This is a genomic window from Microbacterium aerolatum (genome assembly GCF_007988825.1).
Taxonomy (GTDB): Bacteria; Actinomycetota; Actinomycetes; order Actinomycetales; family Microbacteriaceae; genus Microbacterium; species Microbacterium aerolatum.
In genome coordinates this window covers 1-55,265 of sequence record NZ_BJUW01000007.1, presented here as the reverse complement: position 1 = coordinate 55,265, position 55,265 = coordinate 1, and the positions used below count along the sequence as shown (strand labels likewise).

Genomic DNA, 55,265 nt, shown 5'->3' with positions numbered 1-55,265 from the left:
CTTCCACGAGAGAGGTCAGGACGGTGATGCGGCGCTGCTTGACCATCTGCTCGTGCTGCTCGTTCGTGACACCGGTGCGACGCGGGCCCCGGTCGAGCGGGTTCAGGCGAGTGTCGTATGCGCCACCGAGCCGGATGACATTGCCACCGGGGATTGCCTCGGCGACGGTGACCCATTCGCCTTTCGGATCCGAGGGCACCACCGCCTGGTGCCCGAACGCCATCGACCTTGTCACGAGGGTCTTGATGACCGCACTCTTCCCGGCCCGGTACGCGCCCAGCACCAGGACGTTGGTCGAGAACGACCCGCGGTCGGTGCTGTCGGCGTAGGTTTCCCAAGGTGAGAAGTGCCAGAGCGAATCCGCGTTGAGATCCACGCCGACGATCGGACCGCGATGCCCGAGCCCAGCGTCCGCGACGAACGGATAGATCCCGGCGATGTGCTGCGAGGTCGCCTGATGAGGCGGGATCTGCAACGGGGCGAGGTTCCAATACCCGCCCTCGGCAAGCCCAGGGCCGAACGGACCCGGGACAGCCGGTTCCGGAAGCCCGCGGTCACGGCGCGTGACCGGTGACGGGGCGTCGTGTCGCTCGTGCCGGGCGCTCTCCCGATGGAGCGCACGGCGTTCCCTCCGGGAGAGACCGTCAGGTTCGAAGACCAGGCTGCGGTGGGTCATCACTTCATCCCCAGTCCGATCGGTATTGCGTTGACCATGAGGGCTTCGGCTTGCTGGCAGTAGAGGATCTGCGCTTCCATCTCTGCTTGCGCGAGAGCGTTCCGCATCCCGGCCAGCGCCTGGTCGAGTTGCTCCTCATCCGGAGCGGTCACGGTGAGGTACCCGCCGTAGCGGAACTCGCCGTGACCTGCGACGAGCTCCTGCTCTTCCTTCTCCAGCGCCAGCCAGTCGGCGTCGTCGGCGGCGTTGCCGTCCGTGCCCCGTTTCGCGCGGAGCTTCTCGTTCCCGCGCCACACCTTCTTCTCATCCCGCACCCGCTTGAGCGCCTGCTTCAACGGGACCGGGGTGAGGACGAGGGAGAGGATGTGCGTGACGGCCTCCCCGGTGTGCGGGTGGCGGGCGAACACCAGCGGGGAGACGAAGCCGACGTGGGCATCGGACCGTGGCCACTCGTGGATCCACATCGTCGTGTGCACACCGGAGTCGGTACGAACCATCCGGTTCGAGCCGTGCGGCTCCTCGAGATACATCGGACCGATCGCGAGCGGATCCACCCCGGAGTGATCGTCGGTGCGGTTCTGCACGTTGGCGGCGAACTCCGGATCGAACGCGATTCGTGCGAGCGCGGAGATATCCCGAGGCGACAGCCACGCGCGAACGTTGATCCTCGCATTCGTCAACGCGTCCGCGAGCGTGCGGGTCTCGATCAGCGCCAATGCTTGCGCGCCCGTTCGACCGCCGCCGAGAGCCTTCACCTGGGTGCTCAGGGCGACGAGGTCGAGCGTGAAGGTCAGATAGTTGCGGTGAGTGACTGCGAACCGCTCCGAGTCGTTCATGACCCGCTCGTAGTTGACGGCGATGGGGGAGGTGCGGTTCATCTCGCGATGCTCCGTGACGGTGTCGTAGTGCTCGCGTGCGCTGCGGATGGTCGTCGGTAGCGTGCGTTCCTGCAGCGTGACGCGCTTGACGCCTGGACGCTGGGTGAACGACGCGAGTACCCGTGACCATTGCTGTGCGAGGTCGAGGCGCTCCGGGGCGTCGTGCATGAGGAACCCTTGGACCTCGAGCTCTGCGGTGACGGAGACGGTGCGGCCCTGCGGGTCATACACGCAGGCGATGCCATCGACGTCCCACAGCTGCACGGACGCGCGCACCCCGGGCAGGTTCAAGGTGCCGACCACCTGGACGTGCTCGGGGCGAAACACCTGCTTCGTCGCACCAGTCGCGTGGCGGGTCTGCTTCATCAGCCAGAGACCGGCCATCTTCGGGGCCGACAGGCCGTGGACGGTAACCACAGCCGTGAGCCCCAGCGAGAGGTAGAGCGGTGCGGAGTAGAGCAGCCCGACCGGGCCGAATCGGTTGGTGAAGATCAGCACGATGATCGCGGCGATCGCGATGCATCCGAGTTGCCAACCATCCATCCCCAGGACGATTCCCTGCCGCGAGCGGCCGGGAAGCCGGACGGGGCGCTCTTCGTTCGATGCAGCGGTCATGGCGTCTTCCTCTCAGGCCGCGGAGGTGCCGGTGTCGCCGACGGCGTGGGACGGGAGGCGGCTGGCGCGCTGCTTGCGGCAGGCTTCGCGCTCGGCGCAGTGCGGCTCCGGGCCGGGCTGCCGGCCCCGGCGGGACGCTGCGTGCTCGGGCGGGGTGCCTTCGCGGAGGTTGCGGATGCGGCGCCGCGGGCGGCTCCTGCCGTGGGAATGCCTGCGGGCATGCCAGCCAATCGTGACGGCATCCGACCGACCGAACGCGCCGCGCTCGTGGCGAACCGGCCCGCAGAGCTACCGATGCGGGAGCCGACGCTGTCGGTAGCCGATGCCCCGACGAAACTGAACAGGGCAAACACCGCCAGCGGCGCGAACGCGGCAAGGACCAGACCGACCAGGAGCGGCCAGGACTGTGGATCCCAGATACTCTCCACGTCCGCCAACCCATTCACGATCAGCGCGACGAACCCGTTCGTCAACGGCCCCGCCAGCAGCAGAGCGACCGTGGCCGAGACGTACCGGACGACCCACTGCGGACCGACGGTCTTCACCGGGAACAGCATCCAAGCGACCGGACCCACGGCGATCAACGCGGCCAGCGCGATGTTCCGGAATGCGAAGACGAGCATCAGCAGCAACATCGCCAACAGCAAGAGCCCGTGGATGAGGAAGGCGAAGAAGTAGTTGGCCTGTCCGCCGGCCCACATCACTTTCTGCAGGTCTTGGAACAGGGTGATCGGGCCGTCGCGGTTCATGATGTACCAGGTCAGGTCGTCGATCGCATTCAAGGAATGTCCGATGCTCCACAGGGTCAACGGGACGGCGGGGATGGCGATGAACGTGCGCACGATGGCGCCGACCAGCTCGTCACGATTGCCGGACACGATCGCGGCGCCGATCGCCCAGACCATCGCGCCGAAGAGTACGGCGAGGACTGCCCACTGCCAGAATGACCACTCGCCGACGGCGGCCGTCCACAGCACCGTGCTGGTGTCGAAGCGCATGTTCGCCGCGACCAGGAGCATGACCGCGGTTGTGGCCATGGCCATGCCGCGTCCTGCGTTTTCGAACGTCACGCAGACGACATCTCCGACGCTGCACCCGTACTCGACGACGAGCGCTTTCCCGCCGGCTTCTTGAATAGCTGCGACATGCCCTTCGTAGGTCGTGCACACTGTGGCGCGGTCGCTATCCATCAGAACGCCTCGGAAGCACTGTTGAGGCTTCACGTCGCTGCCGCTCGTGGGCGTGCAGGACACCTGTCCGGAGGTTTCCTTGCAGAGGACGGGGAAGTTGGGCGATGACCAGGATTGTCCGGTGACGGGAATCAGCGCGGTGCCGGGTGCTGCTTCGACGACGGTGGTCATTGGCTCAGGGGCCGATGCGTGAGCGGAGGTCAGCGCGCACACCGTTACGAGGAGTCCGAGGAGGACTCCGGTAATGGTCGTGCGCGCCCGGTGCATCAGAAGCCGAAATCGAAGTTGACGAACCAGGCGAACAGCCCATTGGCTGCGCCCAGCACGGCGGCGGCGATGAAGATCCACAAGATGTTTTCGCCCGCCCACGTGCGCACCCGGTCTGACGCCAGGCCTCGGAAGGCGAGCGCCGCTCCGGCGACGACCAGCATGATGAACACCACGATCATCGCGGCCGCGAGCACGTACGAGGCGATGACTTGGAACCCTTGGAAGAAGGGGGCGGAGAAGTCCGGGTTGATGTCTGGGACGTCGACGTCTGACGGATGGTTCACGATGATCTCTCTTTCGGTCTCACTTCAGTGGCAGGCCTAGTGCCGTCATGAACGGCTCAGGATCGATCGCGATCCCATCACGTTGGACTTCGTAGTGCAGATGGCAGCCGAAGGACCGGCCGGTGTTACCCTCGGATCCCAGAGGACTGCCTGCTGTCACGGGATCTCCCACGGACACCCGGAGCGACTCCCACTGCATATGCCCGTAGAGGCTCACGAGACCGCCGCCATGATCGACGCGGACGGTGTTCCCCCACCCGTAGAACTCGCCCGCCGTGATGACCGTTCCCGGACCCGCGGCATAAATCGTGCTCCCACACCCCTGCGCCATGTCGTAGCCCTCGTGGTCAGTCGAGCAGTACGAGCATCCGTTGACGGGGTTGTAGCCGTAACCACGGCCTTTGAAGTAGTCGCCGGCAAGCGGGTAGCCCCAATCTCCGCTGGCAGCCGGCAGGGAAGCCGTGGCCACCGCCGACGTCGGAGCCATGGAATAGCCGGCAAGAGCGAGGGGAACTATCGCCAGTGGAGCAAGTGCAAAAAAGGCCAGCAGCGTCACCGCAGCGAACAGCATCATCACGACCCGACGCGCGGTCCTCGATCGGGCGAGGGCCGTGATGGCGAAAGCAGGAACGCCCACGTCAGGGCTCCATCGGCTCCGGGAAGTAACGCACGATCTTGCAGTCGCCCGGCTGCTGCGGCGAATCCGGGGTCGGCACCGAACCGGCTCCACAGAGCACCTGAACGCTCACGCGCACCGTTTCGTCGTAACTGTGCTCAGAGCCATCGCCCGACGTTCGCACGAACGTCAGGGTCACGTTCGCCGTGCCGATGTGCATATCGCCGCTGGGATCTTCGGGCACGTCGACGTAGCCGAGATCACCGACGACGGATGCCGTCACACGCCCTTCTTCTTGAGCGAGTGAATCCCACTCAGGCTCCGGCAACACCACAGACTGGCGAAGCTCGAGCTGCGCGGCATCCATCTCGTCCAACTGGTCGGCCGGTGATGAGTAGCGGGTGTCCGGGGTGAACCACGTGTCGAGATAAGTCAGCCACTCGTCGCGCTCGCCCAACTGCGTGTCGAACGTGGAAGCTGCTTCGAGCGCCCGCCGGATATATAGCTCCGGATCGTCCGTAACCGGCTCAGGAACCCATCCCGAATCCGCGGCAGCCGGGTCGACGACATCGCCCTCCGATGTCGGTGGCGTCGTTTCGGTCGCAGCCGACGTGGGTGGTGAAGTCGGCGGGACCTCTGCCGTTTGGTTGAGGGCTGCGTTCACGAAGATGGCTATGAGGCCAGCAAGCAGGATAGCTCCACCGATCAGCGCCCACAGTAAGCCCCTTCGCGGCTTCCGCTCCCTCGCCATGATGGATCAGCCCTCCCGAAGTTTCAGGACGGCGGCGCTGCCGGTGCTGCACTGTACCGGCGAACGCCGCAGTGACGAACTGGACGTTACTCCGCTTCGCTTCCATGTGTCTATAGGCCGTATGGGGGACACGCGCGCGTGACATTCCCCTAATAGAGGGGAGGTTGACCGCGCTGTCCTGAACATGATGTGAACGGTACACCCGTTCACTCAAGAAGTAAACGGGTAATTGATTCGGTTTAGTTGTACTCGCGAACGCGCGGCGGGCACAATGGGTGCATGCCCAGATATGCGCGGCCGGTCGACGGTGAAGGAGCCGAGGGGCCGCTCGCTGTCCTGGGCAACATGGTCAAAGCCGGGATTATCCGGCAGGTGCGCCGCACGCCGAACGTGGGGCGGAAGGCAATCGCCGATGCGCTGGAGGTGGCTCCGACGACGATCGTCCCGTACCTCGGCGAGCTGGAGGCGGCGGGACTTCTGCTGGCGGATCCACCTAAGGCCGAGCGGAAGCGGGGCGAGTGGGTCGTGTATCGCGTCAACGACGAAGCCGTCACAGAGTTGTACCTCAGGCTGGGTCAGGAGATCGGGGAGATCTAGGTAGCGGTGACTTTTCGCACTGCCGGTCACGGCCATCACTAACAACGCATTCGCCGGCGGAAAGTGACGAAGTCACCTGCGTCGATCGCGAGACTGGTGTCAGGAGAATCGCGCAAGGACGAGCGAGAGCGCGGCCAGTGCGACGGCGATGAGCGCCATGGCTGAATAGGAGCCTGTTGCGACCGCGAGCAGTGGCCCGATGGCCGGTCCGATCGCGCTGGTGAGGGTGATGGGGGCGGCGAAGACGCCGTTGATGGCGCCGTAGTTTTGTATGCCCCAGCGGTCGGCGACGGCTGAGCCTTGGATGAGTGTCTGTGCGCCGCGGACGGCTCCGGCGGCGATGCCGATCGAGATGAGCAGCCACGGTGGGCCGGGAACGAGGGCAAGGAGAGCGAGGGATACGGCGCTGAGGCCGGCGGTGGCGGCGAGCGGGATCCACGGTGCCGCAATGTGCGGGATGGCGACGTAGAGGAGCCGGCCGATCACCTGTCCTGCGCCGAGGAGGCCGAGTGCCCAGGCGACGAGCTCGTAGCTCAGGCCCTTCTCGGTGAAGAGCGGGATGAGGGCGAGGGTGACGCTGTACAGCGCTGCCGCCAGGGCGAGCATGGACAGCTCGAGCATCCAGAAGCGTCGGGTGCGGATGACCGTGCTCACGGTGTGAGCCTGGATGGTGTCGTCGTGCGGGATGGGTGTCCACGCGCGCTCGAGGCTGAACCAGTGCAGGGGCACGGTGGTGACACGCAGGACTCCGGCGAGGAGCAGGAATGTCGTGCGCCAATCGGTGATGGTGAGAAGCCCGGCGACGATGGGGGCGAAGACTGTGGAGGCGAGGCCGCCGGCCAGGGTCAGGATCGTCATGGCGCCGCGGCGGCGAGGCCCGTACCTGTGGGCGATGACGGTGAACGCCGCCTGGTAGCGCACAGTCGCTTGTGCAAGGCCCGCGATGACCCACCCGATGGTGAACACCGCGAGGTTCGGCGCGATCACGACGACGATGAGCCCGGCGGGACCGACGATGCTGCCGATGGTCATGATGAGTCGTGGGCCGCGCGCATCGAGCCACCGACCGGCGAACACCCCCGCCGCGGCGGAGGCGATCAGCCCGGAGGAGAACGACAACGTGACCAGGGCGACCGATCAGCCCGTATCGGCTGCGATCGCCGGGGGCTTCCGAACCCCGCTGGTGGCGATGGATTCCCGGCGCTCGGCGAGTCGGCGGCGGCGGCCTCGATCTCGTATCGCATTCCTGACGACGTGTCCGAGCTCGCGGGGTCGCATGTTGTGGTCGTGGGTGCGGGGCACTCCGCCACGCATGCCGTGCTGCGCCTGAGCGAACTGGCCAGGCGATCGCCCGGCACCCAGGTCACGTGGGTGCCGCGTCGCGGGAGCGCCACGAATGTCTTCGGTGGTGGGCTCGGCGATGAACTCCCGGAGCGCGCCGCGCTCGGCTCTCGTGCCCGCAAGATGATCGATGAGGGTCTGGTGAACCTCGTGACCGGATTCCGCGTCGCGGAGTTCCGCCAAGATGGTGGTTCTCTGACGATCGTCGCCGAAGATGGTGCTGCGGTCACCGACGTCGCGCACGTCTTCGCCCTGACCGGGTTCCGACCGGACACGGAGATGCTGCGAGAGGTGCGCACTGACCTTGACCCTGCATTCGATGCGGTCGCGGGCATCGCCTCCGAGATCGACCCGAACATCCACTCCTGCGGATCAGTGTCCGCGACCGGCGCGAGGGAGCTCGCACAGCCGGAGCATGGGTTCTTCATCGTTGGGGTGAAGTCCTACGGCCGCGCGCCGACGTTCCTCGCCATGACAGGATACGAGCAGGTACGAAGCGTCACCGCGCACATCGCGGGAGATCACGAGGCCGCTGCACGTAACGAACTCGTCCTTCCCGACACCGGCGTGTGCGGCGGATCCGGCGACTTCGACGATAACGCGGGAAGCTGCTGTGCAGCCCCGGCTCCGGCCTTGGTGCAGATCGGGCTGCGTCCCGTCACCGTCAGCTGACACAACATCGCGGAGGGCGGGTCTCAGAGCGAGGCCCGCCTTTCACTGCATCAGCGGGTGAGACGCGCAGCGAGCTCGCGCACGCTCTCATCGACCGCATCGCGCAGCTCGCGCGCGCCGTCTGCTTCCCAGTTCGATGGATCGGGGAACGACCACTCGACAAGTTCTCCGCGCACCGGGCCTGGTAACGACAGGCCCGGCTTCATCAGCACCACGACATCAGCGGTGTCGAGATCTCCGGCCGTCACCGCACGCGGATGTGCGGCGCTCGTGTCGATGCCGAGTTCCTGCAGTGATGCCGCGACCGCCGGGTTGATCGCCTCGGCCGGGCTGATGCCCGCACTCGTCGCGACCAGGTGCTCGTCTCCGACGTGGGTGAGCAGGTGGGCGCCCAGCTGCGAACGTCCGGCGTTGTGTGTGCAGATGAACAGGACTGTCTTCGGCGGGGTCATCGTTTCACGGCTTTCTGGGTGTGCGGCGGACTTGCTGTGCTGGCATGATCCCCTTGGCAGGTGACGAGCAGGTGAACTCTCTGCCGCGAGGGTCGCACGTTGATTCGATCTGTGTCAATATAGACGCATGTCGAATCAAGCGGTCGAGCTGGTCATCATCGGATCCGGTCCTGCGGGCTACACCGCCGCGGTTTACGCCGCTCGTGCGGGACTGGCGCCGGTCGTGCTCGCGGGTTCCGTGACCGCGGGTGGCGCGCTGATGACGACGACTGAGGTGGAGAACTTTCCCGGGTTCGTCGATGGCGTGCAGGGGCCGGAGCTGATGGAGTCGATGCGAGCGCAAGCCGAGCGATTCGGCGCTCGCATCCTGCTTGACGACGCCACGAGCGTCGATCTCGACGGCCCGATCAAGATCGTCCGAACCGGCGCGGGCGAGACCTTCCGCGCCCGCGCCGTCATCCTCACGATGGGGTCCGCCTATCGAAAGCTCGGACTGCCTGAAGAGGACCGACTGACCGGCCACGGTCTCTCGTGGTGCGCGACCTGCGACGGGTTCTTCTTCCGGGAGCAGGAGATCGTCGTCGTCGGCGGTGGCGACTCCGCGATGGAGGAAGCACTGTTCCTGACGCGCTTCGCCTCGAAGGTCACCGTCGTGCACCGCCGGGATGAGTTCCGCGCTTCGAGGATCATGGCGCAGCGGGTGCTGGATCACCCGAAGATCGCTGTCGCGTGGAACAGCGAGGTCGCGGAGATCATCGGCGCCGAGAAGGTGCACGCGGTCACCCTCCGTGACACGATCACCGGAGCAGAACGCGAACTGTCGGCGACAGGCGTCTTCGTGGCCATCGGGCATGACCCGCGCTCCGAACTCGTCACCGGGGTCGTCGACACGGATGTCGACGGTTACGTGCTCGTCGAGCACCCCTCCACCCGCACGAACCTTCCCGGAGTGTTTGCCGCGGGAGACCTCGTCGATCACACCTACCGGCAGGCCATCACCGCTGCAGGTACCGGGTGCGCTGCCGCGCAGGACGCCCAGCACTACCTGTCCGCTCTTGACGAGAACACCACGATCGAACTCGAAACCGAGGAAGTGTTCGCATGAGCGCCCCCACACCTGTCACCGACTCCACATTCCAGGCCGAAGTCCTCAATTCCGACCTCCCCGTCGTCGTAGACATCTGGGCCACCTGGTGCGGCCCGTGCAAGCAGGTCGCGCCGCTGCTGGACCAGCTCGCAACCGAGTACGACGGACGAGTCAAGATCGTCAAGCTCGACGCGGACCAGAACCCGGAGACGGTGACGGCGGCCGGCGTCACCTCGATTCCCACCCTGGGCTTCTACAAGAACCGCGTGCGCACCGACATCCTCATCGGCGCGCACCCGAAGCCCGTCATCGCCGAGAAGATGGAAGCGCTGCTCGCATGAGTACCATCACCGCTCCGGCGCCCAGCTCGACGACACGACGCCTGTCCACCCTGGACCGCTGGCTGCCCCTGTGGATCGGGCTCTCCATGGTCGTCGGCATCCTCCTCGGCCGATTCGTTCCCGGCGTCTCCTCGCTGCTCGCGAGCCTCGAAGTCGGCGGGATTTCGATTCCGATCGCACTCGGCCTGCTGGTGATGATGTACCCAGTCCTGGCGAAGGTCCGCTACGACAAGATCGCAGCCGTCACCGGCGACAAGAAGCTGCTCATCTCCTCGCTCGTGCTGAACTGGCTGATCGGCCCCGCGCTGATGTTCGCCCTCGCCTGGATGTTCCTGCCCGACCTGCCCGAGTACCGCACCGGCCTCATCATCGTCGGACTCGCCCGATGCATCGCCATGGTCGTCATCTGGAACGACCTCGCCTGCGGCGACCGCGAAGCCGCCGCCGTGCTCGTCGCGATCAACTCGGTGTTCCAAGTCGTCGCCTTCTCGCTGCTCGGCTGGTTCTACCTCACCGTGCTGCCCGGATGGCTCGGCCTGGACACTCAGGGGCTCGACTTCTCCGTCGGAGCGATCGCCCTCAACGTCCTGATCTTCCTCGGCATCCCGCTGCTGGCCGGATTCGCATCCCGCTTCATCGGCGAACACCGCAAGGGCCGCGACTGGTACGAAGAGAAGTTCCTGCCCAAGATCGGCCCATGGGCCCTCTACGGACTGCTGTTCACCATCGTGCTGCTGTTCGCCCTACAGGGCGAACAGGTCACCTCCCGCCCGCTCGACGTGGCGCGGATCGCGCTGCCACTGCTGGTGTACTTCGCAGTCATGTGGTTCATCGGACTCTTCACCGGCAAGGCCCTCGGCCTCGGGTACGCGCGCTCATCGACGTTGGCGTTCACTGCAGCCGGCAACAACTTCGAGCTCGCGATCGCGGTGGCCATCGGCACGTTCGGGGCGACGTCGGGGCAGGCCCTCGCGGGCGTCGTCGGCCCGCTCATCGAGGTGCCTGTGCTCGTCGGGCTCGTGTACGTCTCGCTCTGGGCGGCCCGCAAGTGGTTTCACACCGATCCATACACCGACGTAAGGATGCCATCATGAACGTCACCCTGAATCCTGACGACACGTGCAGTCCTGTCACTTCGCACGCCATGGGGGAGGACGTGGCGTCATCCGTGGCCTCCACGATGAAGGCCCTCTCCGACCCGCTGCGGCTGAGGATGCTGTCCGCGATCGCCTCCGACCCCCGCGGGGAATCCTGCGTCTGCGATCTCGCTGAGCTCGCCGAGGTGTCACAGCCGACCGTGTCGCACCACCTCAAGGTTCTCAAGGACGTCGACGTGCTGACCTCTGAGCGCCGCGGCACCTGGGTCTGGTACAAGATCAACCCGAACCGCCGCCGTGCCGTCACCACACTGCTGGACTCCTTCGCGCCTGCGACTGTCGCCGCACCTTGGGCGGACGATGCCGCCGATGAGGCACGCCGGCCAGACTTCGACGCCCGCGTCACCCATCTCGCCGACGAGCTGGCCGAAGAGATACCGGAACTCGACTCAGCAACAGTCCTGACCATCGTGCGAGAGTCGTACACCGCTCTCGCCCGCACCGCTCGGGTGACGTCGGCGCTCATCCCGCTTACCGAGCGGTTCGCCAGGCAGCGGTTGAGTGACCTCACCCGTGACCGTGACACGGCCGTTCCGCAGGTGCTGTTCGTCTGCGTCGCCAACGCCGGCCGCTCACAGCTCGCCGCCGCACTCGTCAACCAGATCGCCGACGGCAAGATCATCGCCCGCTCGGCAGGATCCAGCCCCGCCGACGTCATCCACCCGCACGTGCGCTCACTGCTCACCGAGATCGAAGGCGACGAAGCCGCCGAACGGTTCCCGAAGCCCCTAACCGACGACGCCGTGAGAGCGGCTGATGTCGTCATCACGATGGGCTGCGGCGACGTCTGTCCGATCATCCCCGGCGTCCGCTACGACGACTGGGCCGTCGGCGACCCTGCCCTCGCGTCCCGCGAAGGCGTCGAAGCCATCCGCGACGACATCACCGCCCGCGTCCGCACCCTCGTCGACGACCTTCTCCACTGACCACTACTCACTACCTGGAGTCACCATGACTGACACAACGACCAAGCCCTCCGTCCTGTTCGTCTGCGTACACAACGCCGGCCGCTCCCAGATGGCCGCCGGATTCCTCCGCAACATCGCCGGCGACCGCATCGAGGTGCGCTCCGCCGGCTCCATGCCCGCCGACCAGATCAACCCCATCGCGGTCGACGCCATGGCCGAACTCGGCATCGACATCACCGCCGAAGCCCCGAAGGTACTCACCACCGAAGCCGTACAGGCCTCTGACGTCGTCATCACCATGGGCTGCGGCGACGCCTGCCCGTTCTTCCCCGGTAAGCGCTACGAAGACTGGGAGCTCGACGACCCGGCAGGTCAGGGCATCGACTCCGTGCGCCCCATTCGCGACGACATCCGTGGCCGCATCGAGCAGCTGGTCAGCGAGCTCGTCTGAGCTGAGACGCCGAGTGCGAGCCGTTTGGTGAAGACGTAGTCGCTGGGAGATTTTCCGGCGGCGTGCGCGTGGAAGATCTCTACCGCGGGATGCGATAGCGGTATCGATCTTGTGCCACGCCAGGATTTAGGGCTCTTTTTGGAGTACCCATCGGAGTGCGAACGTCCCACGTCGGTTCTCGGACAGCGCAGCGCACAGCAATCGGCAGTCTTTTCGGTATACCGAAATCTTGTTATTGTTTCGGCATGCCGAAATCTCTCAGAGATGAGACCCGACCGCCGCTTTCGAGAGCCCGTCGCAGGGCTGCGACGCCAGGTGGTGCCACTCGTCCGGATGCTGCGGGGCGAAAGCGACGGCGCAGTGCAGCATCAGTGGGACGCACTGCTTGGCTCATCGGTCCGGCGCTCGTCGCCGGCGTCGCGTACCTCGATCCGGGCAATGTCGCGAGCAATATGACGGCGGGGGCACGGTACGGATACATGCTCGTTTGGGTCGTGATACTCGCGAACGTGATGGCGTGGCTGATCCAGTACCTCTCCGCGAAGCTCGGCGTGGTGACCGGCGAGAGCCTGCCTGAGGTGTTGGGCCGACGTCTGCGCAATCAATGGGGACGGCGCGCATATTGGCTACAGGCGGAACTCGTCGCCATGGCGACGGACCTCGCTGAAGTCATCGGCGGTGCGGTGGCGCTCTATCTTCTGTTCGGCGTACCTCTCATTTGGGGTGGCCTGATCACCGGTGCGGTCTCTATCGCGCTGCTCATGATTCAGTCGCGGCACGGGCACCGCACGTTCGAGTTCGTCATCATCGGGCTCCTCATGATCATCACCGTGGGATTCACGGTCGGGGTCTTCGTCGCCCCACCCGACTCGGGAGAACTTCTGGCGGGAGTCGTGCCGCGTTTCGAGGGAGCGAACTCGGTGCTGCTTGCCGCGTCGATCCTGGGTGCGACGATCATGCCGCACGCGATCTATGCGCACTCGGCACTCAGCCGCGACCGATTCGTGACCCGGGAGGCCAGCCTTCCATCTGCCGTGGCGGCGAGTGCATCGGGCGGTTGGGGTCGCAAGATATTGTCGGCGCTCGTCGTTCGTGAAGGGCCGACCGAAGGCAGTGCGGATCGTCCAGTTCGCGAACCGGGAACCTCGACCGTCATGCCCACGGACACGCTGGTGCGCGCCACACGATGGGACGTTTCGATCGCGATGGCGATCGCCGGAACCGTAAACCTCTGCATCATGCTGCTTGCGGCGGTGAACCTCGTGGGGGTCGAAGGCACCGACAGCCTCGAAGGTGCCTATGCCGCTCTGGACGTCTCCCTCGGTCCAATGATCGCGACGCTCTTCGCCGTCGGTCTTCTCGCATCCGGTCTCGCCTCGACATCTGTCGGCGCATACGCCGGCGCCGAGATCATGCAGGGGTTGCTGCACGTGAGGATCCCACTCATCGTGCGGCGGCTTGTCACGCTGGTCCCTGCGATCGTAATCCTCTCGCTCGGCTTTGATCCGACCATTTCCCTCGTCCTGAGTCAGGTCGTCCTGTCTTTCGGTATCCCGTTCGCGCTCGTACCGCTGGTCGCTCTCACCGCCAAGAGGAGCGTGCTGGGCCGGTGGCGGAACCACTGGTCGACAACCGCCGCCGGCATCGCGGCATCCGTGTTCCTCATCACCCTCAACGGCGTGCTGCTCTGGCTGATCCTGAGCGGCGCGAGTTGAGCCCGCGGATACGCCAGGGACGATGCTATCTACCAGTCCTGCGATCGAGGACTATTTGAAGACGGTGTATGCGCACACCGAATGGCAGCCCAATCCCATCACTCCTAAGGCTCTCGCCGACCGCCTCGGGATCGCTCCTTCGTCGGTCACTGAGATGGTCAAGAGGATGTCCGTGCTGGGACTGGTCACTCATGTGCCGTACAAGGCGATACAGCTGACAGATGTCGGGCTCAACCGCGCACTCGCCGTCGTCCGGCGGCACCGGCTCATCGAGAGTTGGCTCGTCTCGGAGATGGGGTACGCGCGAGCACGTGTTGTCCGACCGGCTGCTCGAGGCGATCGATTCGCGTCTCGGCCGGCCGGTCCGTGATCCGCACGGGGACGCGATACCCCCGCCGTGGACGGGGAAGTAGTCGTCGAACCCGCCGTACGGCTCGACGAGGCGGCCACCGGACACGAGGGGCGGATCATTCGCATCAGCGATCGCGACCCGGCGGTCCTTCGAGAGCTTGCGGCTAGTGGCATCGGACTCGGCGAAATGCTCAGGGTCGTGGAGAGCGCAAAGGAGGCACCTCTGCTCGCGACCGCCCGCGGCCAGCGACTGTCGGTGCGCTGGGCAACCGCAGAGGCAATCTGGGTTTCCTCTTGATCTGAAGGCCTGCTTCTCTCGGGGAGACGTTGGCGCCCCCACGAGCGTATCGACCGCGTACTGGGGGTTCGATGGGTTCTTCGACCCGGGCGTGATTCTCATCGTCGTCGGCAGGGCTACGTTTCGGTTCGAGGCATCACGCGGACCGTCATACTCGCCGTCGAGCCGACGGTCTACGTGAGATCGCCGCCGGTCATACGAGCCTCGTGGTCTCTTTCCGCGGCCATCGGCAACGAAGTCACCTTCGTGCGTCTTCCCGCCGACGGCTTGTCTCTGCTCGCCGGACGAGTCGGGAGACTTGTCAGTGGTTTGCGGACGGCCTCAGCGCTCATCCATGTCGTCGGCCGTCCCTCGACTATCGCCTGCGTACCGGTCGAGGCCCGTACCCGGCGTCAGGATTGAGCGGATGGTGCACCCATTTCAGGCTGATCCGTCCTGACGTGGTAGCGGTTCAGGCTTGGCGATTAGTCAGCGTGAACTGTATAGTTCAGTCCATGCTGACTATTGCTTCACGCCTTGATGTCATGAACCGGCTCGGGCGGGCCATGGCGGATCCGACGCGTTCCCGGATTTTGATGACCCTGCTCGGCGGTCCGAGCTACCCGGCTGTGCTCTCTCGTGAGCTGGACTTGACGCGTTCGAACGTGTCGAACCATCTCACCTGCCTGCGTGACTGCGGGATCGTGGTCGCTGAGCCTGAGGGGCGCCAGACTCGTTACGAGATCGCGGATCCGCATCTTGCGGCTGCGCTCGTCGCGCTCGTGGACGTGACGCTGGCTGTCGATGAGCACGCACCTTGCGTGGACTCAGCGTGCACGGTGCCGGGCTGCTGCGGTACAGGGGCGGACGCGTGAGCGCGGCGTGTGGCTGCGAGCACGAGCCTGCCACTGCGGCGGATGATGAGACCGAAGAGGTGGAGCGGCCCTGGTGGAGGGACCGCGGGATCATGGTGCCGGTCTTCTCCGGTGTCGCATTCCTGGCCGGTCTGATCTTCGAATGGTCCGGCCTCGAGATCCCGGCGCTCGTGCTGTTCTGGATCGGCCTACTGCTGGGCGCGTCGACGTTCACGCCCGGCGCGATTCGGAAGCTGTTCAAGGGCAAGCTCGGCATTGGGCTGCTGATGACGATCAGCGCGATCGGCGCAGTCATCCTCGGCTACGTGGAGGAGGCTGCAGCGCTGGCGTTCTTGTACTCGATTGCTGAGGCGCTCGAGGACAAGGCGATGGACCGTGCCCGCGGCGGGCTGAGGGCGCTGCTGAAGCTCGTACCGGAGACAGCGACAGTGCTGCAGAGCGGCGTCTCTGCGCAGGTGCCGGCGAGAGAGCTGACGGTCGGCCAGGTCATGGTCGTCCGCCCGGGCGAGCGGATCGCGACCGATGGGATCGTCCGTTCTGGCCGCTCCAGCCTGGACACCTCGGCGATCACCGGGGAATCGATCCCCGCCGAGGTCGAGCCCGGCGATGCGGTGTCGGCCGGTGCGATCAACAGCGCCGGCGTGCTTGAGGTAGAGGCGACGGCCGCGGGTACCGACAACTCGCTCACCACGATCGTGGAGCTGGTGGAGAAGGCGCAGACGGAGAAGGGCGAGCGTGCGCGTCTCGCGGACAGGATCGCCCGCCCGCTGGTGCCCGGTGTGCTGATCCTCGCCGCGCTCGTCGCGGTCATCGGGTCGCTGCTGGGCGACCCGGAGGTGTGGATCACCCGCGCGCTTGTCGTGCTGGTCGCGGCCTCTCCGTGTGCGCTGGCGATCTCGGTTCCGCTGACGGTCGTCGCGGCGATCGGTGCGGCGAGCAAGTTCGGCGTGATCATCAAGTCCGGTGCCGTTTTCGAGCGCTTCGGGACGGTCCGCCACGTGGCGGTCGACAAGACCGGAACACTCACGCGTAACGAACCTGCGGTCACCGCCGTGCTCACCGCGAACGGCGTGACGGAGGCTCAGGCGTTGGCGTGGGCGGCTGCGTTGGAGCAGCACAGCACGCATCCTCTCGCATCAGCGATCACCGCCGCGGCTCCGGGGACACCGGCAGCTGCGGACGTGACCGAGCAGGCCGGGCATGGCATCGACGGCACCGTCGATGGATCGAGGATCACCGTCGGCAGTCCTCGATGGCTGGACGCCGGCGACCTCGGGGAGCGGGTCGCAAAGCTGGAGGAGCAGGGCATGACCGTCGTGATCGTGCACCGTGACGGGTCACCGGTGGCCGCGATCGGCGTTCGTGACGAACTGCGTCCTGAAGTCCCCGAAGTCGTCCGTACGCTCACCGGCCAGGGCGTCGGCGTAACGATGCTCACCGGAGACAACACCCGCACCGCTCGTGCACTGGCCGCGCAGGCCGGTATCAGCGACGTGCGCGCGGAACTGCGTCCCGAGGACAAGGCGACCGCAATCGGCGAGCTGTCAAAGGCGGGGCCGGTTGCGATGATCGGCGACGGCATCAACGACGCCCCGGCCCTCGCGTCCGCGGACATCGGCATCGCGATGGGAGCGACCGGATCCGACGCAGCGATCGAGTCCGCCGACGTGGCCTTCACCGGCCACGACCTCCGCCTGATCCCGCGGGCGTTCGATCACGCTAGGCGGGGCCGGCGGATCATCAACCAGAACATCATCCTGTCGCTGCTGATCATCACAGCACTGCTTCCGCTGGCGCTGTTCGGCTTGCTGGGGCTCGCGGCCGTCGTCCTGGTCCACGAGGTTGCCGAGGTCATCGTGATCCTCAACGGCCTGCGTGCCGCCCGCACCCGCACACCGCGAGTGGAAAGCTGATGCTCGCACCCATCGGATCAGCCACCGACATCGAGACATCGTCGCGCTCACTGTGCTGTTCCTCATTGGCTCGCACTGGTAGCGACGGTCGTAAGGCCGACGTCTAGGCTTGGACGTGCTGCCGGGGATTCAGTGGCACGAGCAACAATGACCATTGACCTGCCAAGGAGGCTCCGTGTCGGCTGACGCTATCCTTCCTTTCTTCCCTGACTGGTTCAGTTTCGACCCCAGTGGCGGGTCTCCGATTGTCGCGGTGGCGGCGATGTTGCTGTGCGCGTGGTACCTCCGTGGCGCAATCTGGCTGTGGTCGCACCGCAGGCGATGGTCAGTACCCAGGACGTTCTCCTTCGTCATCGGGTGTGTCGTGATGTTCGTCATCGCGACCTTCGGTGTGAACCGGTATGCGAGTGTTTCGCTCACCGCACTGATGTTCCAGCAGATCACCGCGATCACTGTCATCCCACCACTTCTCATCGTGGGCTCACCAGGACGCCTCCTGCTCCGCAGCACACCGCACCACCGAACCGGGCGGCTCATCCTGAAAGCCGCTCACGCCGGACTTCGGTCTCGATGGGCACGTTTGCTCCTGCACCCCCTCGTGCCGATCGTGATTGCGCTCGCGGTTTTCCCGGCTCTCTATCTGACGGATGCCATCAGCGTTGTGATGGCCACCCCGGTCGGAGCCGCCCTTCTCCTCGCGTTCTTCGTCGGGGCAGGCATTGTCGCAGCAGTGCCGCTCTGGTCCTCGGATCCGCTCCCGCGGGCGCCGTCGTTCCCGGCACGGCTGATCGACATCTTCGTCGAGATACAGATTCACGCGATCCTCGGACTCATCCTGATCCGAGCGGGTAAACCCCTGTTCGCGGGCTACTCGACCCCGCAGCAAGCAGTGGATCCCGCATACGACCAAGCGGTCGCCGGAATGCTGCTGTGGACTTACGCCGAGCTCCCGCTCCTCGTCGTACTCATCGTCTGCCTCTCCCGCTGGCACTCTCGCGATCGACGCCAGGCCCGCATGAATGAATCGCGGGAGGAAGCAGAACTGGAGGAGTACAACGCCTACCTTGAACGGATCGATCAAAAGAACCGGCATTGATGGCGTGACCTCCCCACACCGGTGGACGCCACGCAAAGAGGTCGATGAAGATCTGAGAATGTCGAGTGCGCTGGAGAGCCGAACCCGTATCGCGGAAGTTTCAATGCACGATAGCTACGCCAGTAGCAGCGCAACCGACCTCCGCTCCGCCCAAAGTCTCAGCGACCTTTACAGGCGACTAAGTGAAAGGGAAGTCGACTGAGGCTACGGCAGCCGCGTCAGCTGAAGAGTGCGGCTGCGCGCCCACACCTGGTGAACACGACTCCTTCTGGAAGAAGAATGTCAGTCGGCGTGAAGCCTTCGGCATCGGAATCCTCGGTATAGCCACTCTCGCCGCATTTCGCTGGTGTCAGAGCGGGAGGGGGACATTGATCACCACCTGCTGGAGCTGTGACATCAGCGCCGACCAAAGTCCCGTGACCATGAGCAACCCCAATGCGATGAGCATCGACCCGCCGATGATGTTCAGGAGGCGCACATGCCGACGAAGAAATGTCACGGACCGGGAAGCCCAGCCCCAGCCGGCCGCAAGGATGAGGAATGGGATGCCCAGGCCGAGGGAATAAGCGAGTCCTAGCAATCCCGCCCGCGCCGGGTCGCCGAGATTCCAGGACATCGAGATGATCGCCGCCAGGGTCGGGCCGATGCACGGAGTCCACCCGACGCCGAGCGCAAATCCGAGCAACGGCGCCCCGACCAACCCGACCCGGCCGTGTGTGCGGGGGCGGACAGTACGTTGAGCCGCGCCGAAAAGTCCGAGGAAGACGAGCCCGAGAACGATGATGACGACACCGAACACCCGCGTGAGGACGCTGGCGTACTGCAGCAAGGCGAGTCCGAACGTGCCGCCCAGAATCGTCACGGCGACGAACACCACGGTGAATCCGGCGATGAAGAGTGTGACCCCCAGCAGTAGCCTCGCCCGCTCATGGGCGAACGGCCCCGTTGCCCTTGGTTCTCGGGTCGGGCCGGACGTGGCACTGCCGAGATACCCGAGGTACCCGGGCACGAGCGGTAGGACGCACGGCGAGACGAAGGACACCAGCCCCGCAAGGATCGCGATCGGAATCGCCAGCCACAGGGCACCGTCGACGATCATCGATCCGGGATTCACGATGGGTTCTCCGCGAGTGCGTCGGCGACCAGGGTAGACAGGATAGAGGCGCCTGCCAACTGGCCGATGATCCGCGCGGCAACCCGCCCGCTGCGATCGATGACCAGTGTCGTCGGGGTGGCTTGAATCGGGGTGACCTGAGCGAAGGCGAGCTTGACCGATCCGTCATTCACGTCGATGACGCTCGGATATGTGATCCCGTTGTCTCGGGCGAATGACAGTGCGGTCGCAGGCTGGTCGTAGGTGTTCACGCCGAGGAAGGCCACGCCATCGTTCTGATAGTCCTTCCAGACCTGTTCGAGCATGGGCGCTTCGACAATGCACGGCCCGCAGGCGGCGTACCAGAAGTTCACCACGAGCACCTCGCCCCGATAGTCGTCGCTGGAGACGGCTTCTCCCGTTTCCGTGACACCATCGAAAACAACCGGCATGCCACGCTCCTCTTTCGGTAGCTCGATGACTTGGAAGTCACCGGCGATATAACCCTTGTCGTCGCCCTCGCGGTACTGCTCCGTGAGCGAATCGTTCGAGCACCCGGCGAAGAAGCCGGCGATGAGCATCACAGCGACGGTGGGAAGACCGACGCGGGTGGCAAGAGTTCGACGTCGCCGCGAGACAGGGGAGTGGATGCTGTCGGTGGGCGTGCGATCGGCGACGAGGCGCCTTGTCCGCTCAGGGTTCATGATGTGGGTCCTTGCATGTCTAGCAGTCTTGGTCGAAGAGGAGTTGGGCGCAGTCGGAACGGTTCTAGAGGCTTCAGGCGCAGCGACGGCATCGACTGAACGCAGCTTTTCTGGCAGTCGCTCAGCGCGATGCAAACCGCGTGTCGAAACAGACGCGAGCGGTTGCCGAATCAGCCCCGTGCGATCGACACAGTCCGGGTGGTGAACCTGGTCGACGGCTCCTGGAGTTCGGCGCGGAATGGTTGCTTGAAGCTCACGTGCTCGTTCCGAACCGACGAGGGAGGCTGCGCGGGAATCAGGTTCGCGACAAGCTCAGCTGCGTCAAGGAGAGCGCCGTCTCACGCGGCCGGAAGAAAGGCGTCGGAACAGATCGCAAGAGGACTGGTGCAAACCCGCGATCACGGAGTAGGGGTCGTCGCCACAGACCGTGTAAGAGGATCGTGAAGACCAGGCCGCACATGACACCAAGGACGCACAGCACAGAACTGACGAGGGTTGTGGACCTGGGTGACTCGCTCATCAAAGCGTTCTCAGCTTGGGGGTCGGCAGACAGGACTGTGCCGATATCGGGTTTGTCACTCGTGTGCGGGCTTTGGGATTGGACGCTCGAACGCGAAACAGAGGCACCGTCTGCGTTCTCATAGGTGGCGCAGGCTACGCCGATGGCGAAGAGCAACATTGAGCACAAGAAGATAACGAGACTCGTTATCAGGACCCGCTCAGGCGACCTCTCACGAGGGTGTGAGCGAACCAGCGAAGCCATCACTACCAGCATACCCGCGACACTCAGCTCGGATTCGGACGGCCCGAGCTGTCACGTATTGGAAGGCTCTGGTGAGCATCCAGTACTCGCCGGCGAGATACTAATCCGGTGACGACGAGGAGCACTAACGGTGTCACGGTAATAAGCCAAGACAGCCATGGCCCGAGGATGATTCCGGGGGTCAGCCCGGTACGCAGTGGAATGGTGGTGACCTTGGCGTCGGCGTCATCGACATCGATCGTGTCAATAGGTACGCCAGCTGGACTGATGACCTGGCTGGTGCCCACCGTGGAGACGTTGACCACGGCCCGTCCGGTCTCAATCGCACGCATGCGAGCGAATGCGAGTTGCTGCAGGTTCTCATCGGTGTCGCGGAAATCTGCGTTGTTGGTCTGGAACACGAACAGTTGCGCGCCGCCCTGTGCGCCGTCCCAGATTACGTCGTCGAAGATCACGTCGAAACAGATGGCGAGCCCTACACGCACCGATCCCACATTCACGACAGGGGCGATCGTGCCGGGGGTGTACTCGCGTCGGATGAGCCCGACCAGGTCTGGCGCGAGCTTCTCGTAGAACCAGCGATCTGGCACATACTCCCCGAACGGCACGGGGTGGACCTTGTCGTGTTTCTGCCGCTCGGCGGGGTCGGCTGTCCACAGCATCGTTGTGTTGAACGTGTTCTCGCCGCGCGTGGTGGCTGCGTTGGCCAGAACCGGAGCTCCAGCCGACGTAACGATTCGGTCCAACTCGTCTGCGGTTCCAGGCTCACGGAACGGGTCAGAGTCGACGGCGCCCTCGGGCCACACGAGCAAGTCCATCGGCTGTCCGGTGATCGATTCTGAGGTGGTGGAGTGAGCGTCGAGAATATCTCCCGGTTCTTTGGTGTCGAAGTACCCGGAAGGACCGTTGCCCTGCACCCACCCAACGGTGAAGGTCCCGACGCTCGCGGTCGGAAACTGAGGTGTCAAGGCAAGCGCGACGATCACGATGCCGGCGGGAAGCGCTCCCGGGAGGAATCGGACACCGGCGCGGAACCATTGCAGGAGCGCGGCGGAAGTGATCGCTACGAGGAACGACAGCCCGGTGACTCCGATCCAGGAAGCGACCTCAGGGAAGGGCCCGTTCACCTGCGTCATCCCCAGACGCACCCAGGGGAATCCGCCGTACGGCCACGAACCCATCACCACTTCGCGGGCCGTCCACAGCCCCGAGATCATGAGCGGCACAACGATCAACTGCCCGATACCTCGGCGACGGAACTGACTCGTCCACCGGTATGCAAGCGCAATCGGAATCGCACCGAGACCCAGGATCAGCGCCTGCAAGCCAGACAAGGCGATTCGGGGTAGCGGGCCGAGGAACTGGCCGACCCAAGCGAGATGGAGGACATAGAAACTGATACCGAAAACGAGTCCCACCATCAACGCGCCGCCGATGCTTCGACCCACCAGTGTCGCCAGAGCGAGGATGACGCTGAAGAAAGCGAGCGGCCACCAACCGACGTCGGGAGTGGCGAGATCGAGTGCTACGCCGGCGATGATGGCAACGGGCAGCGCTGCACGTATGGGAAGCATCGGTCTGTTGCGGGATCCGACGGTGCGACCCTCCGCGGTGCTCGTCGTCATCGTCAGAGTTCGGGGCGGTTTCGTGGCCATATCTCAGATGTCCTTCTTGCCCAGCTTCGAAAGGTATGCGTTATACGCGTCCAGCTCGCTCGTGCCGTGGGCGTCGGCGAATCGGTCGTCAGCCGCGGCGCGGGCCGTGTCGTCTCGAAACCAACGATGCATAACGTAAACGAGCATCAACAATGTGGGAGCTTCCCCGTACGACCATGCCAGACCACCGGCCACCCGTTGATCTTCGAGCGGGTCGATGCCGAGCGCCTCGGTCGAGGCGACGAACTGCGTGACGAGCATGGTGGTGGCCATCATCAGGAACACTCCGAAGAAGGCGTGAAGTGCGGCTTCGGCGAACACGTCGAGGGCGCGTCCACCATGGCTGATTCGCATCGGGAGCGGGTCGGAGCTGAGTATGGGGATGGTGAAGACGATCCCAGCAAGGAGGAACAGGACCTCCATAGCTACATGCCCGCCGGGGATCGAGAGGATGTCGTCAGCGAATCCTGCCAGATACAAACCGTAGAAGGACGCAAGGTATATCGGCAAAGCCACCCAGGGACTGAGCGCCCATCGAGCGGCCGCACAGCGAAGACCCCGATGAGCGGCGCGGAGGACGGCTTTCCCGGGTCCATGGTGCGGGGTGGCACGCAGGAGCAGCGTTCCGGGGGAGCCGAGCACCAGAAGCGGCGGGATGGCCATCATCAAAGTGAGCTGCTGGAACATGAACACCGACAACAGTGCATACCCATAGGCCTCCACACCCAAGCCTGTGGTTGCTGCGAGGGCACCGCATCCCACGAGGAAACTGACCGCGCGCCACACCGGCCAGCGACGACCCTGTCTCCACAATCGGATTGCTCCCACCAAATACGCAACTGCTAGTACCGTCGCGATGAGGGGCAGCAGAGGGAACGGACCCGGCAGCAAGCTGAAGAAGGCTGCGAGTGTCGGAGCAGTGTCAGGGATCCAAGCGCTCATCGAGCCGATTGCTCGCGGTGACTGATGACATGTCTGGGGCCGCCAGCCCCCGCAACGTGCCAGGCACGGCGGCCCCCACAATCGCGGCTGAGCGCACCTATGGGACGGTGAAGGCTCGTCATACGCGCTTCACCTTGACCAGGCCGCCGGCAACGAGGAAAACCACAGCTGCGACAGGCTGCGCACTGATCCAGACTGGGCCCTCGAAAGGCAACGGGAACACCGGGTTCCAGATGACTGCGACGGTGGCGAACACCGGAAGCCACCACCATTGTCGAGCCTGCAACGCGAACCATCCGACGATCACAGCAAGGATCGAGGTGACGAACAGGACAACTGGAGACCAGCTTCCGCTCAGCAGCACGGGCGCAAGAAACAATACGGCTGCGGCAAGCAAGCTGGGCGCGAGAGCATTGCGCTGATAGACAGAAGGGCGGCGCTCTTTCTGCGTCATGAAGGGCCCATCGGAGCCGTCTCAGACGGTGTCGGCGCGGAGACCGCCTCCTGCGAAGTCACACGGTGGGAGACCCAGAGCCCGACACCGAGGATGACGGCGCCGATGCCAAGAGCCACGTCGGCGAGATTACCGATGAACCAGTTCCCGTACGCGAGAAAATCAGTTACGTGCCCGCGCCCGAATCCAGGGGGCGAGAACAGCCGATCCAGCACGTTTCCTATTGCGCCGCCGAGGACGAACCCGATTCCAGTGGCATACCAAGTGGTGCGCGAGCGCTTCGCGGCGACGAACAGCGCCGCGATCACAGCTACGCCGAGCACGGTCAGCACCCAGGTCGCCCCGGAACCGAAAGACAGCATCGCACCAGGATTGAACGCAAGCTGCAGGCCGAGTAGGTCGCCCAGCAGCGGAATCCGTTCCGTTTCGCTGAGCCCCGCAAGTGCGACAGCTTTGCTCGCCTGATCGACGAGCACGATCAGTCCCGCCGCAATGAATGCGAAGGCATACCGTGGAGTCTTATTGTTCGTCACTTGGGTCCTCCTTTTTCACCGCAGCTTCGGCACGGTCTCGCCGACGTCGTTCGCGAGCGATCAGCAACGTTCCGACCGCTCCGGCGCTAAGAATGAATCCAAGTCCGGCAATGAAGACGACGCCGAGGAAGCCGAGATCGTCGCGCTCCGCGCCTTGTACGCCGAGCTTTTCCTCGTGCGGCCGCTCGGCGGTCTCGGAGGGCGTGGGAGACGGCGGTGGCGTGTTCGTGGGATCTGGCGTGGAGCTGGCTGACCAGGTGGAGGACGCCGCAGCGGTCTCGGTTCCGACGAATACGGCAGCGGTGCTGAGTGCGATGACCATGACGACCAGGACAAGCGTCAACGTCCGTCTGGACGGGAAGGAATGCGCCATCTGCGATTCGTGAGGTTCAGAGGTCGCAATCAAAGGTCGTTCCCGACACTGGGCCGGTCGGCATCTGGCAGGTCGAGGACGTCAACGGTGCATTTCATAAAGCTTTCCTTCGGATGAGGCTTCGGACGATGGGCGTGCGTCGAGATCGTCACGCGTGGGTCGCGTGTTCATCGGGGTGAGATCTGGGTTCGATCTGGAAGGTGGAATGCTCGACGCTGACGGCGAAATGTTCCGCGACGCAGTCCTGAAGGGATCGCAGCAGAGCCGCCGAGTCCTCCTGTGTCAGCTGATCGTCGACCACGACGTGCGCACTCAGAGTGGGCAGATCAGTGGAGATCTGCGAGGCGTGCAGGTCGTGCACCTCTACGACGTGAGGCAACTCCTGTAGGTGCCGGCGGACGTCATCGAGGTCAAGCCCAGGTGGGGTGGACTCCAGAAGTATGCTTCCGGACGCCCGCAGCAGGATGAGGGTGCGCGGGATGATCAACAGCGCGATCACGATGCCCGCGACCGCATCCGCTCGGTACCAGCCGAGCGTCGCGATCAGAATTGCGCTCGCGATCACCCCGACGGATCCGAGCGCGTCATTGACCACCTCGAGGAATGCTGCGCGCATGTTGAGGTTCGCCTTTCGTCCGCTCATCAGCACAAGCAGCGACGCGACGTTGGCGAGGAGCCCGACGATACCGAAGAACAGCAGGCTGCCGGACGCGATCTCCGGAGGTTCGAACAGGCGGCGCACACCCTCGACGAGTGCGAATATCCCGACGCCGAGAAGGAGTGCCGCTTGAGCGAGCGCGCCGAGGATTTCGGCCCTGCGCAGTCCCCAAGTATGCCGAGCGGAGGGTTCCCGGTTCATCAGGTGCGCCGCGGTGACAGCAAGGGCGAGGCCGATTACGTCGGTGAGCATGTGCGCGGAATCCACCAGCAAAGCAAGACTGCCTGTGATGATCGCTCCCACGACTTCGGTGATGAACACCAATGACGTGATCGCGAAAGCAATAAGCAGGCGTCGTCGAGGGGTCCCGACCGAGGCATGATCGTGCTGCGTTCCCATGAGCTTCTCCACTTTCCTCAGGGGCGGTTCAGGATGCGCCGCGCGATCGAGGCGGCGTCTCGCCGCACACCGGTGAAGCTGTCTGCGCCCGGTGTGCTGTACTTAGGGAATCCCGCCACGTACAAACCCGGTATCGAGGTCGTGCCGGGTCGTCGGTGGCGAGATTCCGAGTCCCGAACAACCTTCGGGAGCCAATCGTCGGCCGGCAGATATCCGGTGGCGAAGATCACAGACCGAGGTCTCACCTGCGCGCCATCCTCGAAGTTGATCTGTCGGCCGTCGGCACCTCGTGCGGGCGGAACTATCGACACTCCGTGTTGTTGCAACTCGGCATGCTCATCCTCATGCGGGAGCTCCGAACGCGGGTGTGCAGACCATGGCCAGCGGCGGACGCCCTTTCTGGGTTTCGGGTCCTGTCCGCGGCGTCGGACCGATAGCGTCACGGTGTGCGAGTGGGCGAGTTCCCTTGCGATCTGTGCGCCGCTGTGTCCTCCGCCGATTATCAGCACGTCGCCGGCGGGAATCTGTCGAGGGAACTGGTAATCGGCGCTGTGTATCGCCACGCCCGGCACGATGAGGTCTGCGGCCCACGGCGGTACCCAGGGCCGAGACGAAGCACCCGTCGCGCACACTACATTGCGGGTCTGCACCGGCCCCTCGTTCGTGGACAGCAAGAGAGACGAGCCGCTGCCGTACGGGCTCACGCCTGTGGCGCGCATCCCCCACATCACGGCAATACCGAGGGACGCTTCGACCGAGGCGAGGTACTCTTCCATCTCGTCCACACGCGGTCGCCGCGACTGATCGCCGGGAAGAGGTCGGCGGGCGATCGAACTGTGGTGAGCATCACTGAGAAGCGCCATGGAATGCCAACGTGAGGCCCAGGATCGTTGGCCGTTCATGTTCGCATCGATGACGGTGAAGTCGCTCTGCGGGACCAAGCCGGCGTTCCTGAGTGCGCCCGCGACTGCCAGTCCGGCCTGCCCTGCGCCGACGATGATCACACGACGGTGTGACAATCCTGGAACCGTCACCGGCCCTCCATCGCGGCGTTGATCGCATTCTCCAGATCATCGAATCTCTCCAGCTGAAGCTTTTCCCCATCAACGTAGAAAGTAGGAGTGCTGTTCACGCCCAGCGCCTGCCCGTCATTGAAGTCCACATCGATGCGTGCGGTCGTGGCGGGATCAGCGACGGCTTTGTCGTATGCCGGCATATCGAGGCCCAGTTGTTCAGCGAACCCGCGGAAGACATCGGCTCGCGACTCCTGGGCCTCGCCCCATTCCGCCTGTGTCTCGAACAGTTCGCGGTACATGTCATCGAGTCGTCCCTGCTGCGCGGCTGCTTCGGCGGCGAGGGCTGCGTTCCTCGAGTTCAGGTGGCCCGGGAGGGGAAAGTAGCGGATGACGTATGTGATCTCTCCGTCATACTTCTCCCGCAGATCCTCCACGACTGGGTAGAAGGCGCCGCAGGCTTCACACTCGAAATCAAGGAACTCGACCACAGTGACGGCGCCTTCGCCTGCATCATCGAGAACATGCGAGCTCTCCCGCACCACGGGAGCGGATGGGGAGCCGTCTGTGGCGGCGGGCGGCTCTTTCGAATTCTGATTGACGAGAACAAAGATCAATGCACCAACTATCAGCACCACAGCGATGGCGATCGTGATGATGGCGGTCTTTACAGCAGGCTTCATGGGGTACTCCAAACCAAGAGGGGACAGTCGACAGCACGAGCTCGGGCTCGTAGGAAGGCGCCATCAACACGGATGGCGCGTCGGTGTCAGGTTCGGGAAACGCCCAAGTGAATCAAAGACAGCGCTGTCGTGTGGGTGCGCGCACCGAACGCACCCAGCGGCGGTATTGCACTCCGTTTTGCGCAAAGAACGTGAGACATTCGCGGAGTCCAGAGGGGTCGCAACAACAAGACGATTGCAGTGAGTCCGCACAGGATGCCGAGAGCACAGACAGCTGCCCCTAGGAGCGCATTCGATCCATCAGAGATCGCGAACGGCTGTGTCGACCCGAGGTCGGGGATCTCGGCGCTGTCTGCGAAATCAACGACGCCTGAGGAAGTGAACTGCGCGGGCGTGATGCCTTCAGCGTCGCTGTGGCTGGTGGTGGCCATGCCGAAGAGTAGAAGCAGCGAAAGCGCAACAGTGATAATGAGGCGCATTATCAACAGCTGATCTTTCAAATCCCCGAATCGGCGGACCGGGAGACGAAGCATCACGTGAATTCTACCTCTTCGCATCCCGTCCATGATCAAGCAGCGTGATTGTTGGGATCCTGCGACTATTCCGATCGACGCTTTCGAACGCGACCGAGCCAGACGATGCCGATGATCAGCACAGCGAGCACGATGACTCCGGCCCCGATGCTGAGAACGACGACGAGATCACCGCCGGCGCTCGATTCTGCACCGCTGGATTCGGAAGGGGTAGGGCTGATTGATTCGCTCACGGGAGGTGTTGCACTAGCCGTGGGCACCGCTTCTGGCTGCATTCGAGCCTCGCCGCTGCCGCACGCAGGTAGATCCCATCCGAGCGCAGCCTGAGTACTCGCGTCCGGAGCGTACTCGAAGGTGAAACTCTCCGAGATCGGGTGTCCGTCACTGGACACCGCGTTCCATACGACCGTATAGGTTCCGGCTTCCCCGAGTGCGACGGGTGTCGTGAGCACGTTGAACTCAATCGTGGAACACGACGTCTCGTAGTAGAGGCCGTCTGGCCCCTGGACCTGGGCGAAGCTCGTCTGGTCAAAGTCGATCAGCTCACCACTGAATGTCATGGACACTGAGTCAAGGCTGGTGACCGTCGACCCGGCTGAAGGATCGGATTCGAGGAGGTTGTCGTGCGCGGAGGCTGGCGCAGCGACGAGGAGGGTTGCGACTACGCTCGCCGCGAGTGCGGTAACGGCAATACGTAGCGAGTGGACGATTTTCGATCTCATAGTTGGGTCCTTTCCCCTGTAGGTCACGGCTGCCTCACACGAACCCGGTGTGCGACTGCGACCGCGATGCCGACGCAGACGACGCCGAACGCCAGAATGATGCCAGCCATCCGCTGGTCGGCCAGGGGATCGAGACCCCAGGTGCGCCCCATGGCTCCGAACCAGTCGGCCGCGATGAGGCCGCCCTGGAACGCAACCCAGGCTGCCACGAGGACAGGTGCGAGCATCACCAGAAGTGCGGCAATCGTCCGGACGGTGCCCGAGCGGACGCGTCTTGGCCGTATGACAGAACTCATGACGAAACTGCCGGCGGTCAAGAGCAAGAAAATCCTCAGCTCGTGGGCCAACGGATCTGCGAGGGTCCAGCGCAGTACACCGGTCGCTGATGTCACCCAAAACGACCCAGCGAACAGACATGCGGCACCGAGCGGATGCGCGAAAAAACTCGCCGTTCGTGAGCGAGCGCCGGCCTGAAGCCATTCGCGGATGCCGCGGCTGCCGTCGGTACGGATCGTGATGGCGGACAGAGCGAGTCGATAGGGTGCGCCGAGTACCAGAAGCAGCGGCACCGCAGTGACGAGGAGTACTCGGCCGAGCGCGTCCATGCTGTGCAAGTAGTCCGAATACACCGCAACGGGCCCGGACGTCACCCAGACGAGCAGCAGCATGCCCGCCGTCCATGCGATGATGCGTGCGGGCGGCCAGTCTTCACCTCGTCGACGAAGCCGCCGCACTCCGGCGAGGTAGAAATAGATGCCGAAGACGGCGACGATGGCCCAGAGGAGATCGACATCCCAGCTGGTGAACCACCGGTCCAACGTGAGTTCGGCAGGCAACGGCGCCTCCGTGAGGATCTCGGTCGGCGTGGTGAGCTCGGGAGCGATTGCGTCGGCAGGGGAGGGTGTACGAGCCAAGGCAGCGGCCCCTCCACTGGCGAAGCCCATCACCGCCAATTCCAGCGCCACGAACGACCAGAACGCACTGCGTTCGCCGCGCTCCCGCCGGATGAACCACCGCCGATGGGCGACTCCGATCGTCCCGAGGACGACAAGAGCAACGATCTTGATCACGAGTACAGCGCCGTAAGCGCTGATCAGGTCACCGACACCGGTGATCGATGTCAGAGTGCGGGCGACGCCCGATACGGTGACGATGATGAACGCGATGAGAGCGAGCGTCGAATACCGTTCGACGATAGTCCGAAGCCTGGTTTCCTCCAGGAGGGGTCTCAGAATGACCACGGCGAGAAGGCCCCCGAGCCATACGGCCGCGCCCGTGATGTGGAGGACGAGTGCCATGACCGCAGCGTCGTGATTGGCGAGGCTACCCGAATGCCCCTGTGTTGCCATTGGAACAAGAGCCGCGAGCGAAAGCAGCCCGATGATCAGTGCGGCAGCCCACCCGCGGAAGGCGTACGCCAGAAGAGTGATCGTCGCGGCCGCGATGGTGGTGATCAGCCACGCCTGACCGAGTTCGGTCTCAAGCAGGAATCTGCCTAACTGCTGACCGAACTCCGATCCCAGCGACACCTGTGGATTGAAGGAGGACAAGAACGTGAGGAAGCCTGTCGTCCCGCTGCTGAGAGTGAGGATCGCGGCGCCGATCGAGGTCAAATCCAGCGCAGCGTTGAATTCCTTCTTTCCCGCACGGAGCGCAAAGAGCGCGAGGATCGCTGAGCCGGCCATCACACCGCCGGATAGGTTGACGAGGAGCTTGGTGGTCGGCAGACCCCAGCGGACGACTGCCCCGGGGTCGCTGATGAAGCGAGGCACTGCGCCGCCACCGATCATCAGACCCGCCAGAAGGGTGAGAACTCCAGCTACGAGGAGGATCGCCGGTCCCACCAGCCGCAGTTCCGCTGGTTTCACGGCGTATCCTCGGTTCCACCCGGTGTCGAGGCGTCCGTGTCTGGTGCTGTGCACGCCCCCGTCTTTGGCAACTTCTGCACGGCGGACGCGAGGGCGCCCAGTGCGGCGTCCGCTGACAGGCGACTGGTGTCAACGTACGCCTCGGCAGCAGGCGTACGTCCATACGTCGTCAGACGCAGGTTAGGTAGATCCGTGTCGTCGACGATCCAATCGACCGCGTTGATGGTGACGCACTGCAGGGTGGTCGGACCAGGTGGTTTGAGACCGCAGGTGAAGACAACCGCCGTCGGGTCGCCCCAAGCCGCGGTGGCCTGTGCGTCTGTCGTACGTAGGGAGAGCTCCTCAATGGCAGCAGGTAACCGAACCGTGACCTCTGCACATTCGGGGGCGTTGGCATTCTCAGCAGGGTTCAAGGTGACGGTGGGGGAGCATCCGGCCAAGACCGCAGACGCTCCCATGATGCAGGCCAGCGCGAAAAAGCCCCTCGCCATCTGGGCGAAGGTGATCATGCGGAACCGATGCTCATGACCGTGTCGGGGTTCGTCATTCGTTGTGCTCCAAGTCTTCAGCGACGCAGTAAGGGACCCCTCGGCAATGTCCGGCGAGGGTCGAAGGTGAACGGCTCAGACGCTCAGGTCCGAGAGATCCGCAACTGTGTCAGGGACAAGCGAATGGAAGGCCCGCCTGCATGCCCTGTGATTCTTGACGCTTGCCGCAAGAAAATGTTGCCCGGCGAACACGACACGAATAGACGGAGTCCGCGTACCCGCCACAGCACAGCAAGGGCGAACAGAACGCCTACGGCGCATATCGCAGTTCCGCCGAGATTCCCGGACGTGAAAGCGGGATCAGATTCCTGGACTGTCTGCGCGGTGGCCGACGGCTCGCTGAACGTCTCATGAACCGTGCCGCCGACTTCCGCATGTATCGATGAAGCCACACCGAACGCCAGGAGCAGCATCAATGCAACGCTGATAGCGAATATCATTATCAGTCGGTTCTCGCGACCACGTGAGGGATGACTGAATCGAACTGTGGGAACCATCTCCCACAACCTTATAGCTTGCGATCGGCCGGTCGTTCAGGACGTCCCTTGCCTGATCTGTGGCCGGTGGATCACATGGTCCTGACAGGGTAGATCCCGAACGGCAACCCGATGAACCGATGGCACGCCCTCGAAAGTCGTCCGTTTTGCATCGAGGGGAACGGGGGTCTCTTGCACCATTAACGTGAGCTCACGCGTTCAATTCTCGCGGTGCAACAGAATCGACTGTCGGTTCCGGCGCTGTCAGGCGAGTCGGTCCCGGATCGTGTCCTCGATTTGGCGCACCGACGGCAGTCCGGCGAGACCGGTGTCGGTCATGTAGACCCGGCATGCAAGGTCGGTCGTGGACCCACCTGAGGCGAACGCATCCTGCCCATCCAGCAGTATGGTCGGTGATCCGGCGAAGACCACTTCCGATGCCTCCTCCGGGGTGCGCAACAGCACATAGCCGACAGGCACGTCGACCATGCCGAGCGCATCAAGCGCAGCACGAACACGGTCACCAGCTGTGACCCAGTTGGGACAGTCATCGATGTGCACAACGTCGACCTTCACCCCTCTATTATCTCCCGTCAGCGCACCCACGGGCGCCCCAGCCATGGCCGCTCCGGAAGAACGCAAAAGGAAGAGTGCTATATGTTGTGCTCGGATCGGAGGTCGAGCATGCGCGTTGGACGCCGCGGATTACCCCCGCAGCTGTCGCTTCGCACATCGTGATCCTCCGAGAGCACGTTGTAGATATGGCGGAACTGCCTCCGGATCAGCTCGCGAGGTTTTGGGCAGATGCGCAACGCGCTGTGAGCGATCAAGTGTCCGAAAAGTGTCCGGAGTGTCCCGAGCGAAGCGATTCTGACGAGTATTCGAGTGTCTCCTGTGTGCAAGGTGCGCGAGCTCACGAGGCCGAGAACCCACAGAAACTCAGGCTTCTCAGCGGTTCCATGCCCACCATCCGCGCACGGTCCAAGGACAGCGTGAGGGCGCACACCACCCTGCTAAGGTGAAGCACCTCGCGACAGCACAGCCTCGGCACTTGCGGGAAGAATCAGGTCCCACAAATCACCCACGAATGCGCGGGAACCGACCGGATCGAATCCGCCTGAGTCGCGGCTGATGCCGACCTGAATCCGCGGAATTCCGGACTTCTGGGTCGAACAGGATCCAGAGATATCTCCGCGACTCGGGTTCAAATCCCACCGTCACCGCCACTGCGAAGGCCCCGACTCTCCTAGGAAACACTGGGAAGTCGGGGCCTTCGTCGTTCGCTCGTGAGGCGTGCTCGGTGAGCCACCGGTCGATCCTCTCAGCCTGAGACGAACGACTCATCGAGTACACGGCTCGCGCCGCACACGCGGAGTAGCCGGCCGCTTATTCAAGGATAGGCTTTGTAACCTTGAATATCTCGTGTCATAATCAAGCATGGAGTCCGCTGAACTCGCACGGGCGCCATGGCCGACCCACGATGTCGAGACGCTGCCGTGGCACCAGCAGACGCGTGGAGGGACGCGCGCAGATCGGATGCTGAGCTCCGTCGACGCAACCATCCCACCGATGATCGCGAGGCTGGACTACGTCCCGCCCATGCCGACGATCGTAGCTTCGGAGCACGCGCTGCTGGCAGTGGCCCAGGCCGACACGGAGGCCGAAGGGCACTCGGCTGCGATGAGCCGTTTCATGATGCGAACCGAGTCTGTCGCGTCATCGAAGATCGAGCGGATCACCGCCGATGCCGTCGACTTCGCCAAGGCTCTGGCCGGCAACCGCTCGAACACCTCGGCGACGAGCATGGTCGCCGCGAGCTCTGCGCTGCACAGCCTCGTCACCGTCGTCGGCGAACAAGGACGGTTTGAACTCGAGGACCTGCTCGCGGCGCATCGTGCGCTTATGCGGGACGACCCGCACGAAGCTTCCTACGCGGGGCGCCCGCGCGACATGCAGAACTGGATCGGCGGCAGCGATTACTCACCGCGTGACGCCCTGCACGTGCCTCCGGCGCCTGCGCGAGTACCTGCGCTGCTCGACGATCTCCTGTCCTACCTCAACCGCGATGACGTGCCCGTAATGACGCAGGCGGCGATCGGGCACGCTCAGTTCGAATCGATCCACGCCTTCACCGACGGCAACGGTCGTATCGGACGTGCCCTGGTGTCCGCGGTGTTCCGCCGTCGCGGGGTGACTCGCAACGCCGTCGTCCCACTGGCCAGCGGCCTTCTCGCCAAGCGCGAGGATTACTTCGCCGCTCTCGGAGCGTACCGCCGTGGCGAGCCGGCTCCACTTGTGGACCTGTTCGCTCGATCCGCGCAGGCAGCGGCGACCAGCTCCAGAGTGTCCATCATCCGCATCAAGGCTCTGCCCGAGGAATGGACGGCCGAGATTCAGCCCAGAGCAGGTTCGGCCGCACAGGCCCTCATCCCCGCGTTCTACGACCACCCGGTCATGACCGCCTCGGAGATCGAACAGAGGTCCGGGGCGTCTTCGCAGGCGACGTACACGGCGATCGAACGGCTCGCGCGCGCGGGGTTCATCCAAGAGATCACCGGGCGCAAGCGCGATCGCGTCTGGGTGGCAGCCGAACTGCTCGCCGAACTCGACGACCTCGACCGTCGCATCCAGGCTGTCATGCTGGCCTGACGACGCCGTCGACCTTCAAGTCTCGCCAAGACTTCGCGCTCGATCGGGCTCTCCCCGAACGCGACCCCGGACACTACGCTGAGGCTCGTGACGAAGACGCGCGACATGGTCCGCATCCCCGGCGGCACGTTCCTGATGGGATCCGAGGACTTCTATCCCGATGAACGACCGGCTCACGAACGGGAGGTCGCGTCGTTCTTCATCGACCGGTATGAGGTGACCAACGAGCAGTACGCCGAGTTCGTCGACGCGACCGGATACGTGACGGTCGCGGAGCGCCCGCTCGACCCGGCCGCATTCCCCGGCGCCGACCCCGCCGACCTCGTGCCCGGGTCGATGGTGTTCACGCCGACGCCCGGCCCGACCGATCTGCGCAACTGGCGCAACTGGTGGCGCTGGCAGGCTGGGGCGTTCTGGCGCAGCCCGTTCGGGCCCGATTCGTCGGTCGACGATCGGATGCAGCATCCGGTCGTGCACATCGCCTTCGAGGATGCCGTCGCCTACGCCGACTGGGCGGGGATGCGCCTGCCCACCGAGGCAGAGCACGAGTACGCTGCCCGCGGCGGATCGGAGGGAACACCCTTCGCGTGGGGCGACGAGCCCTATCCGGACGGTGTGGCCCAGGCGAACTCGTGGCTGGGGCGTTTCCCGTACGACAACCAGGGCGTCGGCGGCACGGCCCCCGTCGGCTCGTACCCGCCGAACGGCTACGGCCTCTACGACATGATCGCCAACGTCTGGGAGTGGACGACCGACTTCTACACCCCGCGGCACCTGCGGCTGTCGGACACCCCGGTCGATGCCGGTAAGCGGACGAACCTCCTCGCGGCCGCCAGCGCTCAGGAGGGCTTCCCTGACATTCCGCGGCGCGTCCTCAAGGGTGGGTCGCACCTCTGCTCGCCCGACTACTGCCTGCGGTTCCGGCCCGCCGCCAGGTCGCCGCAGGCCGAGGACACCGGCATGTCGCACATCGGATTCCGGCTCACCCGTTCCGAGTGAGAACCGCTGGGCTCCGACAGCGATCCCTGCTTGGCTTCCGCCGAGGGCATCCGCCCCGATCCGCGGTCGAACCAAGGAGCACTCATGGCTGCAGGGCCCAACATCCTCATCATCTGGGGCGATGACATCGGCATCACGAATCTCAGCACGTACTCCGACGGCCTGATGGGCTACCGGACGCCGAACATCGATCGGATCGCCACGGAGGGCGCGAAGTTCACCGACTACTACGGTGAACAGAGTTGCACCGCGGGCCGCGCCGCCTTCATCACCGGGCAGAACCCGTATCGCACGGGACTCACCAAAGTGGGAATGCCCGGCGCGAAGCTGGGCCTCCAGCCCGAGGACCCGACGATCGCCGACGCGCTCAAACACCACGGCTACGCCACCGGACAGTTCGGCAAGAACCACCTCGGCGACCGCGACGAACACCTTCCGACCGCTCACGGCTTCGACGAGTTCTTCGGGAACCTCTACCACCTCAATGCCGAAGAGGAGCCGGAGCATCCGGACTATCCCACCGACGAGGAGTTCCCCGGGTTCAACGAGAAGTTCCGCCCTCGCGGCGTCATCCACTCCTGGGCGAACGACGACGGCACGCAGCGCATCGAGGACACCGGCGCGCTGACGAAGAAGCGGATGGAAACGGTCGACGAGGAGTTCCGCGACGCGGCTACGGACTTCATCCGCCGGCAGGCCGACGACGACACTCCCTTCTTCGTCTGGTTCAACTCGACTCACATGCACTTCCGCACGCACACCAAGGAGGAGAGCAAGGGGCGTGCAGGGCGCTGGCAGTCGGAGTACCACGACACGATGCTCGATCACGACGACGTCGTGGGCAGCCTGCTGGATCTCCTCGACGAGCTGGGACTGGCCGAGGACACCATCGTCATGTACTCGACCGACAACGGGCCGCACATGAACAGCTGGCCGGATGCCGGCATGACACCGTTCCGCAACGAGAAGAACTCCAACTGGGAGGGCGCGTACCGCGTTCCCGCGATGCTCCGCTGGCCGGGACACATCCCTGCCGGGACGACGCTCAACGGCATCGTGAGCCACAACGACTGGTTCGTGACGCTGCTGGCCGCGGTCGGCGATGCCGACATCGCCGAGCGACTGAAGGCGGGCACCGAGCTGCACGGCACCGACTTCAAGGTGCACCTCGATGGACACAATCAGCTCGACTACATCACGGGAGCCGCCGAGCACAGCCCGCGCAGACACTTCTTCTACGTCTCGGACGACGGCGACCTGACGGCGCTGCGCTTCGAGAACTGGAAGCTCGTGTTCCTCGAGCAGCGCGCCACCGGAACGCTGCGCGTCTGGCAGGAGCCCTACGTCGAACTGCGCTTCCCGAAACTGTTCAACCTCCGCACCGACCCCTTCGAACGCGCGGACATCACCTCGAACACGTACTGGGACTGGGTGCTCGACCATGTCTTCCTGTTCGTGCCCGCGCAAGCCTACGTCGCGAAGATGCTGGGTACTCTCGCCGAGTTCCCGGCACGACAGGAGTCGGCATCGTTCACGATCAACCAGGTCATGTCGAAGCTGGAATCGACGGTCGGCAGCTCCTGACGCCGAGTCCGCTCAGGATCCTCCGAGGCGCTCCAGCGCCGAGCGGGCTGTGGCGACGGCGGCTTCCGCACTGCGGACGTCCTCTGCCGCCGCGGCCGCGCGGTCGGTCGCCTCGTCGACGGCCGCACGCGCCTTCTCGGCCCCGGCTCGTGCACGTGCGAGTTCGCCCTCGAGCTCTTCGACCTCGGCTTCGAACTGATCGGCACGGGATGCCGCGGACTCCCGCTCCTTGCCTGCCTTGGCGTGCGCGCGCTCGGTTCGTTCGAGATCCCGTTCCGCGGCGTGCACGGCCTTCTCCGCCTCCTTCTGCTCGCGCCGCGCGCGCACCTCATCCGCCGGCGGCGACGGCGGGGGAGTGCGCTCGGGCGTACCTCCGCCGACGGCCGCGTCGAAGTCGAGCGGGAACTCGCTCGACGGTTCGAGTTCGCGAACCAGCCGGCCGGAAGCGACAGCGGTCGCGGCATCCGGATCGAAGAACGCCGCCGTGATCGTCTGCTGCACAGCCTCCACCGTCGAGTCCGTGATCCGCGCACCGCGCGACGACGCGAGCGACGCAGCCTCGCGCGCAAGCTGACTCGTCAGCGCTCGACGATCGCGACCGAGCTTCGAGAGCGTCTTCGCATCGAGGTCTTCCTGCGCCTCGCGCAGCTCGGCGGCCAGCTGCAGCGCCTGCCCGAGCCGGTCGGCCCGCTCGCTGGCGAACAGGTTCACCACCCAGGCGGCGATCGAGGGTTTCCGTAGCGCCTTGATCTGCGCGGCGAGTTCGCGATCCTCCACCTGCTCGGAGCGCGCCTTCCGCTCCGCGATGAAGTCGGCCGGCGCGACGGCGTACAGCTCGGCAGCCACCTCGGCCAGGGACGGGTCAGCCATCGCTTCGCCAGTCGGATGCTGCGCACATGCTGGCGACCTTACGCGAGCGCCGCAGCCCGCGCACCGTCCCCACGTCTCAGACACTCCCGCCGTCGTCGACACCCTTGACACACCGCGGTGGCTCGCGTTCGAGTGGTGACATGGCAGCCGATGACGAAGCACTCGACCGGATCGATCGCTGGTGGCGGGCGGCGAACTACCTGAGCGTCGGACAGATCTACCTGCAGGGGGATGCGACGCTCGAGCGGCCGCTCTCCGCCGAAGACGTGAAACCCCGCCTGCTGGGCCACTTCGGAACCGTGCCAGGGCTGAACCTCGTCTACGCGCACCTGAACCGCGTGATCCTTGAGCGCGACGAGCCCGTACTCTTCATCGCCGGCCCAGGGCACGGCGGCCCGGCCACGAACGCGAACGCCTGGCTCGACGGCACCTATTCCGAGCTGTACCCCGACATCACGCGGGATGCCGCCGGTATGCGAAAGCTCTTCCAGCAGTTCTCGTATCCGGGCGGCGTGCCCAGCCACACCGCCCCCGAGACGCCGGGATCCATCCAGGAGGGCGGGGAGCTCGGCTACTCCCTGGCGCACGCCTTCGGTGCGGTCCTCGACGACCCCGATCTCACCGTCGTGTGCGTCGTCGGCGACGGCGAAGCGGAGTCAGGACCGCTGGCCGCGTCATGGCACGGCAACAGGTTCCTCGATCCGCGACGCGACGGCATGGTGCTGCCGATCCTGCACCTGAACGGCTGGAAGATCGCGAACCCGACCCTGCTCGCACGGATCCCGGAGCCCGAGCTCGCGGCGCTGATGACCGGCTACGGCTACGACCCGATCTTCGTCACGATCGACGCATCCGAACCGCACGCCGACGCGCACGAGCGCTTCGCCGCGGCGCTCGATCGCGCCTTCAGCGGCATCGACGAGGTGCGCCGTGCCGCCGCCGACGGCGCACGCGTGCCCTGGCCGATGATCGTGCTGCGCTCGCCGAAGGGCTGGACCGGCCCGGAAGAGGTCGACGGCGTGCCGGTCGAGGGAACGTGGCGCTCCCATCAGGTGCCCCTCGCCGACGTGCGCGGCGACGCAGACCACCTGAGGATGCTGGAGGAATGGCTGCGCGCCTATGGACCGGACGACCTGTTCGACGACGCCGGAGCGCCACGCCCGTCGACCGGCGACTGGGGGCCGCGGGGCACGCGGCGAATGAGTGCGATCCCGCAGGCGAACGGCATCCGGCGGGAACTGGACCTGCCGGGCATCGATGAGCACGTCGTCGACGTCGACGCGCCAGGCGGATCCGACGCCGGCGCGACCGAGGTGCTCGGCGGGTGGCTCGTGGATGTCATCGGCCGCAACCCCGAGACGTTCCGCATCTTCAGCCCCGACGAGCTCGAATCGAACCGCCTGGCTCCCGGCGTCTTCGAGGCGACCGAGAAGCAGTGGAACGCCGAAGTGGAGCCGGTGGACGAGCACCTCGCCCCGCACGGCCGCGTGATGGAAGTGCTCAGCGAGCACCTGTGCCAGGGCTGGCTCGAGGGCTACACCCTCACCGGCAGGCACGGCCTCTTCACTTCGTACGAGGCGTTCATCCACATCGTCGACTCGATGTTCAACCAGCATGCGAAGTGGCTGGAGGCCTGCGCGGAAGTGCCGTGGCGCGAACCCCTCCCCGCATTCACCTATTTGCTGTCCAGCCACGTGTGGCAGCAGGATCACAACGGCTTCACGCACCAGGATCCGGGGTTCATCGACCTCGTGATGAACAAGAGCGCCGACATCGTCCGCGTGTATCTGCCGTTCGACGCGAACACCCTGCTCGTCACCATGGCCGAGTGCATGGCCGCCACGGATCGCATCAACGTGGTCGTCGCCGGGAAGAAGCCCGCCCCGCAATGGCTCGACGCAGACGACGCGCGCGAGCACGTCCGGCGGGGAATCGGCGAGCTGCCCTGGGCGGGAAACACGCCGGACGGCGAAACCCCCGACGTGGTGCTCGCGGCCGCCGGCGACGTGCCGACGCAGGAGGTCATCGCCGCGGCCGAACTGCTGCGCGACGGCATCCCCGATCTGAAGGTGCGCGTCGTCAACGTCGTCGACCTCGCGACGCTGCAGTCGCCGGAGCAGCACCCGGCGGGCCTGGCCGACGCCGCCTTCGACGCACTGTTCACGACCGACCGACCGGTCGTGTTCGCCTACCACGGCTATCCGGCGCTCATCCACCGGCTCGCATACAAACGGAACGGGCACGAGAACCTGCACGTGCACGGCTATCGCGAGCGCGGCACCACCACGACGCCGTTCGACATGCTCATGCTCAACGACATCGACCGCTACCGCCTCGCGGTCGACGCGATCGATCGCGTGCCGGGTCTGGCGACGCAGGCTGCCGACGTGCGCGCCGAGCTCGTGACCGCACGCGAGCAGGCGCGTCGCCACACCCGCGAACACGGCGTCGACATCCCCGTCATCGCCGACTGGAGGTTCGCCGCGCGGAGCTGAGCCTGGGACGCGGTGCATCCCTGGGGTAGTCTCACGTGTCATGAGCACCGCAGTGACGCAGCCTCACAAGCGCGAGGCGTTCGGATCGCGCAACGTCTTCATCCTCTCGGCCATCGGCTCTGCCGTCGGCCTCGGGAACATCTGGCGATTCCCCTATGTCGCCTACGAGGGTGGCGGCGGTGCGTTCCTCATTCCGTATCTGTGCGCGCTGCTGACCGCCGGCATCCCGCTGCTGTTCTTCGACTACGCGATCGGGCACCGCTTCCGCGGTTCGGCGCCACTCGCGTTCCGCCGCATGCACCGTGCCGCGGAGCCGCTGGGCTGGTGGCAGGTGCTCATCTGCGTCATCATCTCCGTGTACTACGCCGTGATCATCGCGTGGGCGGCGATGTACACCTGGTTCTCGGCCCAGCTCACCTGGGGACCGGGCAACGAGAACGACTTCTTCTTCGGCGAGTTCCTGCAGATGGGCGATGTCGCCGGCGGCATCTCGCTCGAGTTCGTCCCGCAGGTCGGCATCCCGCTGCTGGTCGTCTGGGTCGTGACGATCGTGATCATGGGGTTCGGCGTCAAACGAGGCATCGGCGCCGCGAACACCGTGCTGCTGCCCCTGCTCACCGTCATGTTCATCGTGCTGGTGGTGCAGGCGCTGTTCCTCCCCGGCGCCATGGACGGACTGAACGCCTTCTTCACCCCGAACTGGCAGGCACTCGCCGATCCCGGCGTGTGGGCGTCGGCGTACGGGCACATCTTCTTCTCGCTGTCGGTCGCGTTCGGCATCATGGTCACCTACTCGTCGTACCTCAAGCGCAAGACCGACCTGACCGGCTCCGGCCTGGTCGTCGGCTTCGCGAACTCCGGTTTCGAGATCCTCGCCGGTATCGGGGTGTTCGCCGCCCTCGGGTTCATGGCGCAGGCGCAGTCCGCGCAGGTCTCCGACGTGGCATCCGCCGGCATCGGGCTCGCGTTCGTCGCGTTCCCGACGATCGTCTCGCAGGCGGCCGGCGGGCCGATCATCGGCGTCCTCTTCTTCGGAGCGCTGACGTTCGCCGGCCTCACCTCGATGATCTCCATCCTCGAGGTGATCGTGGCCGCCATCCAGGACAAGCTCGGCTGGGGGCGCGTGCGCGCGACCCTCACCGTGACGATCCCGCTCGCGGTCATCTCGATGGCGTTCTTCTCGACGACGACCGCGCTCGCCGTCCTCGACACGACGGATGCCTTCATCAACGCCTTCGGCATCATGGCGGTCGCGCTGGTCGCAGTCATCGCCGTCTCGTGGGTGCTGCACAAGCTGCCCGCCCTGCAGGAGCACCTCAACCGCCGTTCGAGCTTCCGCGTCGGCCTGATCTGGAAGCTGCTGGTCGGCCTCCTCGCACCGATCGTGCTCGGCTACCTGTTCATCAGCGAGCTGATCACGAAGATCTCCACGCCGTACGAGGGGTACCCCGATTGGTTCCTGTCGATCTTCGGGTGGGGGATGGTGATCTCGCTCGTGATCCTCGCGGTCGTCCTGTCGCTCATCCCGTGGAGCGGGCGCTCGCACGCGAAGGACGATCCGGAGTACGACGAGTTCCTCACCGAGGAGAGTTACGAGCCGGATGCCGAGACCGGCACGATCCGGGTGTCGCCGGCATCCTCGTCGAAGGGAACGGGAGCATGACCGCTGCAGCCATCGTCTTCATGATCATCGCCATGGTCACGGTTTGGGGCGGCCTTATCGCCGCCATCGTGAACCTGATGCGGCATCCCGAGATCGCCGAGAACGAGCCGGAGACGCTGCGCGTCGAACTCTGACCTCAGACCGGTGGTTCGACCGCCTCGTCGACGAGCGATATGCCTCCCGTGGAGCTCACCGAGTTCATCAGATCCTCGATCCATCTCGCGTTGAGGGCGGGCGGATCGGGCTGATCGAACACGAATCGCAGCGGAATCGACGGATGCAGCCAGATCGTGGCGCGACCGCCGGGTTCCTCCTCCGGATGCTGCCATGACAGCGTGAAGCTCTCATGCCTGCGCATCCGGGTCGCGATGACGACCTTCAGATGGGCGAGAGTCCGATCGTCGATGTGGATCGGGTCTCCGCAGCTGTCGTAGAAGAGAGTGCCCATGACTGAACGGTAGCGCTCGTCGCGCTGGATGTCAGAGGCATTTTCGAGCACCGGGCAGGTCGAGGCGCGCTGCGGCGATGTCAACCCCCGACCATGAATCGACCGCGGGGATGAGACTGAGGGTTCGCAACGAGCAGAGGAGGCATCATGTCCGAACCACGTGCGATTCCCGATGAGGAACGGCCCTTCATCCCCGAGGAGACCGTGCCGGCCAAGGAGAGCACCGACTTCGACGCCGAACCGGTAGAGGGCGAGGAGCCGGAGACCGACGCAGACGAGGGGAGCGGACATGAGTGACCATCGTCTCGTCGAACTTCTCGGGCGTCCCGGCCCCTGGACCTGCGCCTACGTGGACGGGCCAGGTGCGCTCCCGCAGCCGGAGGAGGATGCGCTTCGACGCTCTGTGCGCGATCGACTCACTCAGGCGGGCGCACCGGCCGAGGATGCCGCGGCGATCGAATCCGCGCTCGAGGACCGCAACGGCCTGCCGAGCCCGTCCGCGCGTGTCGTGCTCGCGAGGGACGGCGAGATCGAGCTGGATGAGGGCTTCGTCGGAGCCCGGATCGGTCCGGAACGGGTCGGCCACGGCCCCGTGCCGTCGCTCCTCCCGCTGCTGCGGCACTTGAGCGCGAGCACCCGATACCTCGTCGTGGAGACCAGTCGCGATGGCGCCGACATCCGGCTGGAAACCTCCGGTCATGGGCGCAGCGACGATAAGACCGAGATCGAGGGCGACACCGTCGACATCACCAAGGTGCAGGCGGGCGGCATGGCGCACGCCAGGTATCACCGGTACGCCGAGAACGTGTGGAAGCACAATCAGGATGACGTCGCCTCAGCGGTCAGCGCTCTGATCAGGGAACAGCATCCTGCCTTCGTCGCGGTCTCCGGCGACGTGCGCGCACGGCAGCTCCTCGGCGAGGCGCTGACCGACACGGAACGGGCTCTCGTCGTCGAAGTCAACGCGCACACGCGCGCCGACGGCGCCGACTCCACCGAACTCGACACGGCGCTGGCCGAGGCGATCGCCGAGCGGACGAGCGCCGCCATCGGCGACGTCCGCGACCGCGCGGCGGCGGACAGCGGCAGCGGAGGCGCAGAGGGCATCGCGGACGTCGTGGCCGCGCTTCAGCAGGCACGCGTGGACACGCTGCTGCTCGATGCGCGGATGCTCGGCGACGAGCAGACGCTCCTCGCCCTGGACGGCCCGCCGTGGGTCGCCGCCGACGAGTCCGAGCGACTGGGTTCCACGGTCCTCGCGGAGGCGTCCGCGGCCGAGGCGCTCGCACGCGCGGCCGTGCTCACCGACGCGCGCGTACTGGTCGAAGAGGACGAACCCATCGCCGACGACGCCCCCAGAGACGACCGACCGGCGCGGCAGCCGCTGGCCGCGCTGCGATGGGCGGACGACGTCGGAGCGGGCGACCAGAGCTGACGGCTACTCCGATTCCACGCTGCTCATGTGGTGCGGCATCCCCACGGGCTTGGACTCGCTCGAGCCGCGCTGGCGGAGGTAGATGGAGAAGGCGACCATGGCGCCCACGGCGAGGAACTCGGACTGCCAGTTCTGCAACGTGCGGTTCCAGAACTCGGCGGACAGGACGTAGTCGCCCCACGACAGCGGAGGCATCCCGTGCTGGGCGTTCTGCTCGTTCGCGACCACCTGGCCCGCGAGGGACTGGGCGAGCCATGAGAACAGGAACACCGCGCCCATGACGAGCAGCAGGGAGTTGGAATAGATCCAGAGGCGGATGCCGTCGGCCTTGGCCCACGAGGGCGAGTCGGGCCTGGCGTGCGAGCGCACATGCTGCTCCTCGTCGGTCCCGACTCCCTCGTCGCCCGCCTTCTTCGACTCCGGTGATCCGCGCTGGATCAGCCAGATCGTCGCCAGGATGAAGAGGAAGAACTGCAGGAACTCGGACTGCCAGTTCTCCGCGAGGTCGACGAGGAAGTCCGAAGACGTCACGAAGTCGAGATAGCCGACGGGCGGCTGGCCGTGCTGTGCGAGCTCTTCGTTGTTGTACGCGTGGCCGGCGACGGACTGCCCGATGACGGCGAGCACGAAGATGACCAGGAAGGCGAGACTGAGGCTCCCGTTGCGAAGGAATCGGCGCATCGCGGTCATCTCCCCGCCAGGGGCAGGACGATCATGAACGCGAGCCCGATGACGATGATCACCGTCCACGACCAGAACGCGGTGCGCATCGCACCCTTCGCCTCGCTGCTCTCCGACATGACGCCTCCCTCTTCCGACTGCTGGCACCGATCATCACCCACGAAGCACCGCACGGGAGCACCCTTGACAAGCCATCCGCCGGACGCACCGGAGAGTGCGCCGGGCCCTCACCGCAAGGGGGTACCGCCTGCGCGATCCGGGGAGCACACTGGGTTCGTCCAACACCCGAGCGTGAGGAGAAGCCATGTCGTACAAGGTCGGCTATTTCGTCGGAAGTCTTTCATCCACCTCGATCAACCGCGTGCTGTCCGAAGCGTTGATCCGCGTCGCACCGGACGACCTCGAGTTCACCGAGCTCCCGATCGGTGATCTGCCGCTGTACAGCCCCGATCACGATTCGGATTACCCCGCCGAGGCCCGTGCGCTGAAGGCGGCGATCGAGTCGAGCGACGCCGTGCTGTTCGTCACGCCGGAGTACAACCGATCGATCCCCGGTGCGCTGAAGAACGCCATCGACTGGGCATCCCGTCCCTGGGGCAAGAACTCGTTCGATCACCTTCCGGCGGCCGTTATCGGCGCCTCCATCGGCGTGATCGGCACCGCCGTCGCGCAACAGAGCCTCCGCGCCGTGCTGGCTTTCTGCAACGCCCGGCAGATGACAGCTCCCGAGGCATACATCCACTTCACGAAAGAGGTGTTCCAGGAAGACGGCACGATTACAAAGCAGGACACCGAGGAGTTCCTGCGCGCGTACATGAACGAGTTCCGCGAGCACATCGCCCGCGTGCTCACGGTGCTCCCGCGCCGCTGAAGTGCGCGGGTGCGGCTCAGTGTTCGCGGAGTTGCTCGATCAGGTCGGCCTTGCGCTTTCCGGAGTACCCGCTGAGACCGAGCTCCTTGGCGCGCTTGCGCAGTTCGTCGACGGTCCAGTCCTCGTAGTCGCCGGCCTTGCCGCCGCGCCGGCCGACCTCTGAGCGGCCCTTCTTGGTTCCGCCGGTCGCGTTCGAGATGCGGGCGGCTTTCTCCTTGGAGGCGCCGTCGTCGCGCAGCTCCTCGTACAGTTCCGGATCCTTGAGTCGTGAGTTCGCGCCGCGAGGCATGATCTTCTCCTTCTTCTCGTCGTTCGTCTCCTGTGTCAGACGGCGTCGGCCGTCTGCAGCGTGTCGAGGATCAGGCCGACCGCCGATGCGACGGTGGTGGCCATGACATCCTCGGGGGACCCGTCCAGCTCGAGCAGCCGATGGCCATGCGCACCCTCGGTCGCCCAGCCCAGGTACACGGTTCCCGCCGGATGCCCGTCTTCCGAATCCGGACCGCCCACACCGGTTGTCGCGACGCAGATGTCGGCGGCGAACAGGTCGCGCCCGCCGGCAGCCAGCTGCTCGGCGCACTCGGGCGAGGTCGGGTCGCTGCCTGCGGCGAGGCCGAGCAGCACCTCTTTGACCTCCGTCATGTAGGCGACGATCCCGCCCACGAACCATTCGGATGCGTCGGAGCCGGCTCCGACGGCGTGGGCCAACCCGCCCGAGGTCAACGATTCGACGACGGCGATGCGCAGACCGCGCCGACGGGCGATCTCGCCCAGGGCCGCCACATCATCCGTCGTCTGCGCCTCCGAGAGGCTCATGAGACTCCCTGCCGAGAGATCTCCTCCACGGTCGCGCCGGTGGTCTCGGGGCTCAGCGCGAGTGCGATGTCCGCCTGGCTGATGATCCCCACCAGCTGATGGTCTTCGATCACCGGCAGCCGCCGGATCTGATGCTCGCGCATCCGGTCGAGGGCGATGCCGATGTCGTCCGCTGCGTCGACGGTGACAGGCTTTCCTGCCGCGAGGGTGCGTGACGGCGTGCTCTCGGGGTCCAGGCCGTGGGCGACTGCCTTCACGACGATGTCGCGGTCGGTGAGCATCCCCTTGAGTCGTCGATCCTCGCCGCAGATCGGGAGTGCGCCGATGTCCAGTTCCGACATGACGGATGCCGCGATGCTGAGCGAGTCGTTCTCGCCGATGCACCGTGGTGCCGGCGTCATGATTTCACGAGTGATGGTCATGGTTCTCGTCCCTTCCTCGAGTACGGATGCGATGACGATAGGTGCGCGCTGGGCACCCGTGATGGGCCTTGACAGTCGACCGTGGGCCCGGCAAAGTCCGCCGGTCGGGTTCAGCCGTCTCTGACCTCGCTGCCGCCGCCCTCCGGCGCGCGCGCGTCATCGGAGTCGCGGTGCACACCCTCGGAGTAGTCGGGACGCTGGGGCTGCGGTGGCTGGTCGGACAGCTCGCCGCCGGTGCGGCCTCCGTACGGGCGGCCGTGGTCGGCGAACTCCTCGCGGCCGAAGACCAGCGTCCACGGGCCGGCGGTGAACCGCGCCCCGGTACGCAGGATCTCCGAGCGGCCACTCGCGCCGGTCTCGGCGGCGCTGGGAACGGCGTTCATCTCGCCCTCCCCGTGCAGGGTCAGCACATACTCGTCCTGATCATCGTGCTGGATCTCGGCGTGCACCGGGTCGGTGTCCGGCAGTTGCAGCTCGTTGCCCTCAGCGGCGCCGATGCGCACGGCATCCACGGTGAGGTTGAAGACGAACCTGTCGTCGTCGCGGGTGATCCTCAGGTGCGGATTGCCTGCGCCCCACTCGGCGTGGGTGGTCGTCGGCTTGTGCGGCTGTCGTTCGTCATGAGAGTTCATCTGCGCTGTCCTCCTCGCTCAGTGCCTCCCACGGTAGAACGGCGCAGACTTCGTCACGAGGGGGTTGACCCGCGCTCAGGGCTGTGTAGAGCCGCGAGGGTCCACCTGCTCGGGCACCAGCGAGATCCCGCCACTGGAATTGGCCGAGTTCGCCATCGCCGTGATCCACTCAGGCGACAGCGGCGGCGGCTCCGGTTCATCGAACACGAAGCGCAGCGGGATCGCGGGGTGCAGCCAGATCGTCGAACGGCCGGAGCCGTCGGGATGGCGCCACGAGAGCGTGAAACTCTCGTTGCGCCGCAGTTTCGTCGCGATCACCACTTTGAGGTGCGCGAGAGCACGATCCTCGATCCAGATCGGTTCGTTCGCGCCGCCGTAGAACATCAGGCCCATGGCACTACGCTACAGAGCATGGGCAAGTTCATCTACGAGGGCGGCGTCAAGGTCGAGATCGAAGACCGCGCACTGACGCACCTGCAGCTCGTCATCAGCGCGAAGCTTCGTCGCGGCGAGCCGTTCGCTTTCAGCTGGCGGGAGGATCCCAGCGTCGGAGGCGGCCGCACGACGGTGTGGGTGCACCCCGGGAGCTCGATCGTCTACAAGTACTACGGCGGGCGCCAGCCGTCGGTCAACCGGGCCTGGGTCGACGCCCTCGCGTTCACCGCGAACGCGCCGACCGGCCTATACCTCGTACCGGAGCCGGCCGAGTCCGCCGACGAGTCGGGCTCGCCTGAAGCGCACGCCTGATGCGCACCTGACGATCAGTCCAGCGCGAGGTCGAGCCTGCGCTCGGTGACGGAGTCGATGCCGGTAACGGTGACCCACCCGTCCGCGAGGTGTGCGGCGTCGCTGTCCGGAGTGGGGACGTTCGGCAGCTCCTCGACGGCGAGCCGCACGTAACTGTCGTCGCTCTCCGCCACGGTCATCTGCACGATGCCGAAGGGCGCGAGGGTCGACTCACGCACCCCTCGGGGCTGTTCGCTGTTCGGGACGTTCACGTTGATCACGGTGCCGGCCTCGCGTGCCAGGAGTTCGGGCATGAGGGCGATCGCGGCATCCGCTCCCGTTCGCCAGTGGAACCGATCGGGGTTCATGCCCACGTCGAGCGACACCGCCATCGCCCAGGCGCCGTTCAGCGCACCGGTCAGCGCGGCGCCGACCGTGCCGGAATGCAGGATCGCACGGCCGACGTTCGCGCCGTGATTGACACCCGAGAGGACGACCTCGGCCGGATCGCCGAACGCCCCTCGCGCGGCGATCAGGGCGATCAGGCCCGGTCCGCCCTGCACGGCGAACGCCTCGATCTCAGGCAGGTCGGGGAGGGTTCGCCGCTCGACGGCGATGCGCCCGTCGGACTCCGTGGCCATGATCGAGGCGCTCGAGCCGCTGGACTGCGCGGCCGGTGCGGCGACGGTGACGTCGAACCCGGCGCTGACGGCGGCCTGTGCCAGGACGCAGAGGCCGGGAGCATCGATGCCGTCGTCGTTCGTGATCAGCACGCGGGTCATGAGTCCTCCTCCGGGTCGGCCAGAGCGGCGAGGCCGTCGGGGCTCACCCTGCCCTCCTGCTCTCGGCCCTCGGCATCCCTCCGTGGCACTTCTCGGACCGTGACTTTGGTGCGCAGGCTGCCGATCAGGTCGGCATCCCCGGTTCCGAGACCGTGCCGGGTGACGTTGAGCGCACCGGCCGCCGCGCCCAGAGTGATGGCGTCGCGCAGCGGCTCGCCCCGCACCAGGCCGGCGATCACTCCGGCCGTCAGCGAATCGCCGGCACCGCGCGTTTCGTTCTCCTCGAACGGGGGAGGCGACACCGCGATCACCCGGTCGCCGTCCGTGAACAGCAGCGGGTCGCTCGCCCGCGTCACGATCACGGCGCCCGCGCCGTCCGCTCGCAGCCGCTGCATGGCGGCGATGATTTCATCGTCGGTCGTCACGGTCACGAGCCCGTCGGCCTTCAGCTCCTCATGGCTGACCTTCAGGACATCCACGCCGCCCTCGACGACGGCCCGCAGCCGCTCTCCCGAGAGATCCGCGACGACCGTCTTGCCGGCCGCGCGCAGATCGATCGCCAGGCGACGGTAGAAGTCCGCTGGGATGGTCTCCTCGCCGGCCGGGCCGCTCAGGACCACCACCTGCGAGTCCTCGCTGCTGCTCAGCATCGCACTGTAGAGATCGTCGAGATCATGGCGCCCGATCGGGTCGCCTCGCTCCTCGTCGATCACGATGCGCTCGCCGCCGCGACGGTCATGGACGTAGGCGGACCCGCGCCCGTCCCGGGTCAGCGCCTGGACGGTGATGTCCTCGTCCTCGAGCAGATGCTGCAGAGCTCTGCCCACCTCTCCGGTGAGCACGCAGCACATCGTCACCGGCACCTGGAGCCGGCGAAGCATCCGCGCCTGCCACACCCCCTGACCGCCGGCGTGCACGTGGATCTCGGACCCCTGGGGATGGTCTTCGACGGTCACCGTCAATGTCGGCGACGGCGCCAGGATCGTCACATCGCTCATCGGATGTCCCTTCGGTCGGCGTGTGGCTCAGTCTCCGATATCGCCGCCGGCAGCCCGCCCCCGTTGACAGCTCTCCGCCGTGACACTAAGTGGCACAACCTCGGCGTCAGAACCGCGCCTGCGCGATGCGCCCAAACGCCCGAAGTGTCAACCCCCTTGGGAGCCCTGCGGCTTAACGAGAAGGTGTCCTCACAACCTCGACCCCTTTCCCTCGAAGGAGCGATCCGCATGACCGACAGCACCGCAGATCCGCGCCACGCGCAGCACGACGGCGAGTTCCCCGGGCAGACGCAGAGCCAGCCGGGGCAGACGGAGCAGATGCGCCCCGAGCCCGACCACGGCGAGTCGAGCTACGTCGGGCACGGTCGCCTGGAGGGTCGCAGGGCATTGATCACAGGCGGCGATTCCGGCATCGGGCGCGCCGTGTCGATCGCATTCGCCCGGGAAGGCGCCGACGTCGCGATCGCGCACATGCCCGAGGAGCAGGCGGATGCCGACACCACGCTCGACCTGGTGCGGGATGCCGGGCGGACAGGCCTCAGCCTCGCGGGGGATCTGCGCAACGAGGACTTCGCGACCGAGGCGGTGCAGAAGACGCGCGACGGTCTCGGCGGCCTGGACACACTGGTTCTCAACGCCGGCTACCAGCACGACATCGACGGGTTCGCGAACCTGCGCACCGACGAGATGCGGCGGGTGTTCCAGACGAACCTCGAGGGACTGCTGTTCTCCGCACGGGCGGCGTTCCCGCTGCTCGAGGCAGGCGCGAGCATCATCGTCACGGCATCCATCCAGTCCTTCAACCCCTCGCCGGGCCTGATCGACTACGCCATGACGAAGGCGGCCCAGGTCGCGTTCGTGAAAGCGCTCGCCGAGGAGGGCGGTCCGCGCGGCATCCGCGTGAACGCCGTCGCCCCCGGCCCGATCTGGACGCCGTTGATCCCGGGCACGGGGTGGGACGAGGACAAGGTGCGCAAGTTCGGGCAGGACACTCCGCTCGGGCGTGCAGGTCAGCCGGCCGAACTCGCCGGCGCTTACGTGTATCTCGCGTCGGGCGAGTCGTCTTACACCTCGGGGACTGTCCTCGCGGTGACCGGGGGGAAGGCACTATGACCATGACAGCCCCGGAGCCTCCGCGACCGGCCTCAGTCTGGGAGGTCATTCCGATCGCCCGCACCGCCTGGCGGATCTGCGACGGCGCGCTCACCGAGACGGATGCCTCCCGCCTCGTCGCCTACGTCGACAAGAACGAGACCGGAACCTACGACGTGCTCTGGCTGCGCAGCCCGTGCCCGACGAGGTCCCGTTATCGCTCGCTCGACGAGCTGCTGGCCGACCTGGATGCCGCGGACGCCGCCCGGACGTCCTCGCGCGCCGACCGGCCGAGGCAGATCCCGCACTTCCCGCCCCGGCCGCTGCCGTGACGTCACGACTGCCGGGGCTCAGGCGAGGATCACGAGCTCGCGCGTGGACCTGGTCATCGCGACGTAGCGGTCCACCGCACCCTCGATGCCCTCGCCGAAGGACTCCGGTTCGACCAGGACCACGAGGTCGAACTCGAGGCCCTTCGACAGCTCGGGCGACAGCGAGCGCACCCGATCGGTCGCCGTGTACGTCGTGTCGCCGATGACGCACGCTGTGCCCTCGTCGTTGTCGGCGAGCCAGGCGTCGATGATCGTGTCGCGTTCGGCGAGCGGGGCGTGCCGCACCGGGATGCCGCTCGAGCGCACCGAGGTCGGCACATTGGCGTCCGGCAGCGCGGCACGGATCGCCGGCTCTGCCTCGGCCATGATCTCCTCCGGCGTGCGGTAGTTGACCGTCAGGGAGGCCACGGAGACGTCTCTGTGTCCGGCATCGGCGAGGCGCTCCTCCCACGTCTGCGTGAAGCCGTGCCTGGCCTGTGCGCGGTCGCCGACCACCGTGAAGTTGCGGGAAGGGCACCGGCTCAGCAGCATCCGCCACTCCGCGTCGGTGACCTCCTGCGCCTCGTCGACGATGATGTGCGCGAAGGGGCCCGCGAGCGCATCGTGGGCCACCCGAGGGAGAGCGTCGTCGTCATCCAGGCTGTTCAGCACGTCCTCGCCGCGGAGCATCGACATGAGGCCGAGGTCGTCGTCGGACGACTCCATCAGGTAGTCGGCGACGCTCGCGCGGTACTCGCGTTCGGCCGCTCGTGCGCGCTCGCGTTCGCGGCGGATGCGGCCGGCATCCGGGTCGCCGACGGCGCGGCGGGCCGCGTCCAGGAGCGGCAGGTCGGATGCCGTCCATGCGGCAGGGGCCTCGCGCTGCAGCATCCGCACCTCGTCAGCCGTCAGCCACGGAGCGCACCGTCTGAGGAAGCCGGGGTTGCTCCAGAACGCGGCGACGAGGGCCGCCGGATCCAGCAGCGGCCACGCGCGGTTGAACGTCTGGGTGAGAGCGTCGCTCCGGGCGAGGGCGCGACGCAGCTGTGCCCGGGGGATCTGTTCGGCGAAGCGGTCGAGCACGATGTCGAGGAGCGCGTCCCAGATCTCGTCTCGGGCCTCGTTGTGGGCGGCGCCGGTGTCGGTCTCGAAGGCGTCCTCCCAGTCGATCTCCCGCACGCGCAGATCCGCCCACGGCGTCTCGACGACGGTGCCGCGCTCGGGCGGTTGCTCGTAGAGGCGCACGGCCGCACCGACCGCGTCGATCAGCCGACCCGAGGTCTTGAGCAGTGCGACCGCTGGATTCGGCTCGACCGGCGCATCGCGGCCCTCGGGTACGAGGTCGCGCAGGGTGCAGGTCTGCACGCGGTCTTCACCGAGGCTCGGGAGCACGTCGTCGACGTAGGCGAGGTAGGGCTGGTGCGGGCCCACGACGAGCACCCCGCCGCCGCTGCCGCGCGAGATTCGCGAGTCGGAGTAGAGCAGGTACGCGGCGCGGTGCAGGGCGACGACGGTCTTTCCGGTGCCCGGGCCTCCGTCGACGACGAGGGTTCCCTCGGAACCGGCGCGGATGATGGCATCCTGATCGGCCTGGATGGTCGCCAGCACGTCGCGCATGTGCGCGGAGCGCGAGGTGCCGAGACTGGCGATGAATGACGACTGGTCATCGAGCGCGCCGCCGGCGCCGAGGGCCTCTGCCGTGAACGCCTCGTCCCAGTAATCGCTCACCCGCCCGCCCGACCAGCGGTAGCGGCGGCGGCTCACCAGGCCCATCGGCTCGGCGAGCGTCGCACCGAAGAACGGCTCCGCGGCGGGTGCTCGCCAGTCGACGAGCAGCTGACGGCCGTCCTCTCCGGCGAGGCCGAGGCGTCCGATGTAGATGTGCTCGTCGGCTTCGGTCACCATGCGGCCCAGGCACATGTCGATGCCGTATCGGCGCAGCATGGTCAGACGGGTGTTCAGTCGGTGGATCTCGAGGTCGCGCTCGACGGCAGCGCCGCCGACGCCGCTCGGTGCGGCGAGTGTGCGCTCGAGACGGGAGGATGCTTCGGCGATGCTGCCGCGGAGCGTGCCGGCGATGGCGGCGAACTGCTCGTCGTCGCGGGCGATGAGGTCGGGGCGGGCTTTGAAGGCGAGGGCGTCAGAGAGGTGGAAGGCGGTGAGGGCGTTGGTGTTCACGGGGCTCCGATTCCGGTGCGCATCTGCGGTTCTCGCTGCGCACGATCGACAAGTATGCGCCTCGCGGGGGCCCTTGCCGCAAGCCCCCATCCCGTCGGTAAACTGGAAGTGCGGGAAGATGGAGACATGGCTTCTCCCACCCCGCAGACGCAGCGCAACGCGCTTGCTCCTGGGCTCCTCGCCGCGATCGCGCTGTTCGTCTCTCCGCTGTTCACCGAGGGCCTCGGTGCGACGATCATCCTGTTCCTCGTCGCGATCCTCGCGCTCGTCGTGGCGTGGTTCGCCTGGCAGGCGCGGCAGTGGTGGTGGACGGTGGTGTTCGTCGCGATCGCGGTGATCTGGAACCCTGTCTATCCGTTCGGCTTCGCCGGGTGGGTGTGGATCGGAGCGCAGTTCGTCGCCGCGCTGGTCTTCATCGCCGCCGGCATCCTGATCAGGAACGAGCGCACCGCCGCCTGACGCGCCGCGCGCTGCTCGTGGCGCTCCAGAGGATTCCGGCGTAGCGTGCGGGTATGGACGATCATCGACCGGATCCCGCAGAGGAAAGCCGCCCCGAAGAGACCGCAGAGGACCTCGCCGGGGGCGGCGACGACGCGCCGCTGGGCGGCGACGACACGACCGAGGAGCAGCTCGACGCCGACAACGAGGTCGAGAAGGACATGCTCAGGACGCTCGACCCGGACGACTCGCCGGCCTGACGCTCTGCCGCATCGATGCTGGATGCATCCCGTCGGTCATGGTGCGCTCAGAACCGACGGAACGCATCCAGCACGCGCTGCGACCCGCGGGCGCCGCCCCCTGTCCCTCCGGCAGGTGAGATCCTTGAAGGATGAGCTCGTCCACGACCGCAGACGCTCCTCTCGCTGAGACCGACATCGCACGGCTCCGGGAGGATTTCCCGATCCTGCACACGCAGGTGAACGGGCATCCGCTCGTCTACCTCGACTCCGGCGCGACATCGCAGCGCCCGTTCGCAGTGCTGGATGCCGAACGCGAGTTCGCCGCGACCCTGAACGCCGCCGTCCACCGCGGCGCCCACACCCTTGCGGCCGAGGCGACCGAGGTGTTCGAGGATGCCCGCAGCACGCTCGCCCGGTTCATCGGGGCCGGCGACGACGAGATCGTCTGGACCTCGAACGCCACCGAGGCCATCAACCTCGTCGCGTACGCGTTCTCGAACGCCACCGTCGGACGCGGCGGTCCCGCCGCCGAGCGGTTCCGCCTCGGCCAGGGTGACGAGATCGTCACCACCGAGATGGAGCACCACGCCAACCTCATCCCGTGGCAGGAGCTCGCCGCCCGCACCGGCGCGACGCTGCGCGTCATCCCCCTCGATGACGACGGCGCCCTCCGCCTGGACGAGAGCCGGATCACAGACCGCACGAAGATCCTCGCCGTCACCCACGTCTCCAACGTGCTCGGCGTCATCAACCCGGTCGAGCAGCTGATCGCCGCAGCCCGCGAGGTCGGAGCGCTCGTGCTGCTGGATGCCTGCCAATCGGCACCCCACCTGCCGCTCGACGTGCGCGCGCTGGATGTCGACTTCGCGGTGCTCTCCGGCCACAAGATGCTCGGTCCCACCGGCATCGGTGCCCTGTACGGCCGCCGCGAACTGCTCGAGGCCATGCCGCCGTTCCTGACCGGCGGGTCCATGATCACCACGGTCACGACCACGCGGGCCGA

The 55,265-nt window shown here is 65.9% G+C and carries 61 protein-coding genes and 1 pseudogene (1 of these 62 running past the window's edge); 28 read left to right on the top strand and 34 right to left on the bottom strand.

Features of this window, described 5'->3' with window-relative positions:
• The 6 genes in view from MAE01_RS08960 to MAE01_RS08935 are tightly spaced (at most 19 nt apart) and all read right to left on the bottom strand, a layout consistent with a single transcriptional unit that may run on beyond the window.
• Positions 1 to 676 carry the 5' portion of a putative type IV secretion/conjugal transfer ATPase gene (locus MAE01_RS08960; protein WP_147039221.1) on the bottom strand. Its footprint begins 911 nt before the window's first position, so the window shows 676 of its 1,587 coding nt (coding positions 1-676); the start codon lies at positions 674 to 676; its stop codon lies off the left edge, out of view.
• A complete protein-coding gene (locus MAE01_RS08955; protein WP_147039220.1) occupies positions 676 to 2,169 on the bottom strand; it encodes an SCO6880 family protein in 1,494 nt (497 codons plus the stop codon). The genes MAE01_RS08960 and MAE01_RS08955 overlap by 1 nt, the downstream gene beginning before the upstream one ends.
• A complete protein-coding gene (locus MAE01_RS08950; protein WP_147039219.1) occupies positions 2,166 to 3,707 on the bottom strand; it encodes a hypothetical protein in 1,542 nt (513 codons plus the stop codon). The genes MAE01_RS08955 and MAE01_RS08950 overlap by 4 nt, the downstream gene beginning before the upstream one ends.
• Complete coding sequence (locus tag MAE01_RS08945) at positions 3,626 to 3,913, bottom strand: hypothetical protein (RefSeq protein ID WP_147039218.1); 288 nt, start codon at positions 3,911 to 3,913, stop codon at positions 3,626 to 3,628. The genes MAE01_RS08950 and MAE01_RS08945 overlap by 82 nt, the downstream gene beginning before the upstream one ends.
• A gap of 19 nt (positions 3,914 to 3,932) precedes the next feature.
• Positions 3,933 to 4,550 (bottom strand): M23 family metallopeptidase, encoded by a 618-nt coding sequence (locus MAE01_RS08940; protein WP_147039217.1) that lies wholly within the window; start codon positions 4,548 to 4,550, stop codon positions 3,933 to 3,935.
• 1 nt (position 4,551) lies between these two features.
• Entirely contained in the window at positions 4,552 to 5,193 is a 642-nt protein-coding gene (locus tag MAE01_RS08935; protein ID WP_147039216.1) for a hypothetical protein, read from the bottom strand.
• 366 nt (positions 5,194 to 5,559) lie between these two features.
• On the opposite strand from MAE01_RS08935, the gene MAE01_RS08930 reads away from it, so the two are divergent.
• Positions 5,560 to 5,877 (top strand): ArsR/SmtB family transcription factor, encoded by a 318-nt coding sequence (locus tag MAE01_RS08930; RefSeq protein ID WP_147039215.1) that lies wholly within the window; start codon positions 5,560 to 5,562, stop codon positions 5,875 to 5,877.
• 99 nt (positions 5,878 to 5,976) lie between these two features.
• On the opposite strand, the gene MAE01_RS08925 is transcribed toward MAE01_RS08930, so the two are convergent.
• Positions 5,977 to 6,954, bottom strand: a complete 978-nt coding sequence (locus MAE01_RS08925) for an MFS transporter (RefSeq protein WP_229718137.1) — start codon at positions 6,952 to 6,954, stop codon at positions 5,977 to 5,979.
• Positions 6,955 to 7,131: 177 nt separating this feature from the next.
• Here MAE01_RS08925 and MAE01_RS08920 point away from each other — a divergent pair, with 177 nt between their 5' ends.
• Positions 7,132 to 7,890, top strand: a complete 759-nt coding sequence (locus MAE01_RS08920) for a Rossmann-fold NAD(P)-binding domain-containing protein (protein ID WP_147039213.1) — start codon at positions 7,132 to 7,134, stop codon at positions 7,888 to 7,890.
• 50 nt (positions 7,891 to 7,940) lie between these two features.
• On the opposite strand, the gene MAE01_RS08915 is transcribed toward MAE01_RS08920, so the two are convergent.
• Positions 7,941 to 8,342, bottom strand: coding sequence for an arsenate-mycothiol transferase ArsC (locus MAE01_RS08915; RefSeq protein WP_147039212.1), 402 nt, complete (start codon positions 8,340 to 8,342; stop codon positions 7,941 to 7,943).
• 127 nt (positions 8,343 to 8,469) lie between these two features.
• Between MAE01_RS08915 and trxB the strand changes: the two genes are divergently transcribed.
• The 11 genes and pseudogenes from trxB to MAE01_RS08865 all read left to right on the top strand — a co-directional run bounded on the left by trxB (position 8,470) and on the right by MAE01_RS08865 (position 18,513).
• A complete protein-coding gene (gene trxB, locus MAE01_RS08910; protein WP_147039211.1) occupies positions 8,470 to 9,447 on the top strand; it encodes a thioredoxin-disulfide reductase in 978 nt (325 codons plus the stop codon).
• Positions 9,444 to 9,770, top strand: coding sequence for a thioredoxin (gene trxA, locus MAE01_RS08905; RefSeq protein ID WP_147039210.1), 327 nt, complete (start codon positions 9,444 to 9,446; stop codon positions 9,768 to 9,770). The genes trxB and trxA overlap by 4 nt, the downstream gene beginning before the upstream one ends.
• On the top strand, positions 9,767 to 10,864 hold the full coding sequence (gene arsB, locus MAE01_RS08900) for an ACR3 family arsenite efflux transporter (protein ID WP_147039209.1): 1,098 nt from the start codon (positions 9,767 to 9,769) through the stop codon (positions 10,862 to 10,864). Before trxA ends, arsB begins: the two co-directional genes overlap by 4 nt.
• On the top strand, positions 10,861 to 11,853 hold the full coding sequence (locus MAE01_RS08895) for a metalloregulator ArsR/SmtB family transcription factor (RefSeq protein ID WP_147039208.1): 993 nt from the start codon (positions 10,861 to 10,863) through the stop codon (positions 11,851 to 11,853). The genes arsB and MAE01_RS08895 overlap by 4 nt, the downstream gene beginning before the upstream one ends.
• Before the next feature lie 25 nt (positions 11,854 to 11,878).
• Positions 11,879 to 12,286: an arsenate reductase ArsC gene (locus MAE01_RS08890; RefSeq protein ID WP_147039207.1), complete on the top strand. Its 408-nt coding sequence runs from the start codon at positions 11,879 to 11,881 to the stop codon at positions 12,284 to 12,286.
• A 371-nt stretch (positions 12,287 to 12,657) separates the two neighbouring features.
• A complete protein-coding gene (locus MAE01_RS08885; protein WP_229718086.1) occupies positions 12,658 to 14,001 on the top strand; it encodes an Nramp family divalent metal transporter in 1,344 nt (447 codons plus the stop codon).
• A 22-nt stretch (positions 14,002 to 14,023) separates the two neighbouring features.
• Positions 14,024 to 14,333 (top strand): annotated as a pseudogene (locus MAE01_RS16185) (metal-dependent transcriptional regulator); the annotation flags it as partial.
• 65 nt (positions 14,334 to 14,398) lie between these two features.
• Positions 14,399 to 14,650, top strand: coding sequence for a FeoA family protein (locus MAE01_RS16180; RefSeq protein WP_229718084.1), 252 nt, complete (start codon positions 14,399 to 14,401; stop codon positions 14,648 to 14,650).
• 494 nt (positions 14,651 to 15,144) lie between these two features.
• On the top strand, positions 15,145 to 15,504 hold the full coding sequence (gene cmtR, locus MAE01_RS08875; RefSeq protein WP_147039205.1) for a Cd(II)/Pb(II)-sensing metalloregulatory transcriptional regulator CmtR: 360 nt from the start codon (positions 15,145 to 15,147) through the stop codon (positions 15,502 to 15,504).
• A complete protein-coding gene (locus MAE01_RS08870) occupies positions 15,501 to 17,417 on the top strand; it encodes a heavy metal translocating P-type ATPase (RefSeq protein WP_222591667.1) in 1,917 nt (638 codons plus the stop codon). Before cmtR ends, MAE01_RS08870 begins: the two co-directional genes overlap by 4 nt.
• Before the next feature lie 175 nt (positions 17,418 to 17,592).
• On the top strand, positions 17,593 to 18,513 hold the full coding sequence (locus tag MAE01_RS08865) for a cytochrome c oxidase assembly protein (RefSeq protein ID WP_147039204.1): 921 nt from the start codon (positions 17,593 to 17,595) through the stop codon (positions 18,511 to 18,513).
• A gap of 349 nt (positions 18,514 to 18,862) precedes the next feature.
• Here MAE01_RS08865 and MAE01_RS08860 read toward each other — a convergent pair whose 3' ends face one another.
• The 15 genes from MAE01_RS08860 to MAE01_RS08790 all read right to left on the bottom strand — a co-directional run bounded on the left by MAE01_RS08860 (position 18,863) and on the right by MAE01_RS08790 (position 32,506).
• Positions 18,863 to 19,627 (bottom strand): cytochrome c biogenesis CcdA family protein, encoded by a 765-nt coding sequence (locus MAE01_RS08860; protein ID WP_147039203.1) that lies wholly within the window; start codon positions 19,625 to 19,627, stop codon positions 18,863 to 18,865.
• Complete coding sequence (locus tag MAE01_RS08855) at positions 19,624 to 20,187, bottom strand: TlpA family protein disulfide reductase (RefSeq protein ID WP_147039202.1); 564 nt, start codon at positions 20,185 to 20,187, stop codon at positions 19,624 to 19,626. The genes MAE01_RS08860 and MAE01_RS08855 overlap by 4 nt, the downstream gene beginning before the upstream one ends.
• 909 nt (positions 20,188 to 21,096) lie before the next feature.
• Positions 21,097 to 22,647, bottom strand: a complete 1,551-nt coding sequence (gene lnt, locus MAE01_RS08850; protein ID WP_307723754.1) for an apolipoprotein N-acyltransferase — start codon at positions 22,645 to 22,647, stop codon at positions 21,097 to 21,099.
• A gap of 84 nt (positions 22,648 to 22,731) precedes the next feature.
• Positions 22,732 to 23,670, bottom strand: coding sequence for a cytochrome c oxidase assembly protein (locus tag MAE01_RS08845; protein WP_147039200.1), 939 nt, complete (start codon positions 23,668 to 23,670; stop codon positions 22,732 to 22,734).
• Positions 23,671 to 23,788: 118 nt separating this feature from the next.
• On the bottom strand, positions 23,789 to 24,124 hold the full coding sequence (locus MAE01_RS08840; RefSeq protein WP_147039199.1) for a DUF6804 family protein: 336 nt from the start codon (positions 24,122 to 24,124) through the stop codon (positions 23,789 to 23,791).
• Positions 24,121 to 24,657: a signal peptidase II gene (gene lspA / locus MAE01_RS08835; protein WP_147039198.1), complete on the bottom strand. Its 537-nt coding sequence runs from the start codon at positions 24,655 to 24,657 to the stop codon at positions 24,121 to 24,123. Before lspA ends, MAE01_RS08840 begins: the two co-directional genes overlap by 4 nt.
• Positions 24,644 to 24,979: a hypothetical protein gene (locus MAE01_RS08830; protein WP_147039197.1), complete on the bottom strand. Its 336-nt coding sequence runs from the start codon at positions 24,977 to 24,979 to the stop codon at positions 24,644 to 24,646. The genes lspA and MAE01_RS08830 overlap by 14 nt, the downstream gene beginning before the upstream one ends.
• A gap of 199 nt (positions 24,980 to 25,178) precedes the next feature.
• A complete protein-coding gene (locus MAE01_RS08825) occupies positions 25,179 to 26,087 on the bottom strand; it encodes a cation diffusion facilitator family transporter (RefSeq protein ID WP_147039196.1) in 909 nt (302 codons plus the stop codon).
• Positions 26,088 to 26,104: 17 nt separating this feature from the next.
• Positions 26,105 to 27,091 carry an NAD(P)-binding domain-containing protein gene (locus MAE01_RS08820; protein ID WP_229718083.1) on the bottom strand — a complete coding sequence of 329 codons (987 nt, stop codon included), beginning with the start codon at positions 27,089 to 27,091 and terminating at the stop codon, positions 26,105 to 26,107.
• Between the two features lie 26 nt (positions 27,092 to 27,117).
• On the bottom strand, positions 27,118 to 27,783 hold the full coding sequence (locus tag MAE01_RS08815; protein WP_147039194.1) for a DsbA family protein: 666 nt from the start codon (positions 27,781 to 27,783) through the stop codon (positions 27,118 to 27,120).
• Between the two features lie 86 nt (positions 27,784 to 27,869).
• Positions 27,870 to 28,316: a hypothetical protein gene (locus MAE01_RS08810; RefSeq protein ID WP_147039193.1), complete on the bottom strand. Its 447-nt coding sequence runs from the start codon at positions 28,314 to 28,316 to the stop codon at positions 27,870 to 27,872.
• A 65-nt stretch (positions 28,317 to 28,381) separates the two neighbouring features.
• Positions 28,382 to 29,038, bottom strand: a complete 657-nt coding sequence (locus MAE01_RS08805; RefSeq protein ID WP_147039192.1) for a copper resistance CopC family protein — start codon at positions 29,036 to 29,038, stop codon at positions 28,382 to 28,384.
• Between the two features lie 23 nt (positions 29,039 to 29,061).
• Positions 29,062 to 30,906 (bottom strand): bifunctional copper resistance protein CopD/cytochrome c oxidase assembly protein, encoded by a 1,845-nt coding sequence (locus MAE01_RS08800; protein ID WP_147039191.1) that lies wholly within the window; start codon positions 30,904 to 30,906, stop codon positions 29,062 to 29,064.
• Positions 30,903 to 31,415: a DUF3515 family protein gene (locus MAE01_RS08795; RefSeq protein ID WP_147039190.1), complete on the bottom strand. Its 513-nt coding sequence runs from the start codon at positions 31,413 to 31,415 to the stop codon at positions 30,903 to 30,905. The genes MAE01_RS08800 and MAE01_RS08795 overlap by 4 nt, the downstream gene beginning before the upstream one ends.
• 779 nt (positions 31,416 to 32,194) lie before the next feature.
• A complete protein-coding gene (locus MAE01_RS08790) occupies positions 32,195 to 32,506 on the bottom strand; it encodes a hypothetical protein (protein ID WP_147039189.1) in 312 nt (103 codons plus the stop codon).
• Positions 32,507 to 33,367: 861 nt separating this feature from the next.
• Between MAE01_RS08790 and MAE01_RS08785 the strand changes: the two genes are divergently transcribed.
• The 3 genes from MAE01_RS08785 (at position 33,368) to MAE01_RS08775 (ending at position 37,162) form a co-directional block, all read left to right on the top strand.
• A complete protein-coding gene (locus MAE01_RS08785) occupies positions 33,368 to 34,579 on the top strand; it encodes a Fic family protein (RefSeq protein ID WP_229718082.1) in 1,212 nt (403 codons plus the stop codon).
• A 105-nt stretch (positions 34,580 to 34,684) separates the two neighbouring features.
• On the top strand, positions 34,685 to 35,578 hold the full coding sequence (locus MAE01_RS08780; RefSeq protein WP_147039325.1) for a formylglycine-generating enzyme family protein: 894 nt from the start codon (positions 34,685 to 34,687) through the stop codon (positions 35,576 to 35,578).
• Positions 35,579 to 35,662: 84 nt separating this feature from the next.
• Positions 35,663 to 37,162, top strand: a complete 1,500-nt coding sequence (locus tag MAE01_RS08775) for an arylsulfatase (RefSeq protein WP_147039188.1) — start codon at positions 35,663 to 35,665, stop codon at positions 37,160 to 37,162.
• Between the two features lie 12 nt (positions 37,163 to 37,174).
• Here the strand turns inward: MAE01_RS08775 and MAE01_RS08770 are convergent, their stop codons facing one another.
• Positions 37,175 to 38,032 carry a transposase gene (locus MAE01_RS08770; protein ID WP_147039187.1) on the bottom strand — a complete coding sequence of 286 codons (858 nt, stop codon included), beginning with the start codon at positions 38,030 to 38,032 and terminating at the stop codon, positions 37,175 to 37,177.
• A 140-nt stretch (positions 38,033 to 38,172) separates the two neighbouring features.
• On the opposite strand from MAE01_RS08770, the gene MAE01_RS08765 reads away from it, so the two are divergent.
• Genes MAE01_RS08765 through MAE01_RS08755 form a run of 3 tightly spaced genes read left to right on the top strand, consistent with a single transcriptional unit; the run spans position 38,173 to position 42,324 of the window.
• The gene (locus tag MAE01_RS08765; protein WP_147039186.1) at positions 38,173 to 40,527 is read left to right on the top strand and encodes a phosphoketolase family protein; all 2,355 of its coding nucleotides are present in this window, start codon (positions 38,173 to 38,175) and stop codon (positions 40,525 to 40,527) included.
• Between the two features lie 40 nt (positions 40,528 to 40,567).
• Complete coding sequence (locus tag MAE01_RS08760; protein ID WP_147039185.1) at positions 40,568 to 42,190, top strand: sodium-dependent transporter; 1,623 nt, start codon at positions 40,568 to 40,570, stop codon at positions 42,188 to 42,190.
• A complete protein-coding gene (locus tag MAE01_RS08755) occupies positions 42,187 to 42,324 on the top strand; it encodes a methionine/alanine import family NSS transporter small subunit (protein ID WP_147039184.1) in 138 nt (45 codons plus the stop codon). Before MAE01_RS08760 ends, MAE01_RS08755 begins: the two co-directional genes overlap by 4 nt.
• A 2-nt stretch (positions 42,325 to 42,326) precedes the next feature.
• On the opposite strand, the gene MAE01_RS08750 is transcribed toward MAE01_RS08755, so the two are convergent.
• Positions 42,327 to 42,638 carry a DUF7882 family protein gene (locus MAE01_RS08750; protein WP_147039183.1) on the bottom strand — a complete coding sequence of 104 codons (312 nt, stop codon included), beginning with the start codon at positions 42,636 to 42,638 and terminating at the stop codon, positions 42,327 to 42,329.
• Positions 42,639 to 42,785: 147 nt separating this feature from the next.
• On the opposite strand from MAE01_RS08750, the gene MAE01_RS15960 reads away from it, so the two are divergent.
• Positions 42,786 to 42,935 (top strand): hypothetical protein, encoded by a 150-nt coding sequence (locus tag MAE01_RS15960; protein WP_186806184.1) that lies wholly within the window; start codon positions 42,786 to 42,788, stop codon positions 42,933 to 42,935.
• The gene (locus MAE01_RS08745) at positions 42,928 to 44,073 is read left to right on the top strand and encodes a baeRF2 domain-containing protein (protein WP_147039182.1); all 1,146 of its coding nucleotides are present in this window, start codon (positions 42,928 to 42,930) and stop codon (positions 44,071 to 44,073) included. Before MAE01_RS15960 ends, MAE01_RS08745 begins: the two co-directional genes overlap by 8 nt.
• Before the next feature lie 3 nt (positions 44,074 to 44,076).
• Here the strand turns inward: MAE01_RS08745 and MAE01_RS08740 are convergent, their stop codons facing one another.
• Positions 44,077 to 44,754 carry a DUF6766 family protein gene (locus MAE01_RS08740; protein ID WP_147039181.1) on the bottom strand — a complete coding sequence of 226 codons (678 nt, stop codon included), beginning with the start codon at positions 44,752 to 44,754 and terminating at the stop codon, positions 44,077 to 44,079.
• Between the two features lie 304 nt (positions 44,755 to 45,058).
• Here MAE01_RS08740 and MAE01_RS08735 point away from each other — a divergent pair, with 304 nt between their 5' ends.
• Positions 45,059 to 45,625 carry an NADPH-dependent FMN reductase gene (locus tag MAE01_RS08735; RefSeq protein ID WP_147039180.1) on the top strand — a complete coding sequence of 189 codons (567 nt, stop codon included), beginning with the start codon at positions 45,059 to 45,061 and terminating at the stop codon, positions 45,623 to 45,625.
• 16 nt (positions 45,626 to 45,641) lie between these two features.
• Here MAE01_RS08735 and MAE01_RS08730 read toward each other — a convergent pair whose 3' ends face one another.
• The 5 genes from MAE01_RS08730 to MAE01_RS08710 all read right to left on the bottom strand — a co-directional run bounded on the left by MAE01_RS08730 (position 45,642) and on the right by MAE01_RS08710 (position 47,888).
• Positions 45,642 to 45,914, bottom strand: a complete 273-nt coding sequence (locus tag MAE01_RS08730; protein WP_147039179.1) for a DUF7218 family protein — start codon at positions 45,912 to 45,914, stop codon at positions 45,642 to 45,644.
• Positions 45,915 to 45,949: 35 nt separating this feature from the next.
• Complete coding sequence (locus MAE01_RS08725) at positions 45,950 to 46,441, bottom strand: CinA family protein (protein WP_147039178.1); 492 nt, start codon at positions 46,439 to 46,441, stop codon at positions 45,950 to 45,952.
• Positions 46,438 to 46,863, bottom strand: a complete 426-nt coding sequence (locus MAE01_RS08720; RefSeq protein WP_147039177.1) for a CBS domain-containing protein — start codon at positions 46,861 to 46,863, stop codon at positions 46,438 to 46,440. The genes MAE01_RS08725 and MAE01_RS08720 overlap by 4 nt, the downstream gene beginning before the upstream one ends.
• Before the next feature lie 110 nt (positions 46,864 to 46,973).
• Positions 46,974 to 47,495, bottom strand: coding sequence for an FHA domain-containing protein (locus MAE01_RS08715; protein ID WP_147039176.1), 522 nt, complete (start codon positions 47,493 to 47,495; stop codon positions 46,974 to 46,976).
• Positions 47,496 to 47,570: 75 nt separating this feature from the next.
• Positions 47,571 to 47,888 (bottom strand): DUF7882 family protein, encoded by a 318-nt coding sequence (locus tag MAE01_RS08710; RefSeq protein ID WP_147039175.1) that lies wholly within the window; start codon positions 47,886 to 47,888, stop codon positions 47,571 to 47,573.
• A gap of 18 nt (positions 47,889 to 47,906) precedes the next feature.
• Here MAE01_RS08710 and MAE01_RS08705 point away from each other — a divergent pair, with 18 nt between their 5' ends.
• Entirely contained in the window at positions 47,907 to 48,242 is a 336-nt protein-coding gene (locus tag MAE01_RS08705) for a DUF7882 family protein (RefSeq protein WP_147039174.1), read from the top strand.
• A 14-nt stretch (positions 48,243 to 48,256) separates the two neighbouring features.
• Here the strand turns inward: MAE01_RS08705 and surE are convergent, their stop codons facing one another.
• Both surE and MAE01_RS08695 read right to left on the bottom strand, forming a co-directional pair.
• The gene (gene surE / locus MAE01_RS08700) at positions 48,257 to 49,003 is read right to left on the bottom strand and encodes a 5'/3'-nucleotidase SurE (protein WP_147039173.1); all 747 of its coding nucleotides are present in this window, start codon (positions 49,001 to 49,003) and stop codon (positions 48,257 to 48,259) included.
• A complete protein-coding gene (locus tag MAE01_RS08695) occupies positions 49,000 to 50,001 on the bottom strand; it encodes a 1-phosphofructokinase family hexose kinase (protein WP_147039172.1) in 1,002 nt (333 codons plus the stop codon). Before MAE01_RS08695 ends, surE begins: the two co-directional genes overlap by 4 nt.
• Positions 50,002 to 50,229: 228 nt before the next feature.
• Here MAE01_RS08695 and MAE01_RS08690 point away from each other — a divergent pair, with 228 nt between their 5' ends.
• Positions 50,230 to 51,114, top strand: coding sequence for an SDR family oxidoreductase (locus MAE01_RS08690; protein ID WP_147039171.1), 885 nt, complete (start codon positions 50,230 to 50,232; stop codon positions 51,112 to 51,114).
• The gene (locus MAE01_RS08685) at positions 51,111 to 51,425 is read left to right on the top strand and encodes a hypothetical protein (RefSeq protein ID WP_147039170.1); all 315 of its coding nucleotides are present in this window, start codon (positions 51,111 to 51,113) and stop codon (positions 51,423 to 51,425) included. Before MAE01_RS08690 ends, MAE01_RS08685 begins: the two co-directional genes overlap by 4 nt.
• 18 nt (positions 51,426 to 51,443) lie before the next feature.
• Here the strand turns inward: MAE01_RS08685 and helR are convergent, their stop codons facing one another.
• Positions 51,444 to 53,582, bottom strand: coding sequence for an RNA polymerase recycling motor ATPase HelR (gene helR / locus MAE01_RS08680; protein WP_147039169.1), 2,139 nt, complete (start codon positions 53,580 to 53,582; stop codon positions 51,444 to 51,446).
• 126 nt (positions 53,583 to 53,708) lie between these two features.
• Here helR and MAE01_RS08675 point away from each other — a divergent pair, with 126 nt between their 5' ends.
• From MAE01_RS08675 to MAE01_RS08665, 3 genes are all read left to right on the top strand, one after another.
• A complete protein-coding gene (locus MAE01_RS08675; RefSeq protein ID WP_147039168.1) occupies positions 53,709 to 54,041 on the top strand; it encodes a DUF6804 family protein in 333 nt (110 codons plus the stop codon).
• A 53-nt stretch (positions 54,042 to 54,094) separates the two neighbouring features.
• Positions 54,095 to 54,280: a hypothetical protein gene (locus MAE01_RS08670; protein WP_147039167.1), complete on the top strand. Its 186-nt coding sequence runs from the start codon at positions 54,095 to 54,097 to the stop codon at positions 54,278 to 54,280.
• A gap of 131 nt (positions 54,281 to 54,411) precedes the next feature.
• Positions 54,412 to 55,265, top strand: an 854-nt coding sequence (locus MAE01_RS08665; RefSeq protein ID WP_147039166.1) for an aminotransferase class V-fold PLP-dependent enzyme, incomplete at its 3' end; no start/stop codon positions are given.

Coding starts and splice junctions, on each gene's coding strand:
- MAE01_RS08690 (WP_147039171.1), top strand. CDS start 50,230: ATGACCGACAGCACCGCAGATCCGCGCCACGCGCAGCACGACGGCGAG.
- trxB (WP_147039211.1), top strand. CDS start 8,470: ATGTCGAATCAAGCGGTCGAGCTGGTCATCATCGGATCCGGTCCTGCG.
- MAE01_RS08765 (WP_147039186.1), top strand. CDS start 38,173: ATGGCAGCCGATGACGAAGCACTCGACCGGATCGATCGCTGGTGGCGG.
- MAE01_RS08955 (WP_147039220.1), bottom strand. CDS start 2,169: ATGACCGCTGCATCGAACGAAGAGCGCCCCGTCCGGCTTCCCGGCCGC.
- MAE01_RS08670 (WP_147039167.1), top strand. CDS start 54,095: ATGGACGATCATCGACCGGATCCCGCAGAGGAAAGCCGCCCCGAAGAG.
- MAE01_RS08780 (WP_147039325.1), top strand. CDS start 34,685: ATGGTCCGCATCCCCGGCGGCACGTTCCTGATGGGATCCGAGGACTTC.
- lnt (WP_307723754.1), bottom strand. CDS start 22,647: ATGCTTCCCATACGTGCAGCGCTGCCCGTTGCCATCATCGCCGGCGTA.
- MAE01_RS08855 (WP_147039202.1), bottom strand. CDS start 20,187: ATGCTCATCGCCGGCTTCTTCGCCGGGTGCTCGAACGATTCGCTCACG.
- surE (WP_147039173.1), bottom strand. CDS start 49,003: ATGACCCGCGTGCTGATCACGAACGACGACGGCATCGATGCTCCCGGC.
- MAE01_RS08685 (WP_147039170.1), top strand. CDS start 51,111: ATGACCATGACAGCCCCGGAGCCTCCGCGACCGGCCTCAGTCTGGGAG.
- arsB (WP_147039209.1), top strand. CDS start 9,767: ATGAGTACCATCACCGCTCCGGCGCCCAGCTCGACGACACGACGCCTG.
- MAE01_RS08760 (WP_147039185.1), top strand. CDS start 40,568: ATGAGCACCGCAGTGACGCAGCCTCACAAGCGCGAGGCGTTCGGATCG.
- trxA (WP_147039210.1), top strand. CDS start 9,444: ATGAGCGCCCCCACACCTGTCACCGACTCCACATTCCAGGCCGAAGTC.
- MAE01_RS08830 (WP_147039197.1), bottom strand. CDS start 24,979: ATGGTCATCGCACTCAGCACCGCTGCCGTATTCGTCGGAACCGAGACC.
- MAE01_RS08805 (WP_147039192.1), bottom strand. CDS start 29,038: ATGAGATCGAAAATCGTCCACTCGCTACGTATTGCCGTTACCGCACTC.
- MAE01_RS08750 (WP_147039183.1), bottom strand. CDS start 42,638: ATGGGCACTCTCTTCTACGACAGCTGCGGAGACCCGATCCACATCGAC.
- MAE01_RS08745 (WP_147039182.1), top strand. CDS start 42,928: ATGAGTGACCATCGTCTCGTCGAACTTCTCGGGCGTCCCGGCCCCTGG.
- MAE01_RS08675 (WP_147039168.1), top strand. CDS start 53,709: ATGGCTTCTCCCACCCCGCAGACGCAGCGCAACGCGCTTGCTCCTGGG.
- MAE01_RS08770 (WP_147039187.1), bottom strand. CDS start 38,032: ATGGCTGACCCGTCCCTGGCCGAGGTGGCTGCCGAGCTGTACGCCGTC.
- MAE01_RS08725 (WP_147039178.1), bottom strand. CDS start 46,441: ATGAGCCTCTCGGAGGCGCAGACGACGGATGATGTGGCGGCCCTGGGC.
- MAE01_RS08740 (WP_147039181.1), bottom strand. CDS start 44,754: ATGCGCCGATTCCTTCGCAACGGGAGCCTCAGTCTCGCCTTCCTGGTC.
- MAE01_RS08710 (WP_147039175.1), bottom strand. CDS start 47,888: ATGGGCCTGATGTTCTACGGCGGCGCGAACGAACCGATCTGGATCGAG.
- MAE01_RS08735 (WP_147039180.1), top strand. CDS start 45,059: ATGTCGTACAAGGTCGGCTATTTCGTCGGAAGTCTTTCATCCACCTCG.
- MAE01_RS08890 (WP_147039207.1), top strand. CDS start 11,879: ATGACTGACACAACGACCAAGCCCTCCGTCCTGTTCGTCTGCGTACAC.
- MAE01_RS08825 (WP_147039196.1), bottom strand. CDS start 26,087: ATGGGAACGCAGCACGATCATGCCTCGGTCGGGACCCCTCGACGACGC.
- MAE01_RS08810 (WP_147039193.1), bottom strand. CDS start 28,316: ATGCTTCGTCTCCCGGTCCGCCGATTCGGGGATTTGAAAGATCAGCTG.
- MAE01_RS08755 (WP_147039184.1), top strand. CDS start 42,187: ATGACCGCTGCAGCCATCGTCTTCATGATCATCGCCATGGTCACGGTT.
- MAE01_RS08730 (WP_147039179.1), bottom strand. CDS start 45,914: ATGCCTCGCGGCGCGAACTCACGACTCAAGGATCCGGAACTGTACGAG.
- MAE01_RS08705 (WP_147039174.1), top strand. CDS start 47,907: ATGGGCAAGTTCATCTACGAGGGCGGCGTCAAGGTCGAGATCGAAGAC.
- MAE01_RS08815 (WP_147039194.1), bottom strand. CDS start 27,783: ATGAAGCCTGCTGTAAAGACCGCCATCATCACGATCGCCATCGCTGTG.
- MAE01_RS08895 (WP_147039208.1), top strand. CDS start 10,861: ATGAACGTCACCCTGAATCCTGACGACACGTGCAGTCCTGTCACTTCG.
- MAE01_RS08720 (WP_147039177.1), bottom strand. CDS start 46,863: ATGACCATCACTCGTGAAATCATGACGCCGGCACCACGGTGCATCGGC.
- MAE01_RS08715 (WP_147039176.1), bottom strand. CDS start 47,495: ATGAACTCTCATGACGAACGACAGCCGCACAAGCCGACGACCACCCAC.
- cmtR (WP_147039205.1), top strand. CDS start 15,145: ATGCTGACTATTGCTTCACGCCTTGATGTCATGAACCGGCTCGGGCGG.
- MAE01_RS08775 (WP_147039188.1), top strand. CDS start 35,663: ATGGCTGCAGGGCCCAACATCCTCATCATCTGGGGCGATGACATCGGC.
- MAE01_RS15960 (WP_186806184.1), top strand. CDS start 42,786: ATGTCCGAACCACGTGCGATTCCCGATGAGGAACGGCCCTTCATCCCC.
- MAE01_RS08795 (WP_147039190.1), bottom strand. CDS start 31,415: ATGATCACCTTCGCCCAGATGGCGAGGGGCTTTTTCGCGCTGGCCTGC.
- MAE01_RS08930 (WP_147039215.1), top strand. CDS start 5,560: ATGCCCAGATATGCGCGGCCGGTCGACGGTGAAGGAGCCGAGGGGCCG.
- MAE01_RS08840 (WP_147039199.1), bottom strand. CDS start 24,124: ATGACGCAGAAAGAGCGCCGCCCTTCTGTCTATCAGCGCAATGCTCTC.
- MAE01_RS08785 (WP_229718082.1), top strand. CDS start 33,368: ATGGAGTCCGCTGAACTCGCACGGGCGCCATGGCCGACCCACGATGTC.
- MAE01_RS08915 (WP_147039212.1), bottom strand. CDS start 8,342: ATGACCCCGCCGAAGACAGTCCTGTTCATCTGCACACACAACGCCGGA.
- MAE01_RS08845 (WP_147039200.1), bottom strand. CDS start 23,670: ATGAGCGCTTGGATCCCTGACACTGCTCCGACACTCGCAGCCTTCTTC.
- MAE01_RS08695 (WP_147039172.1), bottom strand. CDS start 50,001: ATGAGCGATGTGACGATCCTGGCGCCGTCGCCGACATTGACGGTGACC.